This is a genomic window from Luedemannella helvata (assembly GCF_039528415.1).
GTDB classification, from domain to species: domain Bacteria; phylum Actinomycetota; class Actinomycetes; order Mycobacteriales; family Micromonosporaceae; genus Luedemannella; species Luedemannella helvata.
Window position 1 is genome coordinate 114,505 of sequence record NZ_BAAALS010000015.1, and the last position, 54,464, is coordinate 168,968.

Below are 54,464 nucleotides of genomic sequence, written 5' to 3' on the forward strand. Positions count from 1 at the left end.
ATCCACTCCTCGCCCAGTTCGTCGAGGACCCGCCGGGGCAGCATCCGCTTGTAGGCGTGCCGCCATGTGCTGAGCTGAATTCGCGCGATCTCGCCGGCGTCGTCGGGACGCGCGTCGCGGACATACCCGAGCGCCATGATTGGTGAGCCTACGGGCGTGGGTACGGCGCGGGAGCAGGAGGGAGGGGTCGATGGCGTGGCGGCGGGTGACCGCGGTGGTCGGTCTGGCCCTGATCGCGGGCGCCTTCGCGGCCGTCGCGTCCGCCCGGCACGGCTTCTTCGACCTGCGCGTCTACTACGGCGCGATCAACTACTGGGTGTCCGGGCAGGGCCCGCTCTACGACTTCGTCGTGCCCAACAGCTACTACGGCTTCACGTACCCGCCGTTCGCCGCCCTCGTCATGTCGCCCATGGCGCTGCTCAGCCTGACGGCCACCCAGGTCGTCAGCGTCACCGCCACCGTGCCCGCGACCCTGCTCGTGCTCTGGTGGCTGCTGTCACCCACGGTGCGCCGCGAAGGCTGGACCCCCTGGTACGCCCTCGGGCTCGCGGCCGCGCTGACCATCGCGGTCGAGCCGGTCCGCGAGACGGTCAACTTCGGGCAGGTCAACCTGCTGCTGCTCGCGCTCGTCGGCGCCGACCTGCTGCTGGGCGTGGCGCGCGGGCGACGCTGGGCCGGCGTCGGCATCGGGCTGGCCACCGCGATCAAGCTCACCCCGGGCATCTTCATCGTGTACCTGCTGGTGACGAAGCGGTGGCGGGCCGCCATCGTGGCCGCCGCCACGGCGGCCGGCGCGACGGTCCTGGCCGCCGTCGTGACCCCCGACATGTCGATGGTGTTCTGGACCGAGGCCCTCTGGAACACCGACCGGGTCGGTGACCTGGCCTTCATCTCCAACCAGTCGCTGCAGGGCGCGGTCGCCCGGCTCAATCCCGACCACCCCTCGACCGCGCTGTGGGGGCTGCTCGTCCTCGCCTGCCTCGCGGTGTGGGCCGTGCGCTGCCGGCGCGCCGTCGCGGCCGGCGACGAGCTCACCGGGTTCGCGCTCACCGGCGTGCTGGGCTGCCTCATCAGCCCGGTGACCTGGGTGCACCACCTCGTCTGGCTCGGCCCGGCGCTGGTCCTGCTGATCGACCGCGCCGCCGCGGCGACCACCACCCGTCGCCGCGCCGGCCTGCTCGCCTTCTTCGGCGCGGTGTACGTGCTGCTGTGCAGCCGCCTCGTCTGGGAGTTCAGCGACGCGTACGACACCCCGGTCGGCTGGCTGCTGTCCAACGCGTACGTCTGGGCCAGCCTCGCCCTGCTCGTCGGCCTGCCGGTGCGCGCGACCGCCGAGCGTGTCGCGGACATCGAGGTCCTCGAACCGGTCGTGGCGCGCCCGCGGACGGTCGCTCAGCGCCCGTAGCGGCCCTGTGTCGGACCCGGCGGCTAGCCTGCTGGCGATGTCCGACTCCCTCTCGCTCTCCCAGGCCCGGCGCATCGCGCTGGCCGCCCAGGGGTTCGCCGACCGCCGCCCTACCGGGACACCCGGCCGCGCGCACCTGCGCCGCGTCGTCGGGCGCACCGGCGTGATCCAGATGGACTCGGTCAACGTCCTGCAGCGCGCGCATTACCTGCCGCTGTTCAGCCGGCTGGGCGCCTATCCGACCACGCTGCTCGACAACGCCGCCTACCGCCGCCCGCGCGAGCTGTTCGAGTACTGGGGGCATGCCGCGTCCCTGCTGCCGGTGACGCTGCAGCCGCTGCTGCGCTGGCGGATGGCTCGGGCCCGCGACGACGCGTGGGGCGGCATGCGCCGCATCGCCACCGAGCGGCCGGACTTCGTCCGCTGGGTCCGCGACGAGGTGGCCGAGAAGGGGCCGGTGACGGCCGCCGAGGTCGAGCAGGACGCCCGCCGGCCGAAGACCGACTGGGGCTGGAACTGGTCGGAGGCCAAACACGCCCTCGAATACCTCTTCTGGTGCGGAGAGATCTCGGCGGCCACCCGCGACGGCGCCTTCGCCCGCAGGTACGACCTGACGGAGCGCGTCCTGCCGAAGGCCGTGCTGGACACGCCCACGCCCAGCGACGCGGACGCGTACCGGGAACTGATGCGGATCTCCGCGGCGGCGCTGGGGGTGGCCGCGGACGTCGAGTTGCGCGACTACTTCCGGCTGCCGGTCGAGGGCGCCCGGCGGGCGGTCGCCGAGCTGGTCGAGGAGGGCACGCTGCGACCGGTCACGGTGGCCGGCTGGCGGCGTAGGGCGTACCTGTACGCGGACGCGAAGCTGCCCCGGAAGATCAACGCGGCCACGCTGGTGAGCCCGTTCGACCCGCTGATCTGGGAGCGCGACCGCACGGAGCGGCTGTTCGACTTCTTCTACCGCATCGAGATCTACGTGCCGGCCCACCTGCGGGTGCACGGTTACTACGTGCTGCCGTTCCTGCTGGGCGACGGGCTGGTCGCCCGGGTGGACCTCAAGGCCGACCGGCGCGCGGGCGTGCTGCGGGTGCCGGGCGCCTGGCTGGAGCCCGGCCGGCCGGTCGCCGACGTGGCGCCGGCGCTCGCCCGGGCGCTCGGCGACCTCGCCGCGTGGCTCGAACTGGGCGAGATCGCCCCGCCCGAGGCGGGTGACCTCGCGCCGGCGCTCGCGGCCGCACTGCGGCGATCGGGAGGTACGGTGTAGGGCGTGACGCAGACGCTGGCCGGCGGTGGTTCCGGCGCCCCCGACGCGGGCTCCCCACACCACGACCACGAGCACTACGCGGGCGCCTATCCGATGCCGCAGTACGTGGCACCACCCGTGGGCCGGTTCGCCCGCGCCGTGAGCGGTTTCGTCAACTGGCTGCCCGGCTGGGCCGGCCCGGTCGGCGTGGCCGCGTGCTTCGCGGGCGGCGCGGCACTGGTGCTCGCCACCGACCCCACGGACTCGAACGCGTCCAGCATGCCCACCTGCGTGATCAAGCTGACGACCGGCTTCGACTGCCCCGGCTGCGGCGGCACGCGCGCGTTCTACTACCTGATGCACGCCAACCTGCCGGCCGCCGCCCGCCACCACGCCCTCGCGGTGTTCGCGGCGCCGTTCATCGTCTGGATCTACGTGGCGTGGTTCGCGCAGGCCGCGTTCGGCCGCACGCTGCCCGCGCCGCGCATCACGTCCAAGGTGGTGGCCATCTTCCTGGGCATCTGGATGGTGTTCACCGTCCTGCGCAACCTGCCCTGGGCGCCTTTCACCTGGCTGTACGTCTAGCGCGCCGGGGTCGAGGGGGCCGACCCGGTCCCCGGGAACGGGGCCGACCCCCACGACGCGGCGCGGTCAGGACGCGGCCGTAGGGACCGCCGTGTGGACGCGGATGGTGCCGCTCAGGGAGCGCACCTGCAGGCGGACGGGCTGGCCGGAGGCGGGCGCGCCGGTCGGGGTGAGTTCGCTGCGCGCGTCGCCCGACAGCGAATGCAGGTCCAGCCAGACGGGCGTGCCCGCCGGCACCCCGAGCACCACGTCCCCGCTCGCCGTATTGATCTTCACGTCGGCGCGGACCGCGCCGAGGCGCACCTCGGCGGCAGCCGACTTGATGTTGACGCTGCCGGCGACCTCGCCGACGGACACGTCGCCGCTGGCGCTGTTCACCGACAGGGCCTCGCCGACCCACCGGGCCGCGACATCGCCGGAACCGGTGATCACGCGCAGCGAGCCGCCGACCGTACCGGCGTTGACGCCGCCGCTGCCCGTGGTCGCCGACACCTCGCCGGTGGCCTCACCGAGGGTCAGGTCGCCCGAGCCGCTCTGCAGGCTCACGTCGCGCAGCTGGCCCTCGCAGCGGACGTCCGAGGAGCCCGAGCGGGCCCGCAGGGACGAGCCCACCGGCATCCGGACCTCCACGCGCAGTTTCGCGCCGCGCCGCAGCGGCCAGCCGCCCGCGAGGTCGGGCGCCTCGACGAGCAGCTCGTCGCCGCGCAGCTCCACCTTCGTACGCTCGGCCGCGGAGCGGCCGGCCTCGTTGTCGTCGATCGGGGTGACCGTGACGCCGGCGCTCGCGCGCTCCTCGGCGGTCACGGTGATCAGGCCCGCGCCGAGCTTCACCACGGCGGTCAGCGGCGACGCGGTCGGGAACTCGTACTGGTTGTGATGGGCGGTCATGGTTCGCTCCTCGTTTCCTCAGGCCTGGGCGTAGCCGGTGACGTGGTGCCCCGGCCCATGGGTGGCGCGGCCGGTGCCCGGCCACTGGGTGCCCGGCCACTGCGGGCCGCCCGGCCAGCCGGGGGGCGGGGTGGGCCCGGGGCCCCAGCCGCCGGGTGGCGGCGGCATCGGCGGCGGGCCGCTGAGGACGGCGTTGACCGCCCGTACCAGCCAGGTGTTGACCGAGACGCCCTCGGCCGCGGCGGCGCGCTCCACGGCGGCCTTGAGCCCTTCGGGGATGCGCAGGGTGATGCGGGCGACGTCGCCCGTCTCGGCTTCCGGGGCGCCGGTGGGCGGGGTCGCGTTCGGCGCGGCCCCGTCAGCGCCGGACTCCGGCGGCGCGGCCGGGGGCGGGGTCGCGGCCGGTGGGGTCACCACGAACTGCGCGTCGCGGCCCCGCAGGCGAACCTCCACGCTCGGTCCGTCGAGCCGCGAGGTGATCTCGGCGGCCGCGTCCGTGAGCGCCTCCAGCAGCACCAGCCGGGCCGGAGCCTCGAGTGCGCCCGTGATCAGGTCCGCCGCGCGGGCCACCTCGGGCCCTCCCGGGGCGGCCGCCGCGTTCAGGTCGCGGCGCAGACCTTCGAGGTACGTCGTCAGATCCATGACGCCATCATGACATCATCCATGGCGTCATCACAACGGCACTTTGGCGTCACGTGTCCGGGCTGTGGGAGGGTGCGTGCCGGATAGAGGTCCTCTGGCCAGGCGGGCTACTGTGTCGCCATGCCGGAGATGGTCGAGCCGCAGGTGACGCTCATTGGATACACCCACTTCGATCCGCCGGCGGGGGTGCCGTGGTCGACGGACGCCGAGGGCGGGCAGGCGCTGGCGGAGTTCGCCGGCCGCGCGTGCTACCAGTCGTGGTCCAAGCCGAACCCGGCCACGGCGACCAACGCCGGCTACCTCGCGCACATCCTCGAGGTGGGCCACCTGTCCGTGCTGGAGCACGGCGTGGTGACGTTCTACTTCACCGGGGTGTCGCGCTCGTTCACCCATGAGCTGATCCGCCACCGCCATTTCTCGTACTCGCAGCTGTCCCAGCGGTACGTGCCGGAACGGCAGGCGGCCATGATCGAGCCGGACGTGATCGCGGACGACCCGGAACTGCACAAGCTGTTCGTGGCTGCGACGGAGGCGAGCGTGCAGGCGTACAACGACCTGCTCGCGGGCCTGGAGAACCGCTTCGCGGAGGTGGAGAACGCGACCCTGCGTCGCAAGCAGGCCCGGCAGGCCGCGCGCGCGGTGCTGCCCAACGCGACCGAGACGCGCATCGTGGTGACCGGCAACTACCGGGCCTGGCGGCACTTCATCGCGATGCGCGCCACCGAGCACGCCGACGTGGAGATCCGCGAGCTCGCCGTGGAGTGCCTGCGCCAGCTCAAGAACGTGGCGCCGAACGTCTTCGCCGACTTCACGATCTCCTCCCTGCCGGACGGCACGGAGATCGCGGCCAGCCCGCTGGCCCACGAGGGCTGACGCGGACGGCTGTCCGTTACCAGACAGTTACGCGCCGGTGGTGGACCCCCGGCGAGCAGCAGGTTTCGGCTGTTGGGGCGGCCTCATTCGGGACAAAACCTCGTGTCGCGCGGTCGGTGCCGAAAATGCGGCGCGGCGCGCCCACGCGGGCGGGCCGCGACGGTTGCCCACAGTCGCCGATACGGCCCCGAGGCGCGGGCGAGGGTCCGCTAGGTTTATGTGCATGACGCACGCCATCGACGCGCCGCGGCCGTTCGGCCGCCTGATCACCGCCATGGTCACCCCCATGCGGGACGACGGCGCCCTTGATCTCGACGGCGCCGCGCGGCTGGCCGCCCACCTCGTTGACAATCAGCACAACGACACTCTGATCATCAGTGGCACCGCCGGCGAGTCGCCGACCACGACCGACGCCGAAAAGGACGCGCTGCTGCGCGTCGTCCTGGAAACCGTGGGCGACCGCGCGCAGGTGGTGGCCGGGGTCGGCACGTACGACACCCAGCACACGATCGAGCTGGCCCGCGCGGCCGAGAAGGCGGGCGCGCACGGGCTGCTCGTCGTCACGCCGTTCTACAACAAGCCCCCGCAGGCGGGCCTGCTGCGCCATTTCACCGCCGTGGCCGACGCGACCGGCGTGCCGGTGATGGTCTACGACGTTCCGCACCGCACCAGCCTCGCCATCGCCACCGAGACCCTGGTGCGCCTCGCCGAGCACGACCGCATCGTGGCCGTCAAGGACGCCAAGTGCGACCTGACCGCCGCCTCGTGGGTGCTCAAGCGCACCGACCTGGCGTTCTACTCGGGCGAGGACTCGCTGACCCTGCCGATGCTGTCGGTGGGCGCCGTCGGGGTGGTGGGCACGTCGACGCACTTCACGGGCGTACTCACCAAGCTCATGATCGAGGCGTACGCGGACGGTGACGTGGCGACGGCGCTCGACCTGCACCGGCGTCTCCTGCCGTTGTTCACCGGGATCTTCCGCGCGCCGGGGACCATCCTCGTGAAGGCCGGGCTCAACGAGATCGGCCTGCCGGCGGGGCCGGTGCGCTCGCCGCTGATCGACGCGACCGAGGCCGAGGTCGAGCAGTTGCGCGCCGACTGCGCCGACGCGGGCCTGCCGCTGGAGCGGGGGACCACGGCATGACAGAGGCACATCTGGACCTTGACGCGCCCCCGCCGCTGCCGAAGGGCGGGCTGCGGGTGATCCCGCTGGGCGGGCTGGGCGCCATCGGCCGCAACATGACCGTCTTCGAGTACGACGGGAAGCTGTTGATCGTCGACTGCGGCGTGCTGTTCCCGGACGTGGACCAGCCCGGCGTCGACCTGATCCTGCCCGACTTCACCTCGATCCTCGGCCGCCTCGACGACGTGCAGGCGATCGTGCTCACCCACGGGCACGAGGACCACATCGGCGCGGTGCCCTACCTACTGGCGCACAAGCCGGACATCCCGATCGTGGGCTCGCGGTTCACCCTGGCGCTGGTCGAGGCGAAGCTCGCCGAGCGCCGCATCGAGCCCTACACGCTGACGGTCGACGCCGGCCAGGGGGAGCGGCTGGGGCCGTTCGCCTGCGAGTTCTTCGCGGTCAACCACTCGATCCCGGACGCGCTCGCGGTCGCCATCAAGACGCCGGCCGGCACGGTGCTGCACACCGGCGACTTCAAGATGGACCAGCTGCCCCTCGACGGGCGCATCACGGACCTCGCGGGCTTCGCCCGCCTCGGCGCCGAGGGCGTGGCGCTGCTGCTGTCCGACTCGACGAACGCCGAGATCCCCGGTTTCGTGACCCCGGAGCGCGAGATCGGCCCCGTCCTCGACTCCATTTTCGCGAAGGCGACCGGGCGCATCATCGTGGCGTCCTTCGCCTCGCACGTGCACCGCGTGCAGCAGGTCCTGGAGGCCGCGCACGCGCACGGGCGCAAGGTGGCCTTCATCGGCCGCTCCATGGTGCGCAACATGGGCATCGCGCGCGACCTCGGGCTGCTGCGCATCCCGGGCGGTCTGGTCGTCGGCCTCGACGACGCCACCAACCTGCCGCCCCACCAGATCGTGCTCATGTCGACCGGTTCGCAGGGCGAGCCGATGAGCGCGCTGGGTCGCATGGCCACGGGCGACCACCGGCACATCTCGGTCGGCGCGGGCGACACGGTCGTGCTGGCCAGCTCGCTTGTGCCCGGCAACGAGACCGCGGTCTACCGGGTCATCAACCAGCTCTCGCGCGCCGGCGCGTTCGTCGTGCACAAGGACGTCGCGAAGGTCCACGTGTCCGGCCACTCGCCGGCCGGCGAGCTGCTCTACCTGCTCAACGTCGTCAAGCCGCGCAACTTCATGCCGGTGCACGGCGAGTGGCGCCACCTGCGCGCGCACGCCCGGCTGGGCGTCGAGGCGGGCGTGGACCCGGAGCGCGTCGTGCTCTGCGAGGACGGCGACGTCGTCGACCTCGTCGACGGCAAGGCGGCCGTGGTCGGCCACGTGAAGAGCCGCTACGTGTATGTGGACGGGCTGGCCGTCGGCGACGTGGGCGAGAGCCTGCTCACCGAGCGGCGCATCCTCGGTGACGGCGGTTTCATCTCCGCGACCGTCGTGGTCGACTCGGTGACCGGCAAGGTCGTGGGCGGCCCGACGGTCTCGGCGAAGGGCTTCTCCGAGGACCCGGCCGTCTTCGACGCGGTCCTGCCGCTGGTCACGGAGGCGCTCAACCGCGCGGCCGAGGACAACATCACGGACGTCCACCAGCTGCAACAGGTCGTGCGCCGCACCGTGGGCCGCTGGGTCAACGAGACCTACCGGCGCCGTCCGATGATCGTCCCCACGGTCGTCGAGGTCTAGCCCGCGGCGCCCTACGAGGCCAGGGCCTCCTGGGGCGGGGACAGCAGGTCCGCCAGGTCATTGAGATCGATGTCGAGTACCCGGGCCAGCGCCGCGACCGTGAAGAAGGCGGGCGTGGCGATGGCCCCACGCTCGATCTTGCGCAGGGTGTCCAGCGAGATCCCGGCGGCGAGCGCCACCTCGGCGGCGCTGCGGGCGCCGCGGGCCCGTTGCAGCGTGCGGCCGAGGGCGAGGCCGCGCTCGCGCTCCTCGGCGGTCAGGGGGGTACGCACCATGCGTCGATTGTAATCCTGGTATTAAAATACTCGGCATGGTGACGTTGAAGTCGGCCGCGGAGATCGCGGCCATGCGCGAGGCGGGCCGGGTCGTGGCCCGGGCGCTCGCCGCGGTGGCGGCCGCCGCGCGGCCCGGGGTACGCCTGATCGAGCTCGACGAGCTGGCCGCCGCGGTGATCGCCGAGGCCGGCGCGAAGCCGTCGTTCCTCGGGTACCACCCGGCGTGGGCGCCCACGCCGTACCCGGGGGTGGTGTGCCTGTCGGTGAACGACCAGATCGTGCACGGCATCCCGACCCGGCGGGCCCTCGTCGAGGGTGACCTGCTCTCGATCGACTGCGGCGCCCATGTCGACGGGTACCACGGCGACGCGGCCGTCACGGTGCCCATCGGCACGATCGACGACGCGTCCGCACACCTCGCGGCCACCGCGGAGGAGGCGCTGGCCGCCGGCATCGCGGCCGCCCGCCCCGGCAACCGGATCGGCGACATCTCGCGCGCGATCCAGCAGCTCGTCGAGTCCCACGGGTACGGGCTGCCCGCCGGGATGGGCGGGCACGGCATCGGCACGGCCATGCACGAGGAACCGGACGTGCCCAACACCGGCCGCCCCGGCCGGGGCCGGCCCCTCGTCGAAGGCCTCGTCATCGCGATCGAGCCGATGCTCATGGCCGGCGGCGGGCGGCGGTGCGCCACGGCCGACGACGGCTGGACGATCGTCACGGTGGACGGCAGCCGGGCGGCGCACGCCGAGCACACCGTGGCCATCACCGCGGACGGTCCGGTCATCCTCACGGTGCCCTGACCGCCGGGGCCACCCGCAGCGAGCGCGCGTCGTAGCGGGGGATCGTGGCCCTTTCCCGCTACCGTGTGACCATGGCGGGCCGTACCTCTCCGGCGAGCCGGCGCTCCGGCGCCGCCTCGTCGCGTGGTTCTGCCGCCGCACGGTCCACATCGGCCCGTAAGGCCGCGGCCACCCGCGCCACGAACACCCGCGCGAGCGCCGCCCAGGGGCGGCGGGCGACCGCCCGGCGCGCCTCGACCGCCCGCCGCCGCACGGCCGGCGGCCCACTGTCCTATCTGGGCGCCGCGATCGGCAGCGTGTGGATGGGCCTCGCGCACGCGGTCGGGTGGAGCTTCCGCGCCGTGGGCCGGCAGGCCGCGACCGCGCGCGACCTCGACCCCGAGCACCGCCGCGACGGCGCCGGTCTGGTCCTGCTCGCCCTGTCGACGATCCTCGCCGTGGCCGTCTGGTTCGGCTCGGCCGGCCCGGTCGGCGACTGGCTGGCCAAGGCGGCCCGGTTCAGCATCGGCGAGCTGGCCAAGGTGCTGCCGCTGCTGCTGCTCGTGGGAGCGGTGCGGCTCATGCGCGTGCCGCCCGACGAGGAGCACCACCGGGGTCGCGGGCTGGTCGGCTGGGGCGCCCTCGGCCTCGCCGCAGCCGGCCTGCTGCACCTGGGCAAGAAGCAGCCCACGGACGCGTGGCTCATCGAGCACGCGGGCGGGTGGGTCGGGCGCGGCGTGGGCACCGGCCTCGCGACCGCGGTCACCGGGTACGTGGCCGTGCCGCTGCTCATCCTGTTCGGCGTCTTCGGCGTCCTGGTGCTCACGGCCACCCCGGTCAACCAGGTGCCGCACCGGCTGTGGGCGCTGTGGAACTACCTTGTCGGCGCACCTCCGGAGTACGCCACGGAGGAGACGCCGCGCAACGCCACCGCGGCCGCCGACGCGGCCGCCGCGACTGTGCGCCGGCGTTCGGCCGGCGCCAAGCGCCGGCAGGCCGTCTTCGCCGACGAGGGCGACGAGGGCCTCGACGAGCCGCCGGTCGAGGAGTGGCACGAGACGGTCGCGCTGCCCCGGGTGCCGGCCCCCACGCCCCGGCCGGCCAAGCGCACCGCCCCGCCCGAGCACTCGCCCGCGCCGGCGAAGGCCGAGCAGCTCGCCCTCGCGCCGCTGGAGGGCGACTACAAGCTGCCCCCGGCGACCCTGCTGCGCCCCGGCGAGGCCGCGAAGGCCCGCAGCAAGGCCAACGACGAGGTCATCATCGCGCTGCAGGGCGTCTTCGAGCAGTTCGATGTGGACGCCGCCGTCACGGGCTTCACCCGCGGCCCGACGGTCACCCGCTACGAGGTCGAACTCGGCCACGGGGTCAAGGTCGAGCGCATCACCCAGCTCAGCCGCAACATCGCGTACGCGGTGAAGTCGCCGGACGTGCGCATCCTCAGCCCGATCCCCGGCAAGTCGGCCGTCGGCGTGGAGATCCCCAACACCGACCGGGAGAACGTCGCGCTCGGCGACGTGCTGCGCGCCCGGTCGGCCTCCGGCGACCACCACCCGCTGGTTGTCGGCCTGGGCAAGGACATCGAGGGCGGCTTCGTCGTGGCCAACCTGGCCAAGATGCCGCACATCCTCATCGCGGGCGCCACCGGCGCCGGCAAGTCCTCCTGCCTGAACTCCCTGCTGGTGTCGGTGCTCGCCCGGGCCACCCCCGACCAGGTGCGGCTGCTGCTCGTGGACCCCAAGCGGGTGGAACTCACCGCGTACGAGGGGATTCCGCACCTCGTCACGCCCATCGTGACGAACCCGAAGAAGGCCGCCGACGCGCTGGACTGGGTCGTGCGCGAGATGGAGATGCGCTACGACGACCTGGCCGCGGCCGGCGTGCGCCATGTCGACGACTACAACCGCAAGGTACGCGACGGCAAGATCACCGCCCCGCCCGGCAGCGAACGCGTCATCCGGCCGTACCCGTACCTGCTCGTCATCGTCGACGAGCTGGCCGACCTCATGATGGTCGCCCCCCGCGACGTCGAGGACTCCGTGGTACGCATCACGCAGCTCGCCCGGGCCGCCGGCATCCACCTCGTGCTCGCCACCCAGCGGCCGTCCGTCGACGTGGTCACCGGCCTGATCAAGGCCAACGTGCCGTCGCGGCTGGCGTTCGCCACCTCGTCGCTGGCCGACTCGCGGGTCATCCTCGACCAGCCGGGCGCCGAGAAGCTCATCGGCCGCGGCGACGGGCTGTTCCTGCCGATGGGCGCCTCCAAGCCGCAGCGCATCCAGGGTGCCTGGGTGAGCGAGGCCGAGATCGCCGACATCGTGAAGTTCTGCAAGGACCAGCGCGAGCCCGAGTTCCGCCCCGACGTGCTCACCAAGCCCGAGGAGACCAAGAAGAAGATCGACGAGGACATCGGCGACGACCTGGAGCTGCTGCTGCAGGCCGTCGAGCTCGTCGTCACCTCGCAGTTCGGCTCCACCTCGATGCTGCAGCGCAAGCTGCGCGTGGGTTTCGCCAAGGCCGGCCGCCTCATGGACCTCATGGAGACGCGCGGCGTCGTCGGACCGTCCGAGGGCTCCAAGGCCCGCGAGGTGCTCGTCAAGCCCGATCAGCTCGAGGAGATCCGCGCCCAGATCGCCGGCGACGGCTGACGCACACGCCCTACCTGCCGTCCGCCGCGCGCTCGCCCCACCCACCCCGACCCGCCGCCCCACCCACCCCACCCCACCCTCTCCGACGTTTGGGTGGTTCCGCGTGTTAACCCGCCCCGCGGATACGCGCGGAACCGCCCAAACGTCGGCCGGAGCGGGACGCGGAGGGCGAGGGGGTGAGGGTGCGCGGGTCAGTCCGCGGGGCGGGGGGTGTGGGGGCGGCGGGTGAGGCGGAACAGGGAGACCGCCGAGACGATCGTCCAGACGCCCTCCAGGAGGAGGAAGCCCCAGTCGCCGTCGACGGCCGCGACGACGGCGAGCACGCCCGCGCCGAGGACGTTGACCACGAGGTACGGCAGGGACCTGGGGTCGAGGCGGCCGAACTGGGCGGCCGTGAAGCCGGCGAGGATCAGCAGGGCGCCGACGACCTGCATGACTTCGGACATGACACACATCCACTGCGCACCGTCTTAGCGGGCCGGGTACGGTGTGCGGCTCGTCCGGGAGCGGACCGGGGACGTGGTCGCTCACATTCGAGGCTAGCCAATGGTGAGATCCCGGGCCAGCCCGGTGGGGCAGATCACCAGGCACGCGGCCACCCGAGGGGGGCACTCGCGGCGGGCCGGGTCGGGTCCGCCGGTAACCTTGTCGCAATGTCTGTCACCGATCACCCCACCGGCCGCCGGGTGGCGCTGCTCACCCTCGGCTGCGCGCGCAACGAGGTCGACTCCGAGGAGCTCGCCGCGCGCCTGCACGCCGACGGTTGGGACCTGGTCCCGGACGGGGACGGTGCGGACGTCATCGTCGTCAACACCTGCGGGTTCGTCGAGAAGGCCAAGCGCGACTCGATCGACACCCTGCTCGCGGCCCACGACTCGGGCGCGAAGGTGGTCGCCACGGGCTGCATGGCCGAGCGGTACGGCACGGAGCTGGCCGAGAGCCTGCCCGAGGCCGACGCGGTGCTGGGCTTCGACCACTACCCGCAGATCGGCCAGCGGCTGAGCGAGGTGCTCGCGGGCGACACGATCGCCTCCCACGCGCCGCGCGACCGGCGTACGTTGCTGCCCTTGACCCCGGTCGAGCGCCGCGCCGCGCCTGTCACGCTGCCCGGCCACGGCGCCGCGCTGCCGTTGGACGACGCGACCCCCAAGCACCTGCGCACGGTGCTGCGCCGCCGGCTCGACAGCGGGCCGGTGGCCTCGCTGAAGCTCGCGTCGGGGTGCGACCGGCGGTGCGCGTTCTGCGCCATCCCGAGCTTCCGGGGCGCGTTCGTGTCCCGGACGCCGGAGGAGATCCTGGCCGAGGCCGAGTGGCTCGCCGCCGACGGCGTGCGCGAGATCGTGCTGGTCAGCGAGAACTCGACCTCGTACGGCAAGGACCTGGGTGACCCGCGCGCCCTGGAGAAGCTGCTGCCGCAGCTGGCCGCGACCCGGGGGATCGTGCGGGTGCGGGTGTCCTACCTGCAGCCGGCCGAGACCCGGCCCGGGCTGGTCGAGACGATCGCCACGACCGACAAGGTCGCGCCGTACTTCGACCTGTCGTTCCAGCACTCCAGCGAGGCCGTGCTGCGTCGGATGCGCCGGTTCGGTTCCACCGACCGGTTCCTCGACCTTCTCAAGAGTGCCCGCGCCCTGGCCCCCGAGGCGGGCGCGCGGTCGAACTTCATCGTGGGCTTCCCGGGCGAGTCCCGGGCCGACGTGGCCGAGCTGGAGCGCTTCCTCACGGAGGCGCGCCTGGACGCGATCGGCGTGTTCGACTACAGCGACGAGGACGGCACGGAGGCGGCCGGGTTCACCGACAAGGTGTCGCCCGCGACGGTCAAGCGCCGGTACAACAGGATCAGCATGCTGGCCGAGGAGCTGTGCAACCAGCGGGCCACCGACCGGCTCGGCACCGAGGTCGAGGTGCTCGTCGAGTCGATCGGGGACGGCGTGATCGAGGGACGTGGGGCCCATCAGGCGCCCGAGGTGGACGGCTCGACAACGCTGAGCGCCAGCCTGCCGGGTCTCGCGGTCGGGGACCTCGTCCGAGCCAAGGTCACCGGTACCGACGGGGTGGACCTCGTCGCCGCGCCCATGGAGATCATCGACGCAGTCGGACGTCCATGAGCGAGCGCCCGCCGCTGGTGAACCTGGCCAACGGGCTCACCCTGCTGCGCATCGTGCTGGTCCCGATCTTCGTGCTGCTGGTCGTGGCCTCGGAGATGACGGACGAGAAGTTGCGGATCGCGGCCTGCCTCGCGTTCGGGGTGGCGTCGCTGACCGACTTCGTCGACGGCTGGATCGCCCGCACATGGAACCTGGTCACCTCGTTCGGGAAGGTCGCCGATCCGATCGCCGACAAGGCCCTCACGGGTACGGCCCTGGTGTTGCTGTCGCTCTACGACGCCCTCGCGTGGTGGGTGACCGTGGTGATCCTGGCCCGTGAGCTGGGCATCACGGCGCTGCGGTTCTGGGTGCTGCGCTACGAGGTGATGGCCGCGAGCCGGGGCGGCAAGGTCAAGACGGTGCTGCAGATCCTGGCCATCGCCTGGTACCTGTGGCCCATGCCGGCCGCCCTCGTCGTCGTCGGACACTGGATCATGGCGGCCGCCGTCGTCGTCACGGTCGCGACCGGGCTGGACTACGTCGTGTCCGTGGTACGAAAAAGCCGCGCGCGCCGCGCGGCGACCGTGCGTCACTGACCCCTCTTTTAGTACACTCGTACGAATCAGAGGAGGGCTCGTGGCCTACCTGTTCCTGTTCGGCGCCATCGCCACCGAGGTCTTCGGCACCAGCCTGCTGAAGGCGACCGAGGGCTTCACCCGGCCGGTGCCCACGGTGGCGATGTTCGCGGCGTACGCGGTGTCGTTCGCGTGCCTCGCGCAGGCCGTCAAGGGCATTGAGGTCGGCGTCGCGTACGCCGTGTGGGCGGGGCTGGGCACGGCGACGATCGTGGCGATCGGCGCGGTGTTCCTGGGCGAGCCGCTCAGCGTCGCGAAGGTCGCCGGGGTGCTGCTCGTCATCGCCGGTGTGGTGATCCTCAACCTCGGCGGGGCCACACACTGACGGACCGGGCCGCTAGCGTGGCACGCGTGGGCATCGACATCGCGGCATACCTGCGCCGGCTCGGTCTCGACGACGGCCCGGTCCCGCCGCCGTCCGTGGACTGGCTGACGCGCCTGCACCGCGCGCACGTGGCCCGGGTGCCGTACGAGAACCTGACCATCCAGCTCGGTCGGCCGCACGGCATCCACCGCGACGCCGCCGTGGGCCGGGTGCTCGCCGGTTCGGGCGGATACTGCTTCCACCTCAACGGCGCGTTCGCGCGCCTGCTCGGAGCGCTGGGCTTCGACGTGCGCCGCCACCTCGCCGGGGTGCAGCCCGCCACGTCGCCCGCGCCGGTCGGCGCGACCGGCAACCATCTGGCGCTGACCGTCCACGGCCTGCCCACGCCGGCCGAGCCGGCGGGCGTCTGGCTGGTGGACGTGGGCCTCGGCGACGGCCCGGCCGACCCGCTGCCGCTGCGCGCCGGGGAGTACGCCCAGGGGCCGTTCAGGTACGCGCTGGGGGAGTCTGCGGCGGCGCCCGGCGGGTGGCGCTTCGGTCACGATCCGCTGGGCAGCTTCATCGGCTTCGACATGGCGGGCGGGCTCGCGCCGGCCGGCGCGTTCGTGGACATGCACGCCTACCTGAGTACGTCGCCCGACTCGCCGTTCGTGCAGAAGGTGATCGTGCAGCGGCGCCGGGCGGCCGGCGCCGACCGGTTGCGCGGCTGCGTGTTCGAGCGGGTGACCGCCGACGGGGTGCGCGGGCACGACGTGACCGACCCCGGCGAGTGGTTCGCGATCCTGGCCGAGGTGTTCGGTCTCACCCTGCACGACACGGACCCGGACGAGCGCGCGGCGCTGTGGGACCGCACCTGGCGGGCGCACACCGTGTGGCGCGCCACGGAGGTGACAGCATGAGCGGCATGGGTAGCGCGCGGACCGCGGAGGCGGTGGACGCCGGTGGGTTGCCGGCGCGGGTGATCGAGGAGCTGGTGCAGCGCAAGGAGACGCTGGCGGTCGCCGAGTCGCTGACCGGCGGGCTGCTCGGCGCGACGCTGGTCGACGCGCCGGGCGCGAGCCGGGCGTTCCGCGGGGGCCTGATCGTCTACGCCACCGAGCTGAAGGCCGAGCTGGCGGGCGTACCAGATGATCTTCTGGAGGCGCGCGGGCCCGTGGACCCGGACGTGGCCGCGGCCCTGGCCGAGGGGGCGCGCGGGCGGTGCGGGGCCGACTGGGGCCTGGCCACGACGGGCGTCGCCGGCCCCGAACCGCAGGACGGCGTCCCGGTGGGGACGGTCTACATCGCGGTGGCCGGTCCGCGCACGCAGGTGCGCCGGCTCGAGATCGACGGCGAGCGCGCAGCTGTCCGATCGCGGACAGTCACATCCGCGTTACGCCTGGTACTGGAGATGTTGAGCGAGACCGGCTGAACTCGATCGACGTTAGGGATGTCGATGTCGCCCCGGGCGGGTACCCTTTCGGTCAACCTGGCGACACGGCGGGTGGAGGGGGTGTGGCGATGATCCTGCTGCGAAGGGTGATCGGCGACGCGCTGCGGGCCCGCCGGCTGCGCCAACAGCGCACTCTCCGCGAGGTGTCCACGGCGGCCAACGTCAGCCTGGGCTACCTCTCCGAGATCGAGCGCGGCCACAAGGAAGCCTCCAGCGAGCTGCTCGCCGCGATCTGCGACGCCCTCGGCGCGCAACTGTCCGACGTGCTGCGCGAGGCGAGCGACACCCTGGCCCTGGCCGAGCAGGTCAACCAGGTGCTCACCCCGACGCCCGACGGCGGCCTCACCGACGGCGACGTCACCGTCCAGGTGCACCGCGAGGGCCCGCTCAAGACCACGCTGCGCGCCACCCGCAACGGCCGGCCCACGCCGCCGGCCCCGCGCCAGCCGGAGCCGCTGGGCGTCTGACCAGCGCGTGCGCGCGTTTGTCACACTGGGGGGCCCACCCCTCGGAGGATGCCCGTGGTCTTCGACCAGCCCGCCCGGCGCCGCTCGCCGCTCCCCCTGATCATCGCGGTCGTCCTCGGCCTGGTGGCCGTCATCGGCGTGTACCTGTTCCTCAAGCCGTCCGACGGCACCACGGAGGCGGACAAGCCGCCGGTCAAGCGCGAGGGCTGCGTGGGGCTCACGGTCGCCGCGTCCAGCGAGAAGTCCGCGCTGCTCACCCAGATGGCCGGGGCGTACGCCGCCGCCGACCGGCGCTTCGACGGCAGGTGCGCGGACGTCACCGTCGTCTCCAAGGCCTCCGGCGGCGCGCTGGACGCCCTCGCGACCGGGTGGGAGCCGACCCGCGACGGCGGTGCCGTCCCGCAGGTGTGGACCCCGGCCGCGAGCTCCTGGGTGGCGCTGTTGCGCCAGCGCACCACCCAGGCGGACAGGCCCGACCTCGTGCCGGCCGGGCCGTTGCCGTCGATCGCGCAGACCCCGCTCGTGCTGGCCATGCCCAAGCCGATGGCCGAGGCGCTCGGTTGGCCCACCAAGCAGGTCGGCTGGACGGATGTGCTGAACCTGACCAAGGATCCGAACGGTTGGGCGAGCAAGGGGCACCCCGAGTGGGGCCGGTTCAAGCTCGGCAAGACCAACCCGCACTTCTCCACCTCCGGGCTGAACGCCACGATCGGCGCGTACTTCGCGGCCACCGGGCGGGCCAACGACCTGACGCTGGCCGACGTGGCCAAGCCGTCGGTCGTGTCGTTCGTCAAAGGCGTCGAGCAGGGCGTCGTCCACTACGGCGACACGACCCTGACCTTCCTGAGCAACCTCGCCGAGGCGGACGCGCGCGGGCAGGGCATGTCCTACGTCAGCGCGGTCGCCGTCGAGGAGAAGTCGGTCTACGACTACAACCAGGGCAACCCCACCGGCGACCCGGCGCTCGCCGGCAAGGGCCGCAAGCCGACCGTGCCGCTCGTGGCCATCTACCCCCGCGAGGGCACGTTGCTCTCGGACAACCCCTACGTGGTGCTGACCAGCGCCACCGAGGAGCAGAAGGCGGCCGCCGCGGACTTCCTCGCCTTCCTGCGTGAGCCGGCACAGCAGAACGCGTTCAAGGACTTCGCGTTCCGGGGCCATGACGGCTCGGCCGGCGCCGCCATCAGTACGGCCAACGGCCTGCTGCCCGAGGCGAAGTTCGCGGTGGTCAACCCGCCCGCGTCCCCCGTCGTGGCCAAGGTGCTCGAGGGCTGGGACGCCCAGCGCAAGCGGGCCCGCGTCCTGCTGGTGCTCGACACCTCCGGCTCCATGGAGGAGCTGACCAGCGGCGGCACCACCAAGCTGGAGCTCGCCAAGAAGGCGGCGCTGCAGGCGATCGGCATGTTCGCCAGGGACGACCAGGTGGGCCTGTGGGCCTTCTCCACCCCGCGCAGCGGGCAGACGCAGCCGTACCGGGAACTGGCGCCCATGGGCGACGTCGGCGCCAACGGCGCGGCGCTGCGCTCGGCGATCCAGGGCCTCGCGCCCGAGGGCGGCACCGCCCTCTACGCCAGTACGCGGGCCGCACAGGCCAAGATGGCCGCCGAGTTCGCGCCCGACCGGATCAACGCCGTGGTGGTGCTCACCGACGGCCGCAACGAGTACCCGCCGGACAACGACCTTCCCGGGCTGCTCGGCGCCATCGACGCCAGCCATGCCGAGAACGTCGTGCGGGTGTTCACGATCGCGTACGGGGAGCAGGCCGACCTGGAGACGCTGCAGTCGATCGCCAAGTCGTCGCGCGCGGCCGCGTACGACGCCCGCGACCCGGCCAGCATCGACAAGGTGCTCGTGGCGGTGTTGAGCAACTTCTAGCTGAGGCACAATGGCCGCCGTGACCCTCAGGGAGCAGCTGACCGACCCGTGGGCCCTGGCGGCCGCGGGCCTCCTCGGCGGCCTCGGCGCCGCCGTGACCGCCGCCCTGGCCAGCCCGGCGATCCTGGCCCTGCCGGTCGGGTTCGGGATCGCCGGCGCCGTCTACGGCGTCAACGCGGTGCTCGGCGGCGTGGGTCGGCGGCGCTCCGCGGTCGCGGCGCCCGGGTTGCCCGCGCCCGCCCCGGGCGGGGCGGCCGACGGCTGGCTGCGGCGTGCCGAGGCGGCCCTGCGCACGCTGCACCAACAGACCGAGTCGCCCGCCGACCCGGTGCTGCGCGGCCAGATCGCCGACATCGACGACCAGGCCGCCGAGGCCGTCGCCGACCTGCGCCGGCTCGCCGGGCAGGTGACGCTCGTCGAGCAGGCGGCCGACCGGGTCGCCGCCGGCCGGCTGCGGGAGGAGGCCGCCGCGATCGACGCGGCCCTGGCCCGCACGCCCGCCGGGCCGGTACGCGACGAGCAGCTGCGCTCCCGGCAGGCCATCATCGACCAGCTGGAGGTGGCCCGCCGGCTCGCCGACAGCCGGTCGGCGCTGCTCGCCCGGATGCAGGCGGCCGTCCTGGGCCTCGAAGGCCTGGTCGCCCGCATGTCGGAGCTGCTGGCGCTGCACGCCACGACGGAGGGCGGCTCGCTGACCGCCCGCCGCGTCGCCGAGCTGGCCGGCGAGCTCGACGGGATGCGCGCCGGCCTGGCCGAGGCGGCCGAGGTCTCGCGGAAGGCCCTCGCCGACCCCGACGCCGGGCCGCGGTGACTTTCCGGCTTACGTCGGCGTGACGGGTGTGGCACTGGGCTGCCAGGATGTAGGGGGACCGGTGGCTACGGCCGGGGCCGGCGTCGGCCGGGTTGATGCCGCAGAGAGGACATGGACAACATGGCGAATCCGTTCGTCAAGGGCTGGAAGTACCTGATGGCGCTGTTCGGTTCCAAGATCGATGAGCACGCCGACCCGAAGGTGCAGATCCAGCAGGCGATCGAGGACGCGCAGCGGCAGCATCAGGCGCTCGTCCAGCAGGCCGCCGCCGTCATCGGCAACCAGCGCCAGCTTGAACTCAAGCTCAACCGCACGCTCGGCGAGGTCGAGAACCTCCAGGCGTCCACCCGTCAGGCCCTCGTGCTCGCCGACAAGGCCCGCGCCGGCGGCGACGCCAAGAAGGCCGACGAGTACGAACAGACCGCGCAGACCTTCGCCAGCCAGCTGGTCGCCACCGAACAGTCGCTGGAGGACCTCAAGTCCCTGCACGACCAGGCGCTCGGCGCCGCCGAGCAGGCGCGCAAGGCCGTGGAGAACAACGCCATGCTCCTGCAGCAGAAGCTCGCCGAGCGCACCAAGCTGCTCAGCCAGCTGGAGCAGGCCAAGATGCAGGAGACGGTCGCCAGGTCGATCGAGACGATGAACGACACCGTCCGCCCGTCCGGCACGACACCGTCGCTCAGCGAGGTCCGCGACAAGATCGAAAAGCGGTACGCGACCGCGCTGGGCCGCGCCGAGCTGGCCAGCAACTCCCTGGAGGGCCGCCGCCTCGAGGTCCAGAAGGCCACCCTCGACATGGCCGGCGCCAGCCGCCTCGAGGAGATCCGGGCCGCCATGAACCCGCAGGTCGCCGCCGGTGAGGACAAGCCGGCCATCGAGCAGTCCGGCGACAACGCCGCCGTCACCCGTCTCGACGAGATCCGCGCGAGCATGAAGGACAAGGCCGCCGGCGACTCGGCCTGACCGCTGTGCATCGCCGCGAACGGCGTCGCCTCCACGCGGGGCGGCGCCGTTTTAGTGCGTTACGGGGTCTCGTGCAGGTCGGCGGGCGGGGTGCGTGGGGAGGCGGCGTGCCGGGGAGGAGGCGTGCGGGCGGGTACGTGCGGACGGGGCGCGTGCGGGGTCGGCTGGGCGGACAGGTGTGCGGCAGGGCGGGCTCGGGCGGGTGGGTTCGGGTGGGCACCGTGACGTCGCCAAAGGTGTGCTTTTGGTGGGGGTGGGGTGCGGTGATGTCGCCAAAGGTCTGCTTCTGGTGGGGTGGGGCGTGGTGATGTCGCCAAAGGCGCGACTTTGGCGGACGTGGGGCGTGGTGATGTCGCCAAAGGCGCGACTTTGGCGGACGTGGGGTGCGGTGATGTCGCCAAAGGCGCGACTTTGGCGGACGTGGGGTGCGGTGATGTCGCCAAAGGCGCGACTTTGGCGGTGGGTTGGCGGGTGCGGCTGCGGGCGCGTTCGCCAGAAGAACGCTTTCGGCAGGTGCAGCGCCATCGTGGTGCGATTTGACCCGAATGAGTATCAAGGATTGATCATGACGGTAGATCTTCGGGCTAAATGGTTCCTATAGCGACCGTTTGGCCCGAAGATCCGCTCGTCCGCTCGTCCGCTCGTCCGCTCGTCCGCTCGTCCGCTCGTCCGCTCGTTGGGTCGACCCGGCCGCCCGTCGGGTCAGTCTGTCCGGGGCTGGCAGTGGGGGCACCAGTAGGTGACCCGGTCGCCGGTGTCGTCGCGGGCGACGGGGGTGCCGCAACGGCGGCAGGAGGCGCGGCCGCGGCCGTACACGTAGGTTCCCTCGCCCCGGCGCAGCGAGCCGGTGGTGACCTGGGTCCACCGGCCGCGGTTGGCGGCCAGCATGCGCTGGGCGACCGTGAGGAGGCCGGGGAGGTCGTCGACCTGCCACACCGGGGTCCACGGCCACACGCCGCGTACGAAAAGGATCTCGCATTTGTACAGGTTGCCGACGCCGGCGAGGTTGGTCTGGTCGAGCAGGGCCTCGGCGATGGGGCGGGTGGGGGTCTTCCGCAGCCGGCGAACGGCCTCGTCGAGGTCCCAGCCGCCGGGCTCGGCCGGGTCGCCGAGCAGATCGGGGCCGAGATGGCCGACGAGCTTCTCCTCGTCCTCGGTGGGCACGATGGTGAGGTCGTGCAGGTGGAACCCGACGGCGACCGTGGACGCCGCGCGCAGGACGACGCGGATGAGGTGGGACTGGCGCCCTCGCCACGCCTCGCCGGGGGCGAACACGCGCCAGGCACCGTCCATGCGCAGGTGGGAGTGGATCGTGAGGGCGTCGTCGCCGGTGACCCGCAGCAGCAGGTGCTTGCCGCGGCTCACGCTCTCGTGCACCGTCCAGCCGGACAGGTCGACCGTGGCCAGGTCCGGGACCCGGAAGTCGCTGTGCCGGATTGTGTCACCGGCGAGCGCCCGGTGCAGCATGCGGGCCGTGTTCCATACCGTGTCACCCTCCGGCATGGCTCCATCGTGTCACAGGCTTCTATTCAGCTCTGTTGCTGACCTGTGACGGAGTGGGTCAGTCCGCCGGACGGGGGGTCGGCTCGACCACCGGGCGGCGCACCCACTGGCGGCCGAAGATGTAGATCACCGGCAGGGTGCACAGCAGCGGCAGGAGGACGGCCAGTGGCCGGGCCAGCCACCAACGCAGGTCGGGCTGACCGTCGTCAAGGTCGTCGCCGAAGAAGCGCCACATGATGAAGCGGGCGATGGCCATGCCGGTGGTGTGGAACAGGAACAGCGGCAGGGCGAAGCGGTTGATGGTCTGGTTGACCAGTTCCCAGCGCGGCCGCTCCAGGCGCGCGGTGACCGCCGGGCGCAGCACCTCGGCCACGCCGATCTGGAAGACGAGCAGCGCCACCATGACGAAGGTGGGCGGGGCCATGTTGGAGAACCGCTCCCCGGGGACCCCCACCATCGAGCCGGGGTACAGGCCCGAGCCGACCAGGCCGGCCAGGCCGAACAGGCCGCCCCACAGCAGCGACCAGTCGCCCTGGCGGGGCAGGGCGACGACGTTGTCGTAGAAGAACCCGGCCTGGTGGGCCAGCGCCCACACGAGCAGCATGTTGACCCAGCCCATGGACTCCATGTGGAAGTGGAACCGGGCCACGTCGACGCACATCGCGAGGCCGGCGAGCCACACGAGGGTCAGCATGCCGAAGCGGCGGTGCAGCCACAGCGCGGCGGGCAGCAGGGCGATGAGCCCCAGGTACACCGCGAGGAACCACAGTGGGCTGACGATGAGCTTCACGACCCGGCCCGTGCCGGCGAGGTTGAAGTACGACCCGGCGACCGCGCCGACCGCGAGCCACGTGGCGAGCAGCAGCGCCCCGGGTACGGCCAGTTGGCGCAACCGCTTGACGACGAACGAACCGAGTCCCACGCCCCGCGAGCGCGCCCGCTCCCAGGACTTCAGGTGCACGTACCCGCCGATGTAGAAGAACAACGGCATCACCTGGAACAGCCACGTGAGCAGCCAGAAGCCGTCCATGAAGCCGAGCGGGCTGGTGGCGCGCGGCCCGTCGGCGCGCCAGCTCAGGATGGTGAAGGCCCAGTGCCACACGACGACGACGATGAGGCTCACCGCGCGGAGCAGGTCCACATAGGCGTTGCGGTGCCCGGGACTTGTCACGACCTAGGAGGATGGCACGTCAGGCGGTTTCCGTCGACCCTCGTGGGCCACGTCACGTTGGTTCGCACCGGCATGGCGGGGTTGCGCCAGGTGTGCCGGATAGCAACCATGCTGGCATGTCATCGACCCAACCGGCCGTCGCCGCGTGGCGGCACTCCCTCGACGCGGTGCTCGACCTGGGGGAGCAGCTCACCGACGAGGAGTGGCTGGCCCGCACGGAGTGTCCGGAATGGTCGGTCGGCGACGTGTACTCGCACCTCATCGGCTCCGAGCTGTGGATGGTCGCGGGCCACCCGCGCCCGGACAGTTACCGGGCGTGGTCGCGGCGTCCGGTCGTGGCGCGGCGCGGCATGTCGCGTGAGGAGATCCTCGATGAGCTTCATGACGTGTACGCGCAGCGCAAGGCGCAACTGCGGGCGTACCCGCCGCAGCCGGGCGGTCCGGCCGTCACCGCGCAGGGCCAGCCGATCACGGTGGGCTTCCTGCTCATGGTGCGGGCGTTCGACACGTGGGTGCACGAGCAGGACATCCGCCGGGCCACGGGCCGGCGCGGCAACCTGGCCTCGCCGGGGGCGTTCATCGCCCGCGACCTGTTCCTGGGGTCGCTGCCGCGGATCGTGGCCCGCGATGCGCGGGCCGAGCCGGGCCAGGTGTTCCGCCTGACGGTGACCGGACCGGTGGCGTTCGACGAGGCCGTGACGGTCGACGCCGACCGGCGGGGTCACCTGGAGGCGCCGGTCGCCGCCGGCCCGTCGACGGCGCACGTGACCGTGGAGTGGGAGTCGTTCGCCCGGCTGGCCTGCGGGCGCATCGAGCCGCACGACGCGGACGGCGAGGTGTCCGGGGACGGCCGGTTCGCCGCGCGCGTCCTCACCCATCTGGTGATCACGCCGTAGCCGGGCCTGCGAGAATGCGCCCGTGCGGATGACTGTCTTCATCGAGCCCCAGTTCGGGGCCACCTACGACGACCAGCTCCGGATCGCGCGGCGCGCGCAGGAGTGCGGCTACGACGCGTTCTTCCGGTCCGATCACTACCTGACCATGCGGGCCGACGGCGGCCTGCCCGGGCCGACGGACGCGTGGGTCACCCTCGCCGGCCTGGCCCGCGAGACGTCCGGCATCCGGCTCGGCACCATGGTGACGTCGGCGACGTTCCGGCTGCCCGGACCGCTGGCGATCAGCGCGGCGCAGGTCGACCAGATGAGCGGCGGCCGGGTCGAGCTGGGCCTCGGCGCGGGTTGGTTCCTCGCCGAGCATGAGGCGTACGGCATCCCGTTCCCGCCGCTGGGGGAGCGCTTCGACCGGCTCACCGAGCAGCTGGAGATCATCACCGGGATGTGGGCGACCCCGGTGGGGGAGACGTTCGCCTACGACGGTCGCCATTACCAGGTGACCGGCTCGCCGGCGCTGCCCAAGCCGGCGCAGCGCCCCGCCCCGACGATCATCGTGGGCGGTACGGGCGCCCGGCGTACCCCCGCCCTGGCGGCGCGCTTCGCCGACGAGTTCAACGTGCCCTTCCGGACGCTCGCGGAGACGACCGAGGTGTTCGGTCGGGTCGAGGCCGCCGTCGAGGCCGCCGGGCGGGCCACGCCGCTGGTCTTCTCCGCAGCCCAGACGATCATCTGCGGGCGCACGGACGCGGAGGTGCGCCGCCGTGCCGAGGCGGCCCAGGTGGACGTTGACGATGTGCGTGAGCGCGGGCTCTACGGCACGCCGGCCGAGATCGTCGACCGGCTCGGGGAGTTCGCGCGGGCGGGCGCGCAGCGCGTACACCTGCAGTTCCTTGACCTGGACGATCCCGACCACCTGGACCTGGTCGCGGCCGAGGTGGTCACCCAGCTGGACTGAACCGCGGCCTCAGCGGTCGCCGCGGCCGTTGGTGGCCCGGCCGTTGTCCGTCCGGGCGCGGTCGCTGCGCCGGTCGTCGTTGTCCTGTGGGCCGTCGTTGTCCTGCCGGTCGTCGTCCTGGCGCTGGTCGTTGCCGGGCCGCTCGGTCGGCGTGGCCGGGTCGCTGGGCGGGGCGGAGCGCGGGGTGTCCGGCGCCCGTGTCGGGGTGCCCGCGGTCGACGGCGGCGTGACGACCGTGTCGCCGTAGGCGATGTCGCGGCTGGGGGCGGTGAACGTGGCGGCCGGCTTGCCGGCCAGGTAGGCGGCCATGGTGCGGGCCACGGCCGCGTTCACGGACGGCGCGACCCGCGCGCCGACGACGTCGCGCGGGTTGTCCGGGTTGGCGGCCATGCCGGCGGCGGCGACCTGCGGGGTGTACCCGGCGAAGGTCTCCACCTCGTTGTTGTCCGAGCTGCCGGTCTTGCCGGCCACGTCGCGGCCCACGATGCCGGACACGGCCGTGGCCGTGCCGCCGTCGCAGCGGTGGAACGCCGACTGCTGCCCGACGGGGCAGCGGGCCGCGTCCGTGGCCGCCCGCGCCACGTCCACGTCGATGGCCCGCGCGCAGCTGGGGTTCGCGACGCCCAGGGAGGCGCCGCTGGCGTCCTTGATGGACGTCACCGGCAGCGCCTCGCAGGCCATGCCCTCGGCGGCCACCGTGGCGTACGCGTTGGCGAGGTCGAGCGGGGTCGTGGCGGCCACGCCGAGGGTGAACGAGCCCCAGTCGGCGGCGCTGTTCCCGGCCCGGTCGGCGTCGGCGGCGGACCGGAACGTGATGCCGAGCCGCTGCGCCATCTCGACGGCCTTGTCGGCGCCGACCTGCTGCTCCAGCCAGACGAAGTAGGTGTTGACGGAGCGGCCGAAGCCGTTCCACATGGTGCGGTGACCGTCCATCCAGGACGGTGAGGCGTTGCGGGGGCAGTAGTACCCGTCGCAGGAGGCCGGGCCGCTGGCCGGCCAGCTCGTCCTCAGCCGGGTGGGGGAGTTGAACCCCGTGTTGAGCGGCAGGTCGTTCTCCAGCGCCGCGAGCATCGTGAACATCTTGTACGTGGAGCCCGCCTGGTAGCCGCTCACCGCCGAACTGCCGGCGATCAGCTGGTTGACCGTGTTGGGATAGCTGCGCTGACCCTTCGGGTTCTTCGCGAGGCTGTAGTGGCGGTTGACGGCCATGGCCAGCACGCGGCCGGTGCCGGGCTGCACGGCGGCGATCGGCAGGGCCCGGGCGCTGCCGTAGCCGTACACGGCCAGCGACTGCGCCAGCGCGGCCGCCTGGGTCGTCGGGTCCATCGACGCGACGATCGTGTACCCGCCGCGGCGCAGCGCGGCCTCCCGGTCGTCCGGGGTGTCGCCGAACGTCGCCTGACCCCGCCACCACTGCACGAAGTAGTCGCAGAAGAAGCCCCAGTCGTTGTGCTTGCCCGGCACGGCGGCGCAGCCGTTGGGTGAACCGCCCTTCTTCAGCGTGAGCTTGCTCGCCTTCGCGGCCTCGGCCTGCTCCGCTGAGATCGCCCCGGTGGCGACCATCGAGTCGAGCACGTACGCCCGGCGGGCCAGGGCGGCGTCGGCCGAGCCCGCCAGGGGCGAGTCGGTGTTCGGCGACTGCACGAGCCCGGCGAGCAGGGCGGCCTGCGCCAGGGTGAGCTTCGCGGGGGTGGTGGAGAAGTAGCGCTTGGCCGCGGCGGCGATGCCGTACGCGCCCGCGCCGAAGTACGCGATGTTGAGGTAGTTGGTGAGGATCTCGTCCTTGGTGAGCTTCTTCTCCAGCGCCATCGCGTAGCGCGCCTCGGTGATCTTGCGGGTGGCCGTGGTGGCGGTCGCGGCCTCGCGCTCGGCCTCGCTGAGGCTGGGATCGCTCTTGAGCACGTTGCGCACGTACTGCATGGTCAGCGTCGACGCCCCCTGCTCGACCTCGCCGCTCGTGCCGTTGGCGACGATGGCCCGCACGACGCCGCGCACGTCGACGCCCCCGTGGCGGTAGAAGCCACGGTCCTCCGCCGCGATGATCGCCTGGCGGACCACGTCCGGGATCTGCGCGGAGGGCACGTCGCGCCGGTTCTCCTCGTAGAACGTGGTGATCAGCGTCTTGCCGTCGTTGGCGTACAGGTACGAGGCCTGTGCGGTCGTGGGGCGCAGCAGCACGTCGGGCAGGTCGTCGCCGTGCCCGGTCGCGTACGAGGCCGCCAGGCCGGCCATCGCGCCCACGGGCAGCGCCACGGCGGCGACCATGGCGGTGGCCACGATGGTCACCAGCGCGAAACTGAGCACGATCTTGCGACGGGAGGGCTTGGGCACCCGTCCACCTTTGCCGCGCCGTCGTGCCCCGACCACTGTCCTGACAGAGATCACACGAGACTTTGGCCTGCTCAGGTGGCTTGTGCGAGGTTCGTGCCCGGCTGCGTCAGGGGATCAGCAGCAGTTTGCCGGTCGTGCGCCGGCTGGCCAGGGCGGTGTGGGCGGCCGCCGCGTCGGCGAGCGGGAAGCGCTCGGTCACGGTGACCCGCAGGCTGCCGTCCGCCAGCCGGGCCAGCACGTCGCTGAGCCGTTCGACCAGCTCCTCGCGGGTGCGCAGGTGGTGGCCGAGGCTGGGGCGCGTCACGAAGAACGACCCCTGGGCCAGCCGTGCGATGTCCACCGGCGCCACCACCCCGCTGGCCGAGCCGAAGGTGACCAGTGTGCCCCGCGGGGCCAGGCTGGCGAGGCTGACGTCGAAGGTCGCGCGGCCGACCCCGTCGAAGACGGCGGCGACACCCTCGCCGTCGGTGAGCCGGCGCACCTCCTTGGCCACGTCGTCGTCGTAGCGCAGCACCTCGTCCGCCCCGGCGGCCCGGGCGACCGCCTCCTTCGCGTCCGTCGACACGGTGGCGATCACGCGGGCGCCGAGCGCGTGCGCGTACTGGGTCACCAGCTGGCCCGTGCCGCCCGCCGCCGCGTGCACGAGCACCGTCTGGCCCGGGCGCACCGGGTAGCTGGCGTGCGTGAGGTAGTGCGCGGTCGCCCCCTGCAGCATCGAGGCCGCCGCCAGCTCCTCGCTGACGTCGTCGGGGAGCGTCACCACGTGCGCGGCCGGCAGCTTCACGTGGTCGGCGTACGAGCCGAGGTCGTTGCACCAGCCGACCCGGTCGCCGACCCGGAGGTCCGGCACGTCCGGGCCGACCGCGACGATCGTGCCGGCGCCCTCCACGCCCGGCACGAACGGCAGCGGCTGCGGGTAGGCGCCCGTGCGGTGATAGATGTCGATGAAGTTGACCCCGCTCGCCGCCGCCCGCACGAGCACCTCGCCCGGGCCGGGTTCCGGGGTGGGCAGCTCGGCCGGGACGAGCACCTCCGGCCCGCCGTAGGTCTGGATCTGGATCGCCTGCGTCGTCATGCCCGTAACCGTAAGCCCCGGGGCGTCGCCCGGAAGCCAGCGGCCGTCAGCGCGTCGGCCAGTGGGGTGGACGCCACAGTCGCGCCGTCGGCGCGTTCCACGGACATCGCGCCGAGCGCGCCGGTGCGTACGGCGTCGGCCAGGGCCCGCGCGGCGGCGGCGAGCGCGTCGGGATTGTCGACGAACGACAGCAGGGTACGCCCGCCGCGCTCCACGTACAGGGCGAGATCGCCGCCGACGGTCACCACGAGGGCGCCCGCCCGCCGTCCCGGCCGGTGGCCGGCCGGGTCCCCGTCGCCGGCCGCCACGACCCGCTCGGGCCAGGGCAGCGCCCCGCCGTACGGGTTGGCCGGGTCGGTGGCCGCGAGCACGAGCGCCCGCCCGGGCCCGGCGGCGTCGCGACCCGGCTGCTCCGGCACCCGGCGCGGGATCCGGTCGGACAGCGGCTGCCCGCCGCCGTCCGGCGGGGTCGCCCACGGGTCATCCGCCCAGGCCGGCGGCCCGTCCGGCGCGCCGCCCCGGCGCCGGGTGAGGCGGTCTCCCGGCGGGACGCCGGGCGCGGCCGCCGGGCGGTCGGTGAGGCGGTCGGTGTCGCGCTCGGCGAGGGAGCGCAGCCGGTCCACCGCGCCCGGCACCGCGAACTGGGCCGCGCCCAGGCCCTCGACGAAGTAGCCGCGGCGGGCCGCGCCGCGCTCCTCCATGGCGGCCAGCACCGGGTAGACGCCCGCGAAGCCGCCCGGCGGACCCTCCGCCGCCACGGCCCCCCGGGTCACCACGCCGTGCCGCTCCAGCAGCGCGTCCGCGAGAGCGGTCGCCCGGCGGGTGGGGTCGAGGTCGCGCTCGGGCAGCGCGTACCACCGGCCGGCCGCGTGCGGGGCACCCGAGCGCAGCGACGCGAGACTGCGCCCGCCGGTCAGCCCGCGCGCGCGGGCGTAGCGGGCGCGGGGTGCCGGGCGGGAGCGGTGTGCGCCGCCGCCGGCGAGCAGGCCGCGCACCGGGGCGAGGGTGTCGTTGGAGACCTGGCCGGCCCACACGAGGTCCCAGACGGCGGCGAGCAGGTCGTCGTCGTCCACCGCGCCGACGGCGCCGGAGAGCTGGCGGAAGAACAGCGCCTGGCCGCCGCGCAGCGCGCCGAGGACCGCCTCGTGCACGGGCCCGAGCGCCAGCTCGGTGTCCGGTGGCGGGAGCAGCAGCGGCGCGGCCTCGGCCCAGGCGAACGCGAGCCAGCCGTCGCCGGCCACCCCGCGCGCGCCGGCCGCCCCGCCGCCGAGCGGGCCGGCGCCCGCCCAGATCACCTCGCCGGAGGCGCACAGCTCGTCGAGGAACGCGGGCGAGTAGTCGGCCACCCGCGCGGGAAGCACCAGCCGCTCCCACGCGGACGCCGGCACGGGCACGCCCTGGAGCTGCTCGATGGCCGCGGCGACGGCCTCGACCCCGCGGGCGTTCGCGCCGACCTGCTGCCAGGCCGGCAGGAACTGGGCCAGCGTGCGCGGCGGCACGGGCTCGATCTCGTGCCGCAGCGCGGCCAACGACCGGCGGCGGAGCAGCCGCAGCACCTCGGCGTCGCACCACTCGGCGCCCTCGCCGCCGCCGGGGGTGAACTCGCCCGCCACGACCCGCCCGGTAGCGGCGAGCCGGCGCAGCGCCTGGTCGACGACGAACGTGCCCAGGCCGAAGCGTCGCCCCACGGCCTCGGCCGTGAACGGCCCGTGGCTGCGCGCGTACCGGGCCAGCAGGTCGGCGAGCGGGTCGGCCACCGGTTCGAGGTAGGCCTGCGCCAGGCCGACGGGCAGGGCCACGCCGAGCGCGTCGCGGTAGCGGCCCGCGTCCTCGGCGGCGATCCACCGCGCCTCGCCGGCGACCCGCACCTCGACCGCGCGCCGGGCCGCGCCCAGCTCGGCCAGCCAGGCCGGGTCGCCGCCGCGCTCGGCGAACTCGGCGCCCGACAGGTCACCCAGCAGCCGCAGCAGCTCGGCCGCGTCCTCCGCGTCGCGCGGCGTGCGGGCCTCGTCGAGCCACTGCAGCCGCCGGCCCGTCTCCGCGACGACCTCCGGGTCGAGCAGCTCGCGCAGCTCCACCCGGCCGAGCAGCTCGCCCAGCAGGGTCGCGTCCAACGACAGGGCGGCCGCGCGCCGCTCCGCGAGCGGCACGTCGCCGCCGTAGAGGAACACCCCCACGTATCCGAACAGCAGCGACCGCGCGAACGGCGACGGGGCCGGTGTCTCCACCTCGACGAGGCGCACCTTGCGCGCGGCCAGGTCGCGCATGAGCCCGGTCAGGCCGGGCACGTCGAGCACGTCCTGCAGGCACTCGCGGGCGGCCTCCAGGGTGACCGGGAAGTCGGCGTAGTCGCGTGCCACGTCGAGCAGTTGTGCGGCCCGCTGGCGCTGCTGCCACAGCGGCTGGCGCCGGCGGGGGTCGCGGCGGGGCAGCAGCAGCGAGCGGGCGGCGCACTCGCGGAACCGGGCGGCGAACATCGCGGACGTGCCGACGCTGTCGCGGACCAGCTCGTCGATCTCGTCGGGGTCGAAGGCGACCAGGTCGGCGCCGGGCGGGGTGTCGACCACGTCGGGCAGGCGCACCACGATGCCGTCGTCGCTGGGCAGCACCTGCGCGTCCACCCCGTACCGCTCGGCGAGGCGGCGGCCGATCGCGAGCGCCCAGCCGCCGTTGACCTGGGCGCCGAGCACGCAGTGCACCGCCAGGCGCCAGTCGCCCAGCTCGTCGCGGAACCGTTCCACCACGATCGTGCGGTCGTCGGGCAGCGACCGGGTCGCTGCCCGCTGCTCGTCCACATAGGCCAGCAGGTTGTCGGCGGCCCACGCGTCGAGGCCGTCCGCGAGCAGCTCCTGTCGGGCCTTGTCGGGCCCGGAGCGCACGAGCTGGCGCAGCGTGACGCCGATCGCGCGGCCCAGCTCGACCGGGCGGCCGGGCTGGTCGCCCTTCCAGAACGGCATCCGCGCGGGCGCGCCCGGGGCGGGGGAGACGAGGACCCGGTCGGGCGTGATCTCCTCGATGCGCCACGAGGTGGAGCCGAGCAGGAACACGTCGCCGACCCGCGACTCGTAGACCATCTCCTCGTCGAGCTCGCCGACCCGGGCGGCGCGCTCCGCGCCGGCCAGGAAGACGCCGAACATGCCCCGGTCGGGGATGGTGCCGCCGCTCGTCACCGCCAGGCGCTGCGCCCCGGGCCGCGCCGTGAGCACGTCGGCCGCGCGGTCCCACACGACGCGGGGCCGCAGCTCGGCGAACGCCGTGGACGGGTAGCGCCCGGACAGCATGTCGAGCACGGCGTCGAGCGCCGAGCCGGGCAGCTCGGCGAACGGCGCGGCCCGCCGGACGAGGGCCGCCAGCTCCGGCACCGCCCACGGCTCCATCGACACCATGGCCACGACCTGCTGGGCGAGCACGTCGAGCGGGTTGCGGGGGTAGCGCAGCTCCTCGATGGCGCCGTCGGCCATCCGCCGGCCCACGACCGCGCAGGACAGCAGGTCGCCCCGGTGCTTCGGGAAGACCACGCCCCGGGACACGGCGCCCACCTGGTGGCCGGCCCGGCCCACCCGCTGAAGGCCGGCGGCCACGCTGGGGGGCGCCTCGATCTGCACGACGAGGTCGACCGACCCCATGTCGATGCCCAGCTCCAGCGAGCTGGTGGCCACGACGGCCGGCAGCCGGCCGGACTTGAGCGCCTCCTCGATGTGCTTGCGTTCCTCGCGCGACACGCTGCCGTGATGGGCGCGGGCCACCTGCGGCACGGCGCCCGCGGCGACGGCCGACTGGGCCATGAGCTGGGCGGGGGCGCCCCACCGACCGGCCGGGCCGCCGACGAGGTCGGCCAGGGGCACGGGCTCGCCGCCGCGCGGCGCGTCGGCGAGCGCGCCGGTGGCCCGCGCCTCGGCCAGCTCGTTGAGCCGCGCGCAGAGCCGCTCGGCCAGGCGCCGGGAGTTCGCGAACACGATCGTCGACCGGTGCGCCTCGATGAGGTCGAGGACGCGCTCCTCCACGGCCGGCCAGATCGAGGCGCGGGTGGCGCCGTCGACGTCCGTCTGGTCGCCCAGCTCCGTCATGTCGGGCACCGGGACCTCGACGCTGACCTCGATCGTCTTAGGGGTGGGCGGGCGCACCACCTCGACGGCCGCCGCGCCGCCCAGGAACCGGGCCACCTCGTCGACCGGCCGCACGGTGGCCGACAGGCCGATGCGCTGCGCGGGCCGGGGCAGCAGCGCGTCCAGGCGCTCCAGGGACAGCGCCAGGTGGGCGCCGCGCTTGGTGGCCGCGACCGCGTGCACCTCGTCGACAATCACGGTCTCGACGCCCCGCAGCGAGTCGCGCGCCCCCGAGGTGAGCAGCAGGAACAGCGACTCCGGCGTGGTGATGAGGATGTCGGGCGGGGTGCGGTTGAAGGCCCGCCGCTCGTCGGCCGGGGTGTCGCCCGTACGCATGCCCACGGAGATGTCGGGCGGCGCCACGCCCAGCCGGGCGGCCGCCTGCCGCATGCCGGCCAGCGGGGCGCGCAGGTTGCGCTCCACGTCCACCGCGAGGGCCTTGAGCGGGCTGACGTAGAGCACCCGGCAGCGCTGCCGGGGCTCGGCCGGCACCGGCTCGCCGGCCAACCGGTCGAGCGCCCACAGGAACGCGGCCAGGGTCTTGCCGGATCCCGTGGGCGCCACGACGAGGGCGTGCCGTCCGGCGCTGATCGCCGACCACGCGCCCGCCTGGGCGGGGGTGGGCCCGGCGAAGGCCGAGTCGAACCAGGCCCGGGTCACCTCCCCGAACCTGACCAGCGCGTCTTCGCCACCCACGCGACCCATCCTGCCTCGTGGGTCCGACACTCACCCGAGGGAGGCGGTGGCCAGCTTCACCCCGAACGCGATGAACAGGGCCGCCACGCCCGCCGACAGGGCCGAGGCCAGCCGGCGGCGCTCGCGGAAGTGGTTGGCCAGCACGTTCCCGCCGAAGATCAACGCGGACAGGTACGCCACGCTGCACACCTGCAGGACCGCCCCGAGCACCACGAACGTCAGTGCCGGATAGGCGTAGGACGGGTCGACGAACTGGATGAAGAACGAGACGAAGAACAGGATCGCCTTCGGGTTGATCAGGCTGACCAGCAGCGCCCGCCGGAACGGGTCACGCGCGTGCGCGTGCTCTGCCGCAGTACCCGGAGAGGAAGCGGAACCACCGTGGCGCCACCGGCGGACCGCGGCCCGGGCCATCCCGAGGCCGAGGTACGCCAGATAGGCCGCCCCGGCGTACTTGAGGGCCGTGAACAGCGGCGGGTACGCGCGCAGCGCCGACGCGACGCCGGCCGCCGCCAGCGTCATGAGCACCAGGTCGCCCAGGAACACCCCGGTGGCCGCCCGGTAGCCGCGCCGCACGCCGAAGCGCGCCGCCGTGGCCAGCACGAACATGGAATTCGGCCCGGGCAGCAGCACGATCGCGATCGTGCCGAGCAGGTACGTGAGGGGGTCGGTGACGCCGAGCATGCCGCCCATGATCACTCATCCCGGGCCGGCGGTCGCAGCCGGGAACGCAACGCCGCCCGCGCCGCCGGCCACTCGTCGGCCGTCATCGCGTACAGGACCGAGTCGCGCCACGAGCCGTCCGGCCGCAGCAGGTGGTGACGCAGGACCCCCTCACGCGTGGCGCCGAGGCGCGCGATGGCCGCCTGGGACCGCTCGTTGCGCAGGTCGGTGTGCCACTCCACCCGCTCGGCGACCAGCACCTCGAACGCCCGCTCCAGCAGCAGCAGCTTCGCCTCGGTGTTGATGCCGGTACGCCACCACCGCTTACCGATCATGGTGTACCCGATCGCCAGGTTGCGGTTCGCGACATTGGGCGCGTAGTACGACGTGGTCCCGACGACCTCGCCAGTGCGCGCGCACCGCTTCAGCCACGGCACGCGCGTGCCCTCGTGGTGCGCCGCCAGCGCCTCCGTGATCAACTCTGCCATGGCGTCGACATCGCGGGGCATCGGCCGGGGGATCCACCGGAACACCTCCTCGTCGCCGATCGCGGCGAGCAGCTGCGCGGCGTGCGTCACGTCCAGCGGCTCCAGGATCACGTGGTCGCCGCGCAGGGTGGCGGGGGTCAGCCACGGTGATCGGGCGGGCCTCAGGTAGTCGGGGACCGGCGTGGTCGACCCGGCGACGGGTTCGGGTCGCCCGGCCTTCACGTCCAGGGGCAGTACGCCCGCCCAGTGCGGCAGCCGCTCGTCCTCGGGGTCGTCGCCCGGCCCGCCGGCGCGGGCCTTCACGGACACCTCGACGAGCGGCAGCTTCAGGACGGCGGTCTGCGCGAGCTCCTTGTGGTCCGGCGGGCGGCTGTCGCGGGCCCGACCCGGGGCGACCTTGTCCACGAACGCGGTCAGGGCCGCCAGCTTCTCCGCCGGGTCGGTCACCAGCTGGGCGTCGCCGTGCGCGATCACGCAGCGGTAGTTGGCGCTGTGGCTGAACTGCGACCGCGCCAGCACGAGGCCGTCGAGGTGGGTCACCGTGACGCAGACGGGCAGGCCGTCCGCGCGGGCGGCCAGCATGGGCCGCGAGCCGGTCGAACCGTGCAGGTAGAGGGTGTCGCCCACGCGGGCGTGCAACGTCGGCAGGGTGCGCGGCTCCGGCCGGCCGGTCTCCGGGTCGGGGACCACGAAGCTCAGGTCGCAGTGGTACGCCTCGTCGAGGATCGCGTGGGCGGCGGCCCTGTCGTAGGTCATCCGGTCGCCCTTGCGCAGGCTCGTGGTGCGGGAGGTCTGCTCGTACGTCGCGGTCATCGGCCCGTTTCCCCTCGCGAGTTTGTTCTAGTACAATCTCGAAACTGTGGCAGTACAGTATCAGGGCGGTGGCGCGCGCGCCGACGGGATTTCGGGTGGCACCTCCGCGGCCATCGCGGCGAGCGTCGAGGCGGGCGTGCGGTCGGGCGCCCTGCCGGCCGACGCGGCGCTGCCGCCCGTGCGGCGGCTAGCGGCCGACCTCGGCGTCACGGCGGTCACGGTCGCGGCGGCCTACCGCACGCTGCGCGACCGCGGCGTGATCGAGACCGCCTGCCGGCACGGGACCCGGGTCCGCGCCCGGCCGCCCGTCAGCCCCGCCGAACCGCTGACGGGCGCCGGAACGCGGCGGTCGGACCGGCCCGCGGTGCCGGCCGGGGTCCGCGACCTGTCGCGGGGCGAGCCGGACGTTTCCCTACTGCCGCGGTTGCGCGACGCGCTGGCGCGCGTCGCGGTGGACCCGGCGCCCGCGAACTACTCGGGCGGGGGGCCGCTGCCCGAACTGCTGGACCTGGCCGCCGCCCGGCTGGCCGCCAAGGGCGTGCCCGTCCCGGCGCTCACGGTCGTGTCGGGGGCCTTGGACGCCATCGAGCGGGTCCTCGGCGCCCACCTGCGCACCGGCGACCGGGTCGGCGTGGAGGACCCCGGCTGGGCCAACCTGATCGACCTGGTGGCGGCGCTCGGCCTGGTCGCGGTGCCGATCCCGGTCGACGCCGAGGGGCCCACGGTCGACGGCGTCACCCGCGCCCTCGACGCGGGCGTGGCCGCCGTCATCGTGACCGCCCGCGCGCAGAACCCCACGGGCGGCGCGGTGTCCCCGGCGCGCGCCGCCGCGCTGCGGCCGGCGTTCGCGGCCCGCCCCGACGTCCTCCTGATCGAGGACGACCACTCCGGTGACCTGGACGACCTGCCGCTCGCGCCGCTGGCCGGCGCCGGCCGTCGCTGGGCGTTCGTCGAGTCGGTCTCCAAGGCCTACGGTCCGGACCTGCGGGTGGCCGTGGTCGCCGGCGACGAGACCACGATCGCCCGGGTCGAGGGCCGGCTGCGACTGGGCGCCGGCTGGGTCTCCACCCTGCTGCAACGGGTCGTGCTCGATCTGTGGCGCGACGGGGACGTGCGCTCGCTGATCGCCGCCGCCGGCCCGGAGTACGCCCGCCGGCGCGACGCCCTCGTCGCCGCCCTCGCGGCGCGCGGCATCGCGGTGAGCTCGCGCTCGGGCTTCAACGTGTGGGTACCGGTTCCCGACGAGACCGTCGCCGTCACCGCCCTGCGCGACGCGGGCTGGGCGGTCGCCCCCGGCTCGCGGTTCCGCCTGGCCAGCCCGCCCGGCATCCGGATCAGCGCGAGCGCCCTGGCCCCCGATGAGTGCCCGGCCCTCGCGGAGATCATCGCCTCCCGGGGCCCGGTGCCGCTCGCGCGCTGACGGGTGTTACCGGTCGACGCGAGGGGGCAGGCGGACGACGCTGACGAAGAAGTCGTCGATCTGGCGGACGACCGTGATGAACTGCTCGAAGTCGACCGGCTTGGTGACGTACGCGTTGGCGTGCAGGGAGTAGCTGCGCAGGATGTCCTCGTCAGCGGCCGAGGTGGTCAGGACGACGACCGGGATGCGGCGCAGTTCCTCGTCGGCCTTGATCTCGGCGAGCACCTCGCGGCCGTCACGGCGGGGGAGGTTCAGGTCGAGCAGGATCAGGTCGGGGCGGACCGCGTCGGAGTATTCGCCCTCCTGGCGCAGGTAGGCCAGCGCCTCGGCGCCGTCGGAGACGACCGCGAGCCGGTTGTTGACCTTGTGCTCCTCGAACGCCTCACGCGTCATGAGCACGTCGCCCGGGTCGTCCTCGACGAGGAGCACCTCTATGGGGCTCAGCCGTTCGGTCGGGGTCATCATGCCGAGGTCTCCTCAAGGTGTGGTGCGGCGTGGGTCGCGCCGGGCGCCTCCCCGTTCTGCGGAGACGATGTCTGCGGGTCGGCGGTGTCGGTCGCCGGCAGGGTGAAGCGGATGGTCGCGCCGGGGCCGTCGCTCGGCGCCACCCAGATGCGACCACCATGGTATTCGACGATCTTCTTGGCGATGGCCAGGCCGATACCCGTGCCGGGATACGTCTCGCGGGCGTGGAGCCGCTGGAAGATGACGAACACCTTCTCGGCGAACTCGTCCTCGATGCCGATGCCGTTGTCGGCGCAGCTGACCTCCCAGTCGTCGCCCACGCGGGCGACGCTCACGTGCACCGTCGCCGGCACGTCCGGGCGGCGGAACTTCAGCGAGTTGCTGACGAGGTTGGCCAGCAGATTCACCAGCAGCCGCTCCTCGCCCCGCACCACCGGCAGGTCGTCGTCCCAGGTGAGGGTCGCCTTGGCCGCGGTGAGACCCGCCTCGGTCTGCGCGGTGACCTCGGTCATGACCTGTTCGAGGGAGACCTCCGTGAAGCCGGCGGTGTTGCGACCGATGCGCGAGAAGGCGAGCAGGTCGTTGATGAGGCGCTGCATGCGCTGCGCGCCGTTGACCGCGAACGCGATGTACTGGTCGGCGCGCTCATCGAGCTGCCCGGCGTAGCGGCGCTGCAACAGCTGGCAGAAGCTCGCCACCTTGCGCAGCGGCTCCTGCAGGTCGTGCGAGGCGACGTAGGCGAACTGCTCCAGGTCACGGTTGGACCGCTCCAGCTCGGTGGCCTGCGCCTCCAACCGGAGGTTGTTGGCCTCGATGACCGCGCGGGCGGCCTCCACCTCGCTGAGGTCGGCGGCGATGCGCGCGCGCATGCGGTCCACGTCGCGGGCGAGCCGGGCCAGCTCGGGTGGGCCGGGACTGGAGATCTCAAGGTCGTAGTCGCCGGTCGCGACCGTGCGGACCTGAGCGGCGAGGTCGCTGACGGGTCGGATCACCAGGCGTTGCAGCAGCAGCACCATGCCGATGCCGCCGAGCAGCACGACCGCCGCGGCGGCGAAGAGCACCCACACGACCCGGGTGCTGGAACTCTTCACGGTGTCGGCACTGTCGTTGCGGATCTGCACGATGCTCGCCTGCAGGTTCGCGACGGCGGCGCGGATGTCGTCGAACGGCCTCGTGGCCTGTTGGTTGAGGAACTCCTGTGCGGGAACGGTGCCCTGGTCGCGGACCAGCGCGATGGCCGGCTCGGCCACGTCGCGGCGCCACTGCTCGGCGCGTTCGGTCACGATGGCGAGCTGCTCCTTCACCGTGGCCGTCGCGGCCGGGTTCGTCGCGATCGCGGCCGTGAGGGCCTGCTGGTTGGCCTGGCCCTTGGCGTACGGCTCCAGGTCGGCCGTGCCGCCGCGCAGCGCGTACCCCCGCATGCCGGTCTCCTGGTCGAGCAGGGACTGCATGAGGTCGTTGGCGCCGGTGCGCATGGGGCCGATGTCGTCGAGCAGGGTGTCCAGCGAGCTGCGGGTCGTGAGGGCGGTCGTCGCGGCGCCGCCGGCGAGCAACAGGATGATCGCGACGAGCAGTCCGCAGAGGGCCGCGACGCGGGTGCGCAGTGACCAGTCGCCGCCGGGCAGCCGACGGGCCGGCGAGGTCCTGACGTCGCTCACCGGCCACCGTCACGGCTGGTGAGCAGGAGCATGGCGACATCGTCGACGAGCGGGCCGCCGTTGAACTCCTCGGCGCGCCCGACGAGCCAGGCGGGCAGGTCGGGTAGCGGCACCGCGCGGCCCTCCGGTGTCGACAGCAGCGTGCAGAGCCGTTCGACGCCGAGGCGCTCCGTACCGTCGCCGTACCGGCCCTCGATGAGCCCGTCGGTGTACATGAGCAAGGACCAGTCCTCCGAGTCCAGGTCGACATGCGCGGTCGGGCGGATCGCGCCCGGGACGACGCCCAGCACGGTGCCGAACGCGGCGGGCAGCGGAGCGCAACGCCCGTGCGAGAGCAGCAGGGGCGGGGGGTGCCCGGCCAACCGTACCGCGACCCGGGACTGGGCCAGATCGACCGTGACCGTGGCGACCGTGGCGAAGATCTCCTCGGCGGCGCGCTCGGTGACCAGCACCTGCTCGACGGCGGCCAGCACGGCCTCCTCGGGCACCCCGGCGAGGGTGAGCGCGCGCCAGCCCACGCGCAGCATGACACCGAGCGCGGCCTCGTCGATGTCGTGGCCGGCCACGTCGCCCACGAGCAGGTCGATCCGGTCGGGACCGGTCTGCACGACGTCGTAGAAGTCGCCGCCCAGCGTCGCGCTGTGCCGGCCGGGGCGGTAGAACATGTGCACACCGATGGCGTCGGTCTTCTTCACCGGCTGGGGGAGCAGGCCGCGTTCCAGGCGGGCCGACTCCTGCTGGCGCATCTCGATCTCGCGCAGCCGCATGGCGTTCTCGTCGAGGCGCTTGCGGGAGACCGCGTAGTGCAGAGCGCGGGACAGGCCGGCCCCGTCCACCTGGCCCTTGATGAGATAGTCCTCGGCGCCGCGGGCGACCGCCTCCATGCCGAGGGCCTCGTCACCCAGGCCGGTGAGCACACACACCGCCGTACGGTCGGCGACCGAGAGCAACTGCTCCAGCGCGCCGAGGCCCTGCGCGTCCGGCAGGCCGAGGTCGAGCAGCACGCAGTCGACGCCGTCGAGCATGCCGCGGGCCTCCGCGATCGTGAACGCCTGCACGACGTCGATGGGCGCGTTGGCGATCGCGAGCTCGTCCTGCACGATCATCGCGTCCTGCTCGTCGTCCTCCACGAGGAGGACGCGCAACCGGTGCGAGCGCACCGCGGTGCGGTCATCGCCGATCGCGGACCGCGCGGGAACCGGCACGGGGGCGTGCCCGTTCATCTGCGTGGCCATCTGCGCTCGTCGCTCCTTCGGAAGGGATCGTCCCGTAGCTGGCGATGGTCTACCACATCACCGGCGGCGGCAGACAGCCGAACCGCCCGCCGGGACCGATCGTAACCGGGCGGGAACCTGACGGCTCCCTCGTGACTCGGCACGGTGATCGACCGTGCGCTGACGTCCCGTTAAAGGAGAAAACATGACATCACCGCCGATAGCGGGGTTGTCGCGGCGCGCGCTCCTGCGTGGCGCGGCCGTAGCGGCGGCCGCCACGGCCGGCGCGCCGGTGCTGGCCGCGTGCGGCCGGTCGGCCACGCAGACCGCGCCGACGCAGGCCGGTCCGCTGGGCCTGACGTTCCCCGGGACGTTCGTGTTCGGCGCCGCCACCTCGGCTTACCAGATCGAGGGGGCGGCGGCCGAGGACGGGCGCGGGCCGTCGATCTGGGACACCTTCAGCCATACGCCGAACAACGTGCGCAACGGCGATACCGGTGACGTGGCGGCCGATCACTACCACAGGTGGACAGAGGACCTCGATCTCGTCAAGTCCCTGGGTCTGGGTTCATACCGGTTCTCCATCTCGTGGTCGCGGGTGCTGCCCACCGGCACGGGCACGGTGAACCGGAAGGGACTGGACTTCTACAAGCGACTCATCGAGGGCATGCGCGAGCGCGGCATCGCCCCGGTGGCCACGATGTTCCACTGGGATCTGCCGCAGGCCCTGCAGGACCGGGGCGGCTGGGAGAACCGGGACTGCGCCAGCTGGTTCGCCGACTACGCGCAGGTGCTCTACCGGGAACTGGGCGACCTGGTGCCGACCTGGCTCACCCTCAACGAGCCCAAGACGGTCGTGCAGGTCGGCTACCAGTTCGGCGCGCACGCGCCGGGCAGGCGGGACACCCGTGCGTCGCTCGTGGTGGCGCACCACCTGCTGCTCGCCCACGGGCTGGCCGTGCGGGCCTACCGCGCCGCGGGCGGCACGGGCCGCATCGGGCCCGCGCTCAACCTCGCCCCCGCGTACCCGGTGGACGACAGCGAGCCGGCGCGCGAGGCCGCGCTGCTCGCGGACGGCGTGGAGAACCGCCTGTACCTCGACCCGATCCTCAAGGGCGCCTACCCGGCCGACGTGGTGGCGACGTGGGCCCCGGACGAGCCCGTGCGCGCCGCGATCCGCCCCGGGGACCTCGCGGTGATCGCCTCGCCGGTCGACATCCTCGCGGTGCAGTACTACAACCCCGTCTTCGTCACCGCCAACGGCGACCGCGCCCAGGTCAAGCCCACCTCCGAGGCGAGTTGGCAGCAGATCTACCCCGAGGGCCTGTTCGACGTGCTCACCCGGATCAAGCGCGACTACGGCGACCTTCCGATCACCATCACGGAGAACGGCATTCCGGTCGACGACGCCCCCGACGCGGCCGGGAAGGTCAACGACGGGCCGCGCGTCGCCTTCCTGCGCGATCACCTCGCCGCCGCGCACCGTGCGCTTCAATCGGGCGTACGCCTTGAGAGCTACCACGTGTGGTCGTTACTGGACAACTTCGAGTGGGCCGAGGGATACGCCCAGCGCTGGGGCATCACCTATGTGGACTTCGCGACCCAGAAGCGCATCCCGAAGGCGAGCGCCGAGTGGTACCGGACGGTGGCGACCAGCCGGCGACTGTGACTTTCAGTAGCGCTTGGCAAGGCGCGGGGAGTGCGACAGACTGCGCGTCATGGATGAACGCGGCGAGCCGGACATGGCGACGCGCGTCAACGGCCACGCGGACGAACACCCGGTCGACGGGTACGCCGACGAGGACTTCGTCGACGACCGGGCGATCGACCGGGACGACCTCATCTTCCTGGTCTTCGCGCTGGTGGCGGGCGCGCTGCTCGCGCTCTACCACCCGCCGCTCGGGCTCATCACGCTCTGGGTCTTCACGGTGGCCGCCTGGGTGCGCCGCCGGCACCCCGTCGTGCGGTGGGCGCTGACGTTCTTCGCGGTCGTGGGACTGTTGGGCGTTCTCGCCGTCACCGTGACGTCGTAGTCTCGGCGTCGTGCTGATCACGAAGGCGCCGCATCCGTCCACTGTGCCCGATCGCGCGCGGGTGGCGCGCGTGCAGCGCCGTACGCTCTGGCTGCTGTCGGCCACCCAGGTCGTGGGCGGCGTGGGGATGGCGACCGGCATCGCCGTCGGCGCCCTGCTCGCCGCCGACCTGGGTGGTGTCGCCGTGTCCGGGTTCGCGCAGAGCGCGCTCGTCGTCGGCGCGGCGCTGCTCGCCCTGCCGGTCGCCCGCGTCATGCGCGGCCGGGGCCGCCGGCCGGGCCTCACGCTCGCGTACCTGGTCGGCGCCCTCGGCGCGGCACTCGTGGTCGTGGCGGCGGCCCGCGGGTCGCTGCTGCTGCTGTTCGCCGGGCTGTTTCTGTTCGGCGGCGGCTCGGCCGCCAACCTGCAGGTGCGCTACGCCGCCATGGACCTCGCCCCGCCCGACCGGCGGGGCCGCCACCTGTCGATCGTGGTCTGGGCGGCCACGGTCGGGGCGGTCGCCGGCCCCAACCTCGCGCCCTGGGCCGACAAGACCGCCCGGGGCGCCGGGCAGGCCGGGTACACCGGGCCGTTCGCGGTCAGCGTGGTCGCCTTCGCGCTGGCCATGGTGCTCGTCTGGGCGCTGCTGCGGCCCGATCCGCTGGTGCTGGCGCGCGCGGTGGCCCGTACCCCGGAAAACGCGCGGACGGTGAGCGCGCCGCGGCGCGGCTTCGGCGCGGCCCTGCGCGAGATCGCGGCGTCGCCGCGCGCCCGGGCCGGGCTCGCGGCCCTGACCATCGGGCACACCGTGATGATCGCGGTGATGACGATGACGCCGGTGCACATCGGCGAGCAGGCCCACGGCGACGTGCTGCGCGTGGTCGGCATCGTGCTGAGCCTGCACATCGCCGGGATGTACGGGGTGTCGCTGGTCACGGGCTGGCTCACCGACCGGATCGGGCGGCCCGCGGTGATCCTCGTCGGGGTGGGGCTGCAACTGACCGCGTGCGCGGTGGCCGGCACGGCCGGGCACGACCCGGTGCGCCTCGGGGTGGGCCTCACGCTGCTCGGCATGGGCTGGTCGGGCACGATGGTCGCGGGCTCCACGCTGCTGTCCGAGTCGGTGGGCGACGCCAACCGGCCGGCCGTGCAGGGGCTGTCCGATCTGATCATGGGGCTGTCCGGGGCGACCGCCGGGGCGCTGTCCGGGCTGGTGCTGACGTGGACGTCGTACCCGACGCTCACCCTGCTGGCCGCGGTGCTGCTGGTGCCGTTGCTGGCGGCCGCCGTACGGTTGCTGGGTGTGCGTGAGGGGGCGGTGACGGGTGCGACTGACTGATTTCTGGGCGCGGCTGGAGGAGGCGTTCGGCGCGGGGTACGCGGCGAGCCTCGCCAGTGACCAGGTGCTGCCCCAACTCGGTGGGCGCACCATCCGGCAGGCCCTGGCCGCCGGCATCGACACGGTCGTCGTCTGGCGCGCCGTGGTGGCGGCCTATCCCGACCGGGTGCCGGCCCGCCTGCACTGATCCGCGTGTCCGGCTTGCGTCGTACACGTGTACGGGTATTGTCCACAGGGTGCGTGCCTGTCCACAGATCACGGCCGGCCGCTGAATCTGTCGGACCCGCCGCATAGCGTGTCCCGTGTGACGACGAAGAAGACTACGAAGACCGCGAACTCAGGGGTGGCCGACATGGCTGGTGTGCCAGACCGCGAGAAGGCGCTCACGCTCGCCCTCGCGCAGATCGACAAACAGTTCGGCAAGGGCTCGGTGATGCGCCTCGGGGAGCGCCCCGTGGCCCAGATGTCCGTGATCCCCACCGGCTCGATCGCGCTCGACGTGGCCCTCGGCGTGGGCGGCTACCCGCGCGGCCGGGTCATCGAGATCTACGGGCCGGAGTCCTCCGGCAAGACCACGGTGTCGCTGCACGCGATCGCCAACGCCCAGCGGGCCGGTGGCATCGCGGCGTTCATCGACGCCGAGCACGCCCTCGACCCGGACTACGCGCGCGCCCTGGGCGTCGACACCGACGCGCTGCTCGTCTCGCAGCCCGACACGGGTGAGCAGGCCCTGGAGATCGCCGACATGCTCGTGCGGTCCGGCGCCATCGACCTCATCGTCATCGACTCGGTGGCCGCTCTCGTGCCCCGCGCCGAGATCGAGGGCGAGATGGGCGACAGCCACGTCGGCCTGCAGGCCCGCCTCATGAGCCAGGCGCTGCGCAAGATGACCGGCGCGCTCAACAGCACCGGCACGACGGCCATCTTCATCAACCAGCTCCGCGAGAAGATCGGCGTCATGTTCGGCTGCATGTCCTACGGCACCCGGGTCACGCTCGCCGACGGCACCCAGGAGAAGATCGGCAAGATCGTCAACCAGAAGCTCGATGTCGAGGTGCTGTCGTACGACCCGCAGACCAACCGGATCGAGCCGCGCCGCGTCGTGAACTGGTTCGACAACGGCCCCACCGAGCAGTTCCTCCAGTTCACCGTCGCCCGGTCCGGCGGCAACGGCCGGGCGCAGTTCGCGGCCACCGCCAACCACCAGATCCGTACCCCCGGCGGCTGGCGCGAGGCCGGTGAGCTGATCGTGGGAGACCGCGTCATGCTCGCGGAGTCGCGTCGGCTCAGCGACCAGCAGTGGCAGGTCATCCTCGGCTCGCTGATGGGCGACGGCAACCTGTCCCCGAACCGACGTGACCGCTCCGGAGTCCGGTTCCGGCTGGGCCACGGTGCCGCGCAGGCCGACTACCTCGACTGGAAGGTCGGGCTGCTCGCCAACATCGAGCACAGCCGCCGCGTCGACGCGCGGGGCGCGGTTTTCGCCGACTTCACGCCGCTGCCCGAGCTCGACGAGCTGCGCCGCGCGGTCTACCTCGGCGACGGCAAGAAATACCTGAGCGACGAGTTCCTCAAGGCGCTCACCCCGTTGGCGCTCGCGGTGTGGTACATGGACGACGGCTCGTTCACCGTCCGCTCGAAGGGCCTGCAGGCCCGCACGGAGGGCGGCAGCGGCCGGATCGAGATCTGCGTCGAGGCGTTGAGCGAGGGCTCGCGCGACCGACTCGTGGATTACCTGCGCGACGTTCACCAGCTCGACGTCAAGCTGACCGTCCGGGGCGCCCGCCAGATCAGCGTCATCCAGTTCACCACCGCCGCGTCGGCGGCGTTCCAGGAGCTGGTCGCGGCATACGTGCCGGAGGTGATGGCCCGCAAGCTGCTCCCGCGGTTGCGGGGGCGGTGCACGGTGCGGCCGGAGTTCGTCACGGCCGATCTCGCGCTCGTGCCGGCGCGCGTTCTCGACATCCACGTCAAGCCGCGGACCCGGTCCATGCACCGCTACGACATCGAGGTCGAGGGCAGCCACAACTACTTCGTCGACGGCGTCATGGTGCACAACAGTCCCGAGACCACGACGGGCGGCCGGGCGCTGAAGTTCTACTCGTCGGTGCGCCTCGACGTGCGCCGCATCGAGAGCCTCAAGGACGGCACGGACGCGGTCGGCAACCGCACCAAGGTGAAGGTCGTCAAGAACAAGGTGGCCTCGCCGTTCAAGCAGGCCGAGTTCGACATCATGTACGGCAAGGGCATCTCGCGCGAGGGCTCGCTCATCGATGTGGGCGTCGAGCAGGCCATCATCCGCAAGTCCGGCGCGTGGTACACGTACGAGGGCGACCAGCTGGGGCAGGGCAAGGAGAACGCCCGCAACTTCCTCAAGGAGAACCCGGACGTCGCCGCCGAGATCGAGAAGAGGATCCTCGAGAAGCTGGGCGTCGGGACGAGCCCGTCCGACGCCGCCGGCCCGGCCCTGCCGCCGGTCGACTTCTGATCCGGCGGCCGCCGTCGTGCCTCCCCGACGACGCGGTGCCCGCACGGGACGGGGCTGGGATGCCGCCCCGCCCCGTGCCGGCGTCCCCGGCCAGTCTTCTTTCGCACGCCGGCGCGGCACCCCCGCGCCGGCGCCGCCCGGGTCGCCTGACGACGGTGGCTCGTCCGGCGCCGACGCGGCGGGCGGGCGGGAGCGCTCGCCCGCCGACTGGGCCGAACGCGCCCGCGAGATCTGCCTGCGCCAACTCTCGGTGCGCCCACGCACCCACGCCGAACTCGCCACCGCGTTGCGTTCGCGTGGCGTGCCGGACGACATCGCCGACGAGGTGCTGGAGCGCTACCGCGATGTCGGCATGGTCGACGACGAGGCGTTCGCCCGCGCCTGGGTGAGCAGCCGCCACAACGGCCGCGGCCTGGCCCGGCGCGCGCTCGGCAGCGAACTGCGCCGCAAGGGCGTCAACGCGGAGGCCATCACGGAGGCGCTCGCCGATCTGGACGAGGACACGGAGGCCCGCACGGCCCGCGACCTCGTGGACCGCAAGCTGCGCACCGAGCGCGGGGCGCCCGATGCCACGTTCCGGCGCCTCGTCGGCATGCTCGCCCGCAAAGGCTACCCAGCCGGCCTGGCTGTCCGCGTCGTCAAGGCCGCCATGGCCGACCGCGAGCAGACGGCGGGTTTCGCCGACGAGGTCGACACCGACGCGCTGACCGCGGCCCTGGAGGCCACCGACCACGACGCCTGACCCGCCGCTGGCGGTGCTCCGGGGTTGTGGATTCAACCGGCCGGCATGGCGACCGATTGAATCCACAAACTTCGCCGTCCCGGCTGGTGATCTTGCCACACGGTGGGACGGCGGACGATTTGTCGTTCCGTGCGGGGGTGCGCGAATGCGGGTGATCGTTAGAGTTCACCCGCAGGTGGGAACGGTGAAGGCCAGTAAGCGTGACGCGACGCGACGTACGTCCCGACTAGTGCCGGATCATGGGTCCTTGACCGGAGCGGCATCGGGCGCCTAGCCTCGCGTTACCGGGAGTCAGACACCACCGCGGAACAACCGCACAACATAGATCGCGTAACAAAATAACATCAATAGGAGCCGCATCGCAGGCGGCGCGGGTACTGCGCAACGTCCCGCGTTCGCAGTGATACGGAAGGTGAGCGTACCCGCTGCGCGCGGCACGGCGACGCCGAGCGCCCAAGGTCGACCGGGGGACAACCCCACCGGCGGCCGATGTCGTGATCCACGGCCAGAGTGACGGCCCGTGGTTCCGACAGCACACGCTCCGGCCTGCTGTCGCCTGCGCAGAAAACTGAACAGACCGCGGTGGCCACGGACTCCCGATCCAACATGGCGCGTCGTTCCCCGGAACGGCGGGCACGGGAGGGGAGGCGACGGTGGCTCCGCTGGAGATCGTGCTCACGTTCGCGGTTGTGGTGCTCGCGGTCCTTGTGATCGCCGGCGGCGCGCTGGTCATGCGCGCGCTGCGCAATCTTGAGACCGGCCCGCGAATCACCGCCGAGCGGGAGGACGCCCACGCCTCCGCCGAGGCCGACGAGCAGGCGCGCAGCCGCGCCGACGAGGCCATCAGCCAGGCGGAGAAGGCGCGGCTGGCGGCGGAGAAGGCGCTCGCCGAGACCGCCTCGGCGAAGGCGGAGGCCGCGGCGGCCCGCACGGAGGCCGCCGCCGCGCGTACGGAGGCCCAGCGCATCCTGGCCGCGGCCCGCACCGAGGCGGACGCGCTGCTGGAGCGGGCACACAAGCAGGCTGACCACGACGCGGAGCAGGCCCGGGTGGCCGCGCGGCGGGCCGGCGAGCGCGAGGTCGCCAGCCTGACCGCCGTCGCCCGGGAGCAGGCCGCCGACGCCGAGCGCCGCCAGCGCCGCCTCGACGAGCGTGAGCGGCTGCTCGCCGACGAGGCGGAGCGGCTCGCCGACCGCGACCGCCGGTCCGCCGCCCACGACGCCGACCTGACCGAGCGCGAAGGCGCCCTGGTGGTCCGGGAGGCGGAGCTGACGGCGGCCGAGGAGATGTACCGCCGGGAACTGGAGCGCATCGGCGGGCTGACCACCGAGGCCGCCCGGGCGGAACTCATCGAGTCCATCGAGGGTCAGGCGAAGCGGGACGCGGCCATCCTGGTCCGCGACATCGAGCACGACGCGCGCAACACCGCCGAGCAGCGGGCCCGGCACATCGTCGTCGACGCGATCCAGCGGGTCGCCAGCGAGCAGACCGCCGAGAGCGTGGTCAGCGTGCTGCACCTGCCCAGCGACGAGATGAAGGGCCGCATCATCGGCCGCGAGGGCCGCAACATCCGGGCGTTCGAGTCGGTCACCGGCGTCAACCTGATCATCGACGACACCCCCGAGGCGGTGCTGCTGTCGTGTTTTGATCCCGTGCGGCGCGAGGTGGGCCGCCTCACGCTGGAGAAGCTGGTCCTCGACGGCCGCATCCACCCGCACCGCATCGAGGAGGTCTACGACGCCGCCCGGCACGAGGTGGAGCGCATGTGCGACCGGGCCGCGGAGGAGGCGCTCGTCGAGGTCGGCATCACCGACATGAACCCGGAGCTGATGACCCACCTGGGCCGCCTGCGCTACCGCACCAGCTACGGGCAGAACGTCCTCAAGCATCTGGTGGAGACCGCGCACATCGCCGGCATCATGGCCGCCGAGCTGCGCCTGGACCCCCAGCTGATCAAGCGGTGCGCGTTCCTGCACGACATCGGCAAGGCGCTCACGCACGAGGTGGAGGGCAGCCACGCCCTCATCGGCGCGGACCTGGCCCGCAAGTACGGCGAGCCGGAGGAGGTCGTGCACGCCATCGAGGCGCACCACAACGAGGTCGCCCCGCAGACCCTGGAGGCCGTGCTGACCCAGGCCTCGGACGCCTGCTCGGGCGGTCGGCCGGGCGCCCGGCGGGAGAGCCTGGAGGCGTACGTGAAGCGGCTGGAGCGCATCGAGGAGATCGCGTCGGCGAAGCAGGGCGTGGAGAAGGTGTTCGCCATGCAGGCCGGCCGCGAGATCCGGGTCATGGTGCGCCCCGACGACGTGGACGACATCGGCGCCTCGGTGCTGGCCCGCGACGTGGCCAAGCAGATCGAGGAGGAGCTGACCTACCCGGGCCAGATCCGCGTCACGGTCGTGCGCGAGTCGCGCTCGTCCGAGGTGGCCCGCTAGGCAGAGCTGTCCGCTAGCGCAGGCGGCGACGCAGCCACCAGGCGAACGCCGACAGCGCCCCGCAGATGCTGATGTAGATCGTGCCGATCACCAGGTACGCCGGCACGTACGGCAGGTCGAAGGCGAGCCGCCCGCCGATCGCCTTGCCGACGTACAGCAGTTCCGGGTACGCGATGATGAAGCCCAGCGCGGTGTCCTTGAGCAGCACGACGAGCTGGCTGACCAGCGCCGGCAGCATGGCCCGGAACGCCTGGGGGAGCAGGATCAGCCGCATGAGCTGGCTCTTGCGCAGGCCCAGGGAGTACGCCGCCTCGGTCTGTCCCCGCGGCACGGCGTTGATGCCGGCGCGCAGGATCTCGGCGAGTACCGACCCGTTGTAGAGCGTCAGGCCCAGGACGAGAGCCCAGATCGTGTCGATGCGCCAGCCGAACTGCAGCGGCACGTAGTACCCGAAGAAGATCAGAATCAGCAGCGGTACGGCTCGGAAGAACTCCACGACGGTCGTGGCAGGGGCGCGCAAGAGCGCGTTGTCGCTGAGCCGGCCGGCGGCCAGGACGACCGCCAGGAGGCAGGCGAGCACCGCGGCGATGCCGGCGGCCTTGAGCGTGTTGCCCAGGCCGGCCAGGATCTCCAGCTGCACGGCCTCGTACTGGAACTGCTGCCACTTGATGGCCTCGAACTGCCCGGTCGCCCAGAACCGGTAGATGATCCAGGCCACCAGCGCCACGATCGCGACCGTGGACAGCGCCCCGAAGGCCGCGTTGCGCCGCCGTGCCCTGGGCCCGGGAAGGTCATAGAGAACACTCATCGGACCACTCGCAGCCTGCGTTCCATGGACCGCTGCAGCAGGGCCAGCGGGACGATGAGGATGAGGAAGCCGATCGTGATCCAGACCAGCACCGCGAACTGGTTCTGGCCGCGCTCGGACAGGTAGGCCGGGATGGCGCCGGCCTCGAACACCGAGAAGCCGGCCGCGATCGTCGTGTTCTTCAGCATGGCGATGAACACGCTCACCAGGGGCGCCACCATCGCCCGCAGCGCCTGCGGCAGCACGACGTGCCCCAGCACCTGGCTGAAGTTCATGCCCAGCGCCCGGGCCGCCTCGGCCTGTCCGCTGGGCACGGTGTTGACGCCCGAGCGGACGACCTCGCAGACGAACGCGGCCGTGTAGACCGACAGCGCGAAGAGCGCGCTCGGCACGAAGTCGATGTTCACACCCAGCTTCGGCACGGCGAACACCATGAACGCGAAGACGAGCGTCAGCGGTGTGTTGCGGATCAGGTTGACGTAGGTGGCGCCGAAGGCGCGCAGCGCCGGGATGGGGGAGACCCGCATCGCGCCGAGCACGGTGCCCCACACGAGGCTGGCCGCGGCCGCGATGAGGAACAGCCGGATGGTCGTGCCGAAGCCGCGCACGAAGTCCGACCAGTTGTCGGTCAGCACCGCGAAGAACGTCTCCATGCCCCTCCCAACTCCACCGCGTGGGTGCGGCGCGGGCCGCTGGCCCGCGCCGCACCGGTGCGCAACGTCAGTACCGCTCGAGCGGCGGCGCCGTCGCCGGCGACCCCGACTTGCCGAGCGTCGCGTCGTAGATCTTCTGCCAGGTGCCGTCCTTGAACGAGGCGTCGAGCGCGTCGTTGATGAAGTCGCGCAGCGCCTTGTCGTCCTTGGCCAGGCCGATGCCGTACTTCTCCGTGCTGAAGGGCTTGCCGACCACCTTGAGCTTGTCGGGGCTCTGCGCCGCGTAGCCCTTGAGGATCGCGTCGTCCGTGGTCACCGCGTCGGTCTTGCCGTCGAGCAGCTGCGACACGCACTCCGAGTACGTCTTGAACTCGGAGATGTTGGCCGGGTCGGTGAGCTTCTCGTCACGCACCCGCTGGATCGGCGTGGAGCCGGTCGCGGAGCAGACCTTCTTGCCCTGCAGCGTCTCCTTGCCGGTGATGGCCGACTCGTCCTTGCGGACCAGCAGGTCCTGCCCGGCGATGAAGTACGGCCCGGCGAACGAGACGTCGTTCTTGCGCTGGTCGGTGATCGAGTACGTGCCGACGTAGTAGTCGATGCCGCCGCCCTTGAGCTCGGTCTCCCGGTTGGCGGAGGCGATCTCCTTGTACTCGATCTTCGACTCGTCGAAGCCGAGCTTGCTGGCCAGGTAGCGGGCGATCTCGATGTCGAAGCCGCACCGCTTGCCCTGGGTGTCCTTGTAGCCCAGGTTCGGCTGGTCGAACTTCACGCCGATGACGATCTTGCCCGCGCCCTTGGCCCGGTCGTACGTCGGGCTGCCGGTCAGCGACGGCGTCGCGGCGGTGTAGGTGATGCCGGTGTCCGCGCACGCGTCGCTCACCGGGGCGGCGCCGGTGCCGCCGGGCGTGCTCGGCGTGGGGGTGCCCTCCTTGCCGCACGCGGCGGGGGCGATGGCCAGGGCGGCCAATGCGACGATTGTCGCGATCTTCTTGATGCTCATTCACTCTCCCTCTGTCGATGCGACGCCCTTGTGGGACGGCGCACGTCGATGCGGTCAGTGCGTCAAGATCTTGGAAAGGAAGTCGCGGGCCCGCTCCGTGCGCGGGTTGGCGAAGAACTCGGCCGGCGGCGCGTCCTCCAGGAGCTGGCCGTCCGCCATGAAGATCACGCGGTTGGCCGCGTGGCGGGCGAAGCCCATCTCGTGGGTCACCACGACCATCGTCATGCCCTCGGCCGCCAGGTCGGTCATGACCGCGAGCACCTCGCCGACCATCTCCGGGTCCAGCGCGCTCGTGGGTTCGTCGAAGAGCATGGCCTTGGGCCGCATGGCGAGCGCGCGGGCGATGGCCGCCCGCTGCTGCTGGCCACCGGACAGTGCCCCCGGCAGCTTCGTGGCCTGGTTGGCGATGCCGACCCGCTCCAGCAGCGCCAGGGCCCGCTCCCGGGCCACGGCCGGCTTCTCCTTGCGCACCCGGATCGGCCCCATGGTGACGTTGTCCAGGACCGTGCGGTGCGGGAAGAGGTTGAACGACTGGAAGACCATGCCGACCTCGCTGCGCAGGCGGGCCAGCGCGCGACCCTCGGCCGGCAGCGGCACGCCGTCGAAGACGATCTCGCCGGAGTCGATCGGCTCCAGCCGGTTGATCGCCCGGCACAGCGTCGACTTGCCCGAGCCGGACGGGCCGATGACCACGACCACCTCGCCGCGCGCCACGGACAGGTCGACATCGCGCAGCACGTGCAGGTCACCGAAGTGCTTGTTGACGCCCGACATGCGGATGAGCGGATCTGTCGAGCTGTCGGTCATTCGGCGCCCCCTCGTCGACCGTCCGGCTGGCTGCGATCAACCATAAGGGCGCACACGTGGCGTGACCGGCACGCGGGCATCACAGTGTGATAACGCGCCGCATATCATCCGGTCGGGGATCGCCGCGCGCTACCGCGTACCTCGATGGTTTCCAGAAGCTCGCGGGTCGCGGCCGCGACCGCCGCGACCGCCTTGTCGAAGGCCTCGGCGTTGTGTGCGGCCGGCACCCGGAAGCCGGAGATCTTGCGGACGTACTGCAGGGCCGCGGCCTCGATGTCGTCGGCGGTCACGTCCTCCGTGAACGGCTCGCGGAGGGTCTTGATGCTGCGGCACATGCGCTGCTCCGATCGTCGCGGCTACCCTTACTACCGTCATGACTACCCCAGCTTCGCGGCCGCGTACATATGAGGTGCGCACCTACGGCTGCCAGATGAACGCGCACGACTCCGAGCGCATCTCCGGCCTCCTCGAGGATGCCGGATATGTCCGGGTCAGTGACGCGACGACCCCCGATGTCGTGGTCTTCAACACCTGCGCCGTGCGCGAGAACGCCGACAACCGCCTCTACGGCAACCTCGGCCACCTGCACCCGGTGAAGAAGGCCAACCCGGGCATGCAGATCGCCGTCGGCGGCTGCCTCGCCCAGAAGGACAAGGGCGAGATCACCAAGCGGGCGCCCTGGGTCGACGTGGTGTTCGGCACCCACAACATCGGCTCGCTGCCGGTGCTGCTGGAGCGTGCCCGGCACAACTCCGAGGCCCAGGTCGAGATCCTGGAGTCGCTGGAGGTCTTCCCCTCGACCCTGCCGACGCGGCGCGAGTCGACCTACGCGGGCTGGGTGTCGATCTCCGTGGGGTGCAACAACACGTGCACCTTCTGCATCGTGCCCAGCCTGCGCGGCACGGAGAAGGACCGCCGCCCCGGCGACATCCTCGCCGAGGTGCGCGCCCTGGTCGACGCGGGCGCCCTGGAGGTCACCCTGCTGGGCCAGAACGTCAACTCGTACGGCGTGGAGTTCGGCGACCGGTACGCGTTCGGCAAGCTGCTGCGCGCCTGCGGCGGGATCGACGGCCTGGAGCGGGTCCGGTTCACCAGCCCGCACCCGAAGGACTTCACCGACGACGTGATCGCCGCGATGGCCGAGACCCCCAACGTGTGCCACAGCCTGCACATGCCGCTGCAGTCCGGCTCGGACGCCGTGCTGAAGGCCATGCGCCGCTCCTACCGGCGCGAGCGCTACCTCGGCATCATCGACAAGGTCCGCGCCGCCATGCCGGACGCCGCGATCACCACGGACATCATCGTGGGCTTCCCGGGCGAGACCGAGGCCGACTTCCTCGACACGCTCGAGGTGGTCCGGGCCGCGCGGTTCTCCTCGGCCTTCACCTTTCAGTACTCGATCCGCCCCGGCACCCCGGCCGCCACCATGCCCGACCAGGTCCCCAAGGCCGTGGTCCAGGACCGCTACGACCGCCTCATCGCCACCCTGGAGGACATCTCCTGGGACGAGAACAAGAAGCTGGTCGGCCAGACCGTCGAGGTCCTGGTCGCGGTGGGCGAGGGCCGCAAGGACGGGCGTACGGGCCGGCTGTCCGGCCGCGCCCGCGACGGCCGGCTGGTGCACTTCGCCGGCGACGCGACCATGCGCCCGGGCGACATCGTGCACACCACGATCACGTACGCCGCCCCGCACCACCTCAACGCCGACGGTCCCGTGCTGTCGCACCGGCGCACCCGCGCGGGCGACGCCTGGGCGGCCCAGCAGGCCGCGCCGCGCCCGGCCGGTGTGCCACTCGGCCTGCCCACGATCGGCGCCCCGCCGCCGACCCCGGCGCCGGCCGGCGCCTGCGGCTGAGTCGGTTCGGGGACCGTCCTGAAAAGACGGTCCCCGACCCGCGTACCGGACGTCAGAGGTTGATCTTGCCGGCGCCGGCGCCGGCCTGGACGATGGACTTCACCGAGCTGGCCGC

Annotated in this window: 48 protein-coding genes, 2 pseudogenes and 1 riboswitch (1 of these 51 running past the window's edge); of the genes and pseudogenes, 30 read left to right on the forward strand and 20 right to left on the reverse strand. The window is 72.9% G+C overall.

Features of this window, described 5'->3' with window-relative positions:
* Nucleotides 1-137 carry the 5' end (the start) of a GNAT family N-acetyltransferase gene (locus ABD191_RS16675; RefSeq protein ID WP_344082574.1) on the reverse strand. 424 nt of this gene lie to the left of the window's left edge, so only the first 137 of its 561 coding nucleotides appear in the window; it begins with the start codon at nucleotides 135-137; the stop codon falls past the left edge of the window.
* 53 nt (nucleotides 138-190) lie between these two features.
* On the opposite strand from ABD191_RS16675, the gene ABD191_RS16680 reads away from it, so the two are divergent.
* The 3 genes from ABD191_RS16680 to ABD191_RS16690 are packed head-to-tail and all read left to right on the forward strand — an operon-like array spanning nucleotide 191 to nucleotide 3,230.
* Nucleotides 191-1,405, forward strand: a complete 1,215-nt coding sequence (locus ABD191_RS16680) for a glycosyltransferase 87 family protein (protein WP_344082576.1) — start codon at nucleotides 191-193, stop codon at nucleotides 1,403-1,405.
* 37 nt (nucleotides 1,406-1,442) lie between these two features.
* Nucleotides 1,443-2,666, forward strand: coding sequence for a winged helix-turn-helix domain-containing protein (locus tag ABD191_RS16685; protein WP_425560733.1), 1,224 nt, complete (start codon nucleotides 1,443-1,445; stop codon nucleotides 2,664-2,666).
* A gap of 3 nt (nucleotides 2,667-2,669) precedes the next feature.
* Entirely contained in the window at nucleotides 2,670-3,230 is a 561-nt protein-coding gene (locus ABD191_RS16690; RefSeq protein ID WP_344082578.1) for a DUF2752 domain-containing protein, read from the forward strand.
* Nucleotides 3,231-3,296: 66 nt separating this feature from the next.
* On the opposite strand, the gene ABD191_RS16695 is transcribed toward ABD191_RS16690, so the two are convergent.
* Together ABD191_RS16695 and ABD191_RS16700 are read right to left on the reverse strand one after the other, a co-directional pair.
* Nucleotides 3,297-4,118, reverse strand: coding sequence for a DUF4097 family beta strand repeat-containing protein (locus ABD191_RS16695; RefSeq protein WP_344082580.1), 822 nt, complete (start codon nucleotides 4,116-4,118; stop codon nucleotides 3,297-3,299).
* Nucleotides 4,119-4,136: 18 nt separating this feature from the next.
* Nucleotides 4,137-4,760 carry a toxin-antitoxin system HicB family antitoxin gene (locus ABD191_RS16700; protein ID WP_344082582.1) on the reverse strand — a complete coding sequence of 208 codons (624 nt, stop codon included), beginning with the start codon at nucleotides 4,758-4,760 and terminating at the stop codon, nucleotides 4,137-4,139.
* Nucleotides 4,761-4,889: 129 nt separating this feature from the next.
* Between ABD191_RS16700 and thyX the strand changes: the two genes are divergently transcribed.
* The 3 genes from thyX (at nucleotide 4,890) to ABD191_RS16715 (ending at nucleotide 8,462) form a co-directional block, all read left to right on the forward strand.
* Complete coding sequence (thyX, locus tag ABD191_RS16705) at nucleotides 4,890-5,633, forward strand: FAD-dependent thymidylate synthase (protein ID WP_344082668.1); 744 nt, start codon at nucleotides 4,890-4,892, stop codon at nucleotides 5,631-5,633.
* A gap of 223 nt (nucleotides 5,634-5,856) precedes the next feature.
* Complete coding sequence (gene dapA / locus ABD191_RS16710) at nucleotides 5,857-6,777, forward strand: 4-hydroxy-tetrahydrodipicolinate synthase (RefSeq protein ID WP_344082584.1); 921 nt, start codon at nucleotides 5,857-5,859, stop codon at nucleotides 6,775-6,777.
* Nucleotides 6,774-8,462 (forward strand): ribonuclease J, encoded by a 1,689-nt coding sequence (locus ABD191_RS16715; protein WP_344082586.1) that lies wholly within the window; start codon nucleotides 6,774-6,776, stop codon nucleotides 8,460-8,462. Before dapA ends, ABD191_RS16715 begins: the two co-directional genes overlap by 4 nt.
* Before the next feature lie 11 nt (nucleotides 8,463-8,473).
* Here ABD191_RS16715 and ABD191_RS16720 read toward each other — a convergent pair whose 3' ends face one another.
* Nucleotides 8,474-8,737, reverse strand: coding sequence for a helix-turn-helix domain-containing protein (locus ABD191_RS16720; protein WP_344082588.1), 264 nt, complete (start codon nucleotides 8,735-8,737; stop codon nucleotides 8,474-8,476).
* A 35-nt stretch (nucleotides 8,738-8,772) separates the two neighbouring features.
* Here ABD191_RS16720 and map point away from each other — a divergent pair, with 35 nt between their 5' ends.
* Both map and ABD191_RS16730 read left to right on the forward strand, forming a co-directional pair.
* Complete coding sequence (gene map / locus ABD191_RS16725) at nucleotides 8,773-9,540, forward strand: type I methionyl aminopeptidase (RefSeq protein ID WP_344082590.1); 768 nt, start codon at nucleotides 8,773-8,775, stop codon at nucleotides 9,538-9,540.
* 71 nt (nucleotides 9,541-9,611) lie between these two features.
* Complete coding sequence (locus tag ABD191_RS16730; protein WP_344082592.1) at nucleotides 9,612-12,164, forward strand: DNA translocase FtsK; 2,553 nt, start codon at nucleotides 9,612-9,614, stop codon at nucleotides 12,162-12,164.
* A gap of 191 nt (nucleotides 12,165-12,355) precedes the next feature.
* Here the strand turns inward: ABD191_RS16730 and ABD191_RS16735 are convergent, their stop codons facing one another.
* Nucleotides 12,356-12,610 carry a CBU_0592 family membrane protein gene (locus tag ABD191_RS16735; protein ID WP_344082594.1) on the reverse strand — a complete coding sequence of 85 codons (255 nt, stop codon included), beginning with the start codon at nucleotides 12,608-12,610 and terminating at the stop codon, nucleotides 12,356-12,358.
* Between the two features lie 13 nt (nucleotides 12,611-12,623).
* Nucleotides 12,624-12,694: riboswitch (guanidine-III (ykkC-III) riboswitch) on the reverse strand.
* Between the two features lie 123 nt (nucleotides 12,695-12,817).
* Between ABD191_RS16735 and rimO the strand changes: the two genes are divergently transcribed.
* The 9 genes from rimO to ABD191_RS16780 all read left to right on the forward strand — a co-directional run bounded on the left by rimO (nucleotide 12,818) and on the right by ABD191_RS16780 (nucleotide 20,759).
* Nucleotides 12,818-14,272: a 30S ribosomal protein S12 methylthiotransferase RimO gene (gene rimO / locus ABD191_RS16740; protein ID WP_344082596.1), complete on the forward strand. Its 1,455-nt coding sequence runs from the start codon at nucleotides 12,818-12,820 to the stop codon at nucleotides 14,270-14,272.
* Entirely contained in the window at nucleotides 14,269-14,847 is a 579-nt protein-coding gene (gene pgsA / locus ABD191_RS16745; RefSeq protein WP_344082598.1) for a CDP-diacylglycerol--glycerol-3-phosphate 3-phosphatidyltransferase, read from the forward strand. The genes rimO and pgsA overlap by 4 nt, the downstream gene beginning before the upstream one ends.
* Before the next feature lie 40 nt (nucleotides 14,848-14,887).
* Nucleotides 14,888-15,211, forward strand: coding sequence for a DMT family transporter (locus ABD191_RS16750; protein ID WP_344082600.1), 324 nt, complete (start codon nucleotides 14,888-14,890; stop codon nucleotides 15,209-15,211).
* Between the two features lie 26 nt (nucleotides 15,212-15,237).
* A complete protein-coding gene (locus tag ABD191_RS16755; protein ID WP_344082602.1) occupies nucleotides 15,238-16,110 on the forward strand; it encodes an arylamine N-acetyltransferase family protein in 873 nt (290 codons plus the stop codon).
* Nucleotides 16,111-16,115: 5 nt separating this feature from the next.
* Complete coding sequence (locus ABD191_RS16760) at nucleotides 16,116-16,622, forward strand: CinA family protein (RefSeq protein WP_344082604.1); 507 nt, start codon at nucleotides 16,116-16,118, stop codon at nucleotides 16,620-16,622.
* Nucleotides 16,623-16,711: 89 nt separating this feature from the next.
* Entirely contained in the window at nucleotides 16,712-17,110 is a 399-nt protein-coding gene (locus tag ABD191_RS16765; RefSeq protein WP_344082606.1) for a helix-turn-helix domain-containing protein, read from the forward strand.
* Nucleotides 17,111-17,158: 48 nt separating this feature from the next.
* Nucleotides 17,159-18,985 carry a substrate-binding domain-containing protein gene (locus ABD191_RS16770; RefSeq protein ID WP_344082608.1) on the forward strand — a complete coding sequence of 609 codons (1,827 nt, stop codon included), beginning with the start codon at nucleotides 17,159-17,161 and terminating at the stop codon, nucleotides 18,983-18,985.
* Between the two features lie 19 nt (nucleotides 18,986-19,004).
* Entirely contained in the window at nucleotides 19,005-19,796 is a 792-nt protein-coding gene (locus tag ABD191_RS16775; RefSeq protein ID WP_344082610.1) for a hypothetical protein, read from the forward strand.
* 120 nt (nucleotides 19,797-19,916) lie between these two features.
* A complete protein-coding gene (locus ABD191_RS16780; RefSeq protein WP_344082612.1) occupies nucleotides 19,917-20,759 on the forward strand; it encodes a PspA/IM30 family protein in 843 nt (280 codons plus the stop codon).
* A 702-nt stretch (nucleotides 20,760-21,461) separates the two neighbouring features.
* Here ABD191_RS16780 and ABD191_RS16785 read toward each other — a convergent pair.
* Together ABD191_RS16785 and ABD191_RS16790 are read right to left on the reverse strand one after the other, a co-directional pair.
* Nucleotides 21,462-22,262 (reverse strand): DNA-formamidopyrimidine glycosylase family protein, encoded by an 801-nt coding sequence (locus tag ABD191_RS16785; RefSeq protein ID WP_344082614.1) that lies wholly within the window; start codon nucleotides 22,260-22,262, stop codon nucleotides 21,462-21,464.
* A gap of 58 nt (nucleotides 22,263-22,320) precedes the next feature.
* Nucleotides 22,321-23,433: an acyltransferase family protein gene (locus ABD191_RS16790; RefSeq protein WP_344082616.1), complete on the reverse strand. Its 1,113-nt coding sequence runs from the start codon at nucleotides 23,431-23,433 to the stop codon at nucleotides 22,321-22,323.
* 116 nt (nucleotides 23,434-23,549) lie between these two features.
* On the opposite strand from ABD191_RS16790, the gene ABD191_RS16795 reads away from it, so the two are divergent.
* Together ABD191_RS16795 and ABD191_RS16800 are read left to right on the forward strand one after the other, a co-directional pair.
* Nucleotides 23,550-24,329 (forward strand): maleylpyruvate isomerase family mycothiol-dependent enzyme, encoded by a 780-nt coding sequence (locus tag ABD191_RS16795; RefSeq protein WP_344082618.1) that lies wholly within the window; start codon nucleotides 23,550-23,552, stop codon nucleotides 24,327-24,329.
* A 22-nt stretch (nucleotides 24,330-24,351) separates the two neighbouring features.
* Nucleotides 24,352-25,281, forward strand: a complete 930-nt coding sequence (locus tag ABD191_RS16800) for an LLM class F420-dependent oxidoreductase (protein WP_344082620.1) — start codon at nucleotides 24,352-24,354, stop codon at nucleotides 25,279-25,281.
* A gap of 9 nt (nucleotides 25,282-25,290) precedes the next feature.
* On the opposite strand, the gene ABD191_RS16805 is transcribed toward ABD191_RS16800, so the two are convergent.
* From ABD191_RS16805 to ABD191_RS16825, 5 genes are all read right to left on the reverse strand, one after another.
* The gene (locus ABD191_RS16805) at nucleotides 25,291-27,612 is read right to left on the reverse strand and encodes a transglycosylase domain-containing protein (protein ID WP_344082622.1); all 2,322 of its coding nucleotides are present in this window, start codon (nucleotides 27,610-27,612) and stop codon (nucleotides 25,291-25,293) included.
* A gap of 106 nt (nucleotides 27,613-27,718) precedes the next feature.
* The gene (locus ABD191_RS16810) at nucleotides 27,719-28,687 is read right to left on the reverse strand and encodes a quinone oxidoreductase family protein (RefSeq protein ID WP_344082624.1); all 969 of its coding nucleotides are present in this window, start codon (nucleotides 28,685-28,687) and stop codon (nucleotides 27,719-27,721) included.
* Nucleotides 28,684-33,498, reverse strand: coding sequence for an ATP-dependent helicase (locus ABD191_RS16815; protein ID WP_425560734.1), 4,815 nt, complete (start codon nucleotides 33,496-33,498; stop codon nucleotides 28,684-28,686). The genes ABD191_RS16810 and ABD191_RS16815 overlap by 4 nt, the downstream gene beginning before the upstream one ends.
* A 21-nt stretch (nucleotides 33,499-33,519) precedes the next feature.
* Complete coding sequence (gene leuE / locus ABD191_RS16820) at nucleotides 33,520-34,185, reverse strand: leucine efflux protein LeuE (protein WP_344082670.1); 666 nt, start codon at nucleotides 34,183-34,185, stop codon at nucleotides 33,520-33,522.
* Complete coding sequence (locus ABD191_RS16825) at nucleotides 34,185-35,453, reverse strand: bifunctional pyridoxamine 5'-phosphate oxidase family protein/GNAT family N-acetyltransferase (RefSeq protein WP_344082628.1); 1,269 nt, start codon at nucleotides 35,451-35,453, stop codon at nucleotides 34,185-34,187. The genes leuE and ABD191_RS16825 overlap by 1 nt, the downstream gene beginning before the upstream one ends.
* A gap of 46 nt (nucleotides 35,454-35,499) precedes the next feature.
* Between ABD191_RS16825 and ABD191_RS16830 the strand changes: the two genes are divergently transcribed.
* A complete protein-coding gene (locus tag ABD191_RS16830) occupies nucleotides 35,500-36,873 on the forward strand; it encodes an aminotransferase class I/II-fold pyridoxal phosphate-dependent enzyme (RefSeq protein ID WP_344082630.1) in 1,374 nt (457 codons plus the stop codon).
* 6 nt (nucleotides 36,874-36,879) lie between these two features.
* Here ABD191_RS16830 and ABD191_RS16835 read toward each other — a convergent pair whose 3' ends face one another.
* Genes ABD191_RS16835 through ABD191_RS16845 form a run of 3 tightly spaced genes read right to left on the reverse strand, consistent with a single transcriptional unit; the run spans nucleotide 36,880 to nucleotide 40,231 of the window.
* Complete coding sequence (locus tag ABD191_RS16835) at nucleotides 36,880-37,335, reverse strand: response regulator (protein ID WP_425560736.1); 456 nt, start codon at nucleotides 37,333-37,335, stop codon at nucleotides 36,880-36,882.
* Entirely contained in the window at nucleotides 37,335-38,996 is a 1,662-nt protein-coding gene (locus ABD191_RS16840) for a sensor histidine kinase (RefSeq protein WP_344082634.1), read from the reverse strand. Before ABD191_RS16840 ends, ABD191_RS16835 begins: the two co-directional genes overlap by 1 nt.
* Entirely contained in the window at nucleotides 38,993-40,231 is a 1,239-nt protein-coding gene (locus ABD191_RS16845) for a PP2C family protein-serine/threonine phosphatase (RefSeq protein WP_344082636.1), read from the reverse strand. Before ABD191_RS16845 ends, ABD191_RS16840 begins: the two co-directional genes overlap by 4 nt.
* A gap of 184 nt (nucleotides 40,232-40,415) precedes the next feature.
* On the opposite strand from ABD191_RS16845, the gene ABD191_RS16850 reads away from it, so the two are divergent.
* From ABD191_RS16850 to rny, 9 genes and pseudogenes are all read left to right on the forward strand, one after another.
* The gene (locus ABD191_RS16850; protein ID WP_425560735.1) at nucleotides 40,416-41,879 is read left to right on the forward strand and encodes a GH1 family beta-glucosidase; all 1,464 of its coding nucleotides are present in this window, start codon (nucleotides 40,416-40,418) and stop codon (nucleotides 41,877-41,879) included.
* Nucleotides 41,880-41,928: 49 nt separating this feature from the next.
* Nucleotides 41,929-42,243, forward strand: coding sequence for a hypothetical protein (locus ABD191_RS16855; protein WP_344082638.1), 315 nt, complete (start codon nucleotides 41,929-41,931; stop codon nucleotides 42,241-42,243).
* A 13-nt stretch (nucleotides 42,244-42,256) separates the two neighbouring features.
* Nucleotides 42,257-43,561, forward strand: coding sequence for an MFS transporter (locus ABD191_RS16860; RefSeq protein ID WP_425560737.1), 1,305 nt, complete (start codon nucleotides 42,257-42,259; stop codon nucleotides 43,559-43,561).
* Nucleotides 43,548-43,748, forward strand: a complete 201-nt coding sequence (locus ABD191_RS16865) for a DUF3046 domain-containing protein (protein WP_344082642.1) — start codon at nucleotides 43,548-43,550, stop codon at nucleotides 43,746-43,748. The genes ABD191_RS16860 and ABD191_RS16865 overlap by 14 nt, the downstream gene beginning before the upstream one ends.
* Nucleotides 43,749-43,913: 165 nt before the next feature.
* Nucleotides 43,914-44,528: pseudogene (recA, locus tag ABD191_RS16870) on the forward strand (recombinase RecA); the annotation flags it as partial.
* A 3-nt stretch (nucleotides 44,529-44,531) separates the two neighbouring features.
* Nucleotides 44,532-45,380, forward strand: a pseudogene (locus tag ABD191_RS16875) (LAGLIDADG endonuclease); the annotation flags it as partial.
* 171 nt (nucleotides 45,381-45,551) lie between these two features.
* Nucleotides 45,552-46,049, forward strand: coding sequence for a hypothetical protein (locus ABD191_RS16880; RefSeq protein WP_344082674.1), 498 nt, complete (start codon nucleotides 45,552-45,554; stop codon nucleotides 46,047-46,049).
* Between the two features lie 16 nt (nucleotides 46,050-46,065).
* On the forward strand, nucleotides 46,066-46,791 hold the full coding sequence (locus ABD191_RS16885; protein WP_344082644.1) for a regulatory protein RecX: 726 nt from the start codon (nucleotides 46,066-46,068) through the stop codon (nucleotides 46,789-46,791).
* Nucleotides 46,792-47,444: 653 nt separating this feature from the next.
* On the forward strand, nucleotides 47,445-49,226 hold the full coding sequence (gene rny, locus ABD191_RS16890) for a ribonuclease Y (protein WP_344082646.1): 1,782 nt from the start codon (nucleotides 47,445-47,447) through the stop codon (nucleotides 49,224-49,226).
* A 13-nt stretch (nucleotides 49,227-49,239) separates the two neighbouring features.
* Here the strand turns inward: rny and ABD191_RS16895 are convergent, their stop codons facing one another.
* The 5 genes from ABD191_RS16895 to ABD191_RS16915 form a co-directional block, all read right to left on the reverse strand.
* The gene (locus ABD191_RS16895; RefSeq protein WP_344082648.1) at nucleotides 49,240-50,034 is read right to left on the reverse strand and encodes an amino acid ABC transporter permease; all 795 of its coding nucleotides are present in this window, start codon (nucleotides 50,032-50,034) and stop codon (nucleotides 49,240-49,242) included.
* Nucleotides 50,031-50,687 carry an amino acid ABC transporter permease gene (locus tag ABD191_RS16900; RefSeq protein ID WP_344082650.1) on the reverse strand — a complete coding sequence of 219 codons (657 nt, stop codon included), beginning with the start codon at nucleotides 50,685-50,687 and terminating at the stop codon, nucleotides 50,031-50,033. Before ABD191_RS16900 ends, ABD191_RS16895 begins: the two co-directional genes overlap by 4 nt.
* 67 nt (nucleotides 50,688-50,754) lie before the next feature.
* Nucleotides 50,755-51,687 (reverse strand): glutamate ABC transporter substrate-binding protein, encoded by a 933-nt coding sequence (locus ABD191_RS16905; RefSeq protein WP_344082652.1) that lies wholly within the window; start codon nucleotides 51,685-51,687, stop codon nucleotides 50,755-50,757.
* A gap of 54 nt (nucleotides 51,688-51,741) precedes the next feature.
* Nucleotides 51,742-52,494, reverse strand: a complete 753-nt coding sequence (locus ABD191_RS16910; RefSeq protein WP_344082654.1) for an amino acid ABC transporter ATP-binding protein — start codon at nucleotides 52,492-52,494, stop codon at nucleotides 51,742-51,744.
* A gap of 104 nt (nucleotides 52,495-52,598) precedes the next feature.
* Entirely contained in the window at nucleotides 52,599-52,829 is a 231-nt protein-coding gene (locus tag ABD191_RS16915) for a DUF2277 domain-containing protein (RefSeq protein ID WP_344082656.1), read from the reverse strand.
* A gap of 38 nt (nucleotides 52,830-52,867) precedes the next feature.
* Here ABD191_RS16915 and miaB point away from each other — a divergent pair, with 38 nt between their 5' ends.
* Complete coding sequence (gene miaB / locus ABD191_RS16920) at nucleotides 52,868-54,349, forward strand: tRNA (N6-isopentenyl adenosine(37)-C2)-methylthiotransferase MiaB (RefSeq protein ID WP_344082658.1); 1,482 nt, start codon at nucleotides 52,868-52,870, stop codon at nucleotides 54,347-54,349.
* Nucleotides 54,350-54,464: the final 115 nt, after the last annotated feature.

Bases quoted from the DNA above. Each gene is read 5' to 3' on its own strand.
- ABD191_RS16825 (WP_344082628.1), bottom strand. From the start codon at position 35,453: ATGACCGCGACGTACGAGCAGACCTCCCGCACCACGAGCCTGCGCAAG.
- rimO (WP_344082596.1), top strand. From the start codon at position 12,818: ATGTCTGTCACCGATCACCCCACCGGCCGCCGGGTGGCGCTGCTCACC.
- ABD191_RS16730 (WP_344082592.1), top strand. From the start codon at position 9,612: ATGGCGGGCCGTACCTCTCCGGCGAGCCGGCGCTCCGGCGCCGCCTCG.
- ABD191_RS16835 (WP_425560736.1), bottom strand. From the start codon at position 37,335: ATGACCCCGACCGAACGGCTGAGCCCCATAGAGGTGCTCCTCGTCGAG.
- ABD191_RS16900 (WP_344082650.1), bottom strand. From the start codon at position 50,687: ATGGAGACGTTCTTCGCGGTGCTGACCGACAACTGGTCGGACTTCGTG.
- ABD191_RS16765 (WP_344082606.1), top strand. From the start codon at position 16,712: ATGATCCTGCTGCGAAGGGTGATCGGCGACGCGCTGCGGGCCCGCCGG.
- ABD191_RS16770 (WP_344082608.1), top strand. From the start codon at position 17,159: ATGCCCGTGGTCTTCGACCAGCCCGCCCGGCGCCGCTCGCCGCTCCCC.
- ABD191_RS16880 (WP_344082674.1), top strand. From the start codon at position 45,552: ATGCACCGCTACGACATCGAGGTCGAGGGCAGCCACAACTACTTCGTC.
- ABD191_RS16905 (WP_344082652.1), bottom strand. From the start codon at position 51,687: ATGAGCATCAAGAAGATCGCGACAATCGTCGCATTGGCCGCCCTGGCC.
- ABD191_RS16915 (WP_344082656.1), bottom strand. From the start codon at position 52,829: ATGTGCCGCAGCATCAAGACCCTCCGCGAGCCGTTCACGGAGGACGTG.
- miaB (WP_344082658.1), top strand. From the start codon at position 52,868: ATGACTACCCCAGCTTCGCGGCCGCGTACATATGAGGTGCGCACCTAC.
- ABD191_RS16850 (WP_425560735.1), top strand. From the start codon at position 40,416: ATGACATCACCGCCGATAGCGGGGTTGTCGCGGCGCGCGCTCCTGCGT.
- ABD191_RS16720 (WP_344082588.1), bottom strand. From the start codon at position 8,737: ATGGTGCGTACCCCCCTGACCGCCGAGGAGCGCGAGCGCGGCCTCGCC.
- ABD191_RS16855 (WP_344082638.1), top strand. From the start codon at position 41,929: ATGGATGAACGCGGCGAGCCGGACATGGCGACGCGCGTCAACGGCCAC.
- ABD191_RS16910 (WP_344082654.1), bottom strand. From the start codon at position 52,494: ATGACCGACAGCTCGACAGATCCGCTCATCCGCATGTCGGGCGTCAAC.
- ABD191_RS16780 (WP_344082612.1), top strand. From the start codon at position 19,917: ATGGCGAATCCGTTCGTCAAGGGCTGGAAGTACCTGATGGCGCTGTTC.
- ABD191_RS16785 (WP_344082614.1), bottom strand. From the start codon at position 22,262: ATGCCGGAGGGTGACACGGTATGGAACACGGCCCGCATGCTGCACCGG.
- ABD191_RS16715 (WP_344082586.1), top strand. From the start codon at position 6,774: ATGACAGAGGCACATCTGGACCTTGACGCGCCCCCGCCGCTGCCGAAG.
- ABD191_RS16735 (WP_344082594.1), bottom strand. From the start codon at position 12,610: ATGTCCGAAGTCATGCAGGTCGTCGGCGCCCTGCTGATCCTCGCCGGC.
- ABD191_RS16700 (WP_344082582.1), bottom strand. From the start codon at position 4,760: ATGGATCTGACGACGTACCTCGAAGGTCTGCGCCGCGACCTGAACGCG.
- pgsA (WP_344082598.1), top strand. From the start codon at position 14,269: ATGAGCGAGCGCCCGCCGCTGGTGAACCTGGCCAACGGGCTCACCCTG.
- ABD191_RS16810 (WP_344082624.1), bottom strand. From the start codon at position 28,687: ATGACGACGCAGGCGATCCAGATCCAGACCTACGGCGGGCCGGAGGTG.
- ABD191_RS16680 (WP_344082576.1), top strand. From the start codon at position 191: ATGGCGTGGCGGCGGGTGACCGCGGTGGTCGGTCTGGCCCTGATCGCG.
- ABD191_RS16815 (WP_425560734.1), bottom strand. From the start codon at position 33,498: ATGGGTCGCGTGGGTGGCGAAGACGCGCTGGTCAGGTTCGGGGAGGTG.
- ABD191_RS16845 (WP_344082636.1), bottom strand. From the start codon at position 40,231: ATGGCCACGCAGATGAACGGGCACGCCCCCGTGCCGGTTCCCGCGCGG.
- map (WP_344082590.1), top strand. From the start codon at position 8,773: ATGGTGACGTTGAAGTCGGCCGCGGAGATCGCGGCCATGCGCGAGGCG.
- ABD191_RS16760 (WP_344082604.1), top strand. From the start codon at position 16,116: ATGGGTAGCGCGCGGACCGCGGAGGCGGTGGACGCCGGTGGGTTGCCG.
- dapA (WP_344082584.1), top strand. From the start codon at position 5,857: ATGACGCACGCCATCGACGCGCCGCGGCCGTTCGGCCGCCTGATCACC.
- ABD191_RS16685 (WP_425560733.1), top strand. From the start codon at position 1,443: ATGTCCGACTCCCTCTCGCTCTCCCAGGCCCGGCGCATCGCGCTGGCC.
- ABD191_RS16895 (WP_344082648.1), bottom strand. From the start codon at position 50,034: ATGAGTGTTCTCTATGACCTTCCCGGGCCCAGGGCACGGCGGCGCAAC.
- ABD191_RS16695 (WP_344082580.1), bottom strand. From the start codon at position 4,118: ATGACCGCCCATCACAACCAGTACGAGTTCCCGACCGCGTCGCCGCTG.
- thyX (WP_344082668.1), top strand. From the start codon at position 4,890: ATGGTCGAGCCGCAGGTGACGCTCATTGGATACACCCACTTCGATCCG.
- ABD191_RS16795 (WP_344082618.1), top strand. From the start codon at position 23,550: ATGTCATCGACCCAACCGGCCGTCGCCGCGTGGCGGCACTCCCTCGAC.